Origin of the sequence: Croceitalea marina, assembly GCF_042684265.1 — a bacterium.
In the GTDB taxonomy this organism is placed as follows: Bacteria; Bacteroidota; Bacteroidia; order Flavobacteriales; family Flavobacteriaceae; genus Croceitalea; species Croceitalea marina.
Window position 1 is genome coordinate 575,360 of the sequence record NZ_JBHULB010000007.1, and the last position, 57,671, is coordinate 633,030.

A 57,671-nucleotide genomic window follows, 5' to 3' on the forward strand; every position below is an offset into this window, starting at 1 on the left:
TAGTAGTGAAAATCTCCATCAAAATATAATCCTTTAGTAGGAAAGTACTTGTCATCATAAGTGTCCAGTTTTAACTTTCCGTAGGTGCTAAAATAGTTGCTGTTTTCAAAAAAAGTACGATCAGTAGGAGGAGGAACAGCTGCTAGTGCGCCTATATTATTATTTAAAGTTCTTGTACTATAGCGCAACAATTTATGTTCAAGACCAATGCTAAAAGCAAATTCTTCTTTTAAAACAGTTTGCAGATATACTTGATTGGTCAAGTCTGTTACATCAAGATTGATTTCGCTGATATTTGGGTCATCGGGCACATCAAAATTTGAACGTATAAGACCAAAATCAACCTCTTTATCAAAGTCATTAAAATTCGAATTTACCCCAAAACTCCAGTAAAACCCTTTATCTAAGTAGTACTGAAAATTGTAGCGCACATGATCGCCCAAAATAAAATCGAATGATGCCACATCATCTTTTAGCAATAGGTTTTTTCTGGTAATGTTCAATAAGGCCGCACTTTTATATAAATCATCATAATGGGCGCTCATTTTAATATACATCTTGGTGGTATTCTCTTTTAATTTCAAGATCAAATCTGTACCAAGACCATTTGAGACCAATTCGTACCGTATCGCTTTAAAATTACCCGTTGCAGCAAGGTTATTTATTCCCTGCTTTAATTTCTCGAATGGAATTTTATCTGCAAGATTAAAACGTAGCTTTCCTTTGATATACCCTCTGGTGTATCTATTGTTGCCCTCTATAATCAATCTATTGATACTGAGGCTATCCATACTTTTTCCTATAATTCGATTTACCCGTTTCGATTGTTTTTTATCCGCCAAGGCCTTTAAATCCATCCATTTTTCTTTTGCCCCAATTTCCCCTATCTCAATAATCGTTGATCCCTTTTCAAAATCAATTACTGAAAAATCTTCGATATTGGGTTGAATATAGATGTCTGTTTCTTTCCTTTTTTTAACCATATCATTTACGGTACGGTAATTATTTATTTGCAATAAAACTTCCGTTGCCGATGATAAAGATTCTCTTTTGGCCAAAGCATCTTGCACATCGATACCAATAATAACATCTGCTCCTAGATTTTTAACCTCATCTATTGGATAGTTATTGACCACACCCCCATCTATCAATATTTTACCATCCAACTCTGTTGGTTCAAATAGAGAAGGTAATGTACCACTTGCCATTATAGCTTCAGGCAAGTAGCCACTATCTAACAATATAGGATCGCCGGTCTCAACGTTGGTAGCGATACATAAAAAAGGGATTGGAAGTTTATTAAAATCTCTTATATCCTTTACATGGAACAATAAGCGAACAAATTCATTGTAGATATTTTGCCCTCCGGATATCGCTTCTGGAAAGGAAACTTTAAAGTTATCAAAAGGCAAACCTAGAGCATAGCGCTCAGAATCGTCCTTTTCATAAAATGATTTTGCCCCTCTCGGCACATTATCTTGAATTAGCTTTGAAAAATCAGTTGATTTAAATATCGAGTCCAATTCATTAGCCGTATAGCCCGAAGCATATAAGGCACCCACTATAGCCCCCATACTGGTACCACCAATATAATCTATCTCTACCCCAGCTTCTTCAATTATTTTTAGCGCCCCGATATGTGCTAGCCCTTTTGCACCTCCACCACTAAGTACAAGCCCAACTTTAGGTTCTTCTTGTGAGCATACCAAAGTACATACTAAAAGTAAAAGAAATGCTATCTTTTTCTTCATTCGAATTCCATTCTTAATGAAATGATTCATAAACTTTTTTGGCTTTGGCCATACCTATTGACTTTGCCAGATTATCTAAAGATGCTTCACGTATTCTTTTCACCGATTTAAAACTTTTAAGCAATTGCTCAGCCGTTTTCCCTCCTATACCTTCAATCTTTTCCAGCTCTGAATTAATGGCTACTTTACTTCGCTTATTTCTGTGAAAAGAAATACCAAAACGGTGCGCCTCATTACGGAGTTGTTGGATAATTTTTAGCGTTTCGGATTTTTTATCTAGGTATAGAGGAATCGGGTCTTCAGGAAAATAGATTTCTTCCAATCGCTTGGCTATACCTATAATAGCAATTTTACCTCTTAAACCTAAAATGTCTAGGCTTTTTAGTGCTGATGATAATTGCCCTTTACCACCGTCAATTACAATTAACTGTGGCAAATCTTGAGCCTCGTTCAACAGTCTTTTATACCTTCTAAATACGACCTCTTCCATTGAGGCAAAATCATCCGGACCTTCGACCGTCTTTATATTATAATGGCGGTACTCTTTCTTTGCCGGCATACCTTCTCTAAAAACAACACAGGCCGCTACGGGATTAGTTCCTTGAATATTAGAGTTGTCAAAACACTCTATATGTGTTGGGGCTTCGGACAACCTTAAGTCGGACTTCATTTGTGCCATGATACGTTTGGCGTGGCGATCTGGGTCTACTATTTTTATTTGCTTAAAGCGCTCTTGCCTGAAGAATTTGGCATTTCGGGTTGATAGATCCAATAGTTTTTTCTTATCTCCTAATTTTGGGATAGTAATTTTAACATCCTTATCCACTTCAACGGCAAAAGGCAGGTACAATTCTTTAGAATCAGATTTAAAACGTTGGCGCAGTTCAACGATGGCCAATTGCAATAACTCTTCATCTGTTTCTTCTAGTTTCTTTTTTATTTCTAGGGTGTGCGATCTTATAATTAATCCGTGAGAAACTTGTAAAAAATTCACGTAGGCATGGGTTTCATCAGAAAAAATAGAGAAAATATCAACATTGCTAATTTTAGGATTGACAACTGTCGATTTTACCTGGTAGTTTTCCAATACTTCTATTTTCTCTTTAATACGCTGCGCTTTTTCAAACTCCATTTCTGCTGCGAGCGTTTTCATCTGATGTTTAAAATAGAGTAATGAGCTTTTAAAGTTTCCCTTGATGATGTCTCTAATATCATCTATTTGTTTGTGATATTCGACGGCTTCTTGCAAATTTTCACACGGTGCTTTGCAATTACCCAAATGAAACTCAAGACATCGCTTGTACTTGCCAGCATTTATTTTCTCCTCCGAAAGGTCATAATTACATGTTCTTAGCGGATAAACACTTTTAATCAGATCCAAAAGTGTCTTTACCGTCTTCATACTCGTGTACGGACCAAAATATTCCGACCCATCCTTAATCAACTTTCTGGTTGGAAATATCCGAGGGAAACGCTCATTTTTTATACAAATCCAGGGGTAAGACTTATCGTCTTTAAGCAGCACATTATACCTAGGTTGGTATTTTTTAATAAAATTATTTTCAAGTAGTAATGCATCTGATTCGGTAGCTACTACAATATGTTTGATAGACCTTATTTTTTTTACCAATACCCGCGTCTTTCCATATTCGTGGTTTTTGGTAAAGTATGATGACACCCGTTTCTTGAGATTTTTGGCCTTACCCACATAAATAATAGTATCGGATTCATCGTAAAACTGATAAACACCGGGGCTATTGGGCAACGAACTTATTTGAACTTCAATCGGTAAATGTACCATGTGAGCTTTAAGAAATTTAAGGTGCAGTACACTTGGTTAAATTACTACCTTTTTAAAAAAGCATGAATTGTTTTTAATTTTTTAACTCAAAAATCAATGTGAGAACCTTAGAATTATATGTGGTTTACAAAACCTAAATACATGGTATGTTGTTGTTAACTATTACATTAAACTGAAGAATTAATTTTCTTTTTCTTAAAAAAACTACAAAAAAAGTGTAATTCAACGATAAAATTGTGCAGTTCATAGGTTGTATGTAAAATTTTTCTTTATATTTAAATCAAATTAAAGTTACCCCCTATGGAAAACTATTTAATTGTTTTAGGTATGTATCTGATTTTGATGCTTTTCTTCAAAATCTACTTTGCTGTCTCAACGAGAGAGTAGAACTTATCTGAAACTGCCCCCAACAGTATCTTCTATTTTATGAAGTTAGATGCGAAAAATTGAACTTAGAGAGGCCTACCGAAGCAAAAGAAAAAAGCTTAGTTTCGAAACCATACAAAGCCAGAGTTTAAAAATTTCCAATAATATACTCCAAATGAATATTTGGAGTTTTTTTTATTATCATGTTTTCTTGACGATTACTGAAAGTAAAGAGGTTGATACCGCTTACCTTTTAACCCTACTTCATGGTAAGGATAAAAATGTTATTATACCTAAAACAAAGGGAGAAAAGCAACTGGAGCATTTTCTTCTTACCGACAGCACACTGCTCAAAAAAAACAAATGGAATATTCCAGAACCCGTAAATGGTATTCGTATTGATGAAAAACAACTGGAAGTTGTTTTTATTCCCCTACTTGCTTTTGATTTAAAAGGAAATAGAGTGGGATACGGAAAAGGGTTTTACGATACATTTCTCAAAAAATGTAATTCCAATGTGGTGAAAATAGGGCTATCTTTTTTTGAAGCTGAAAGGGAAATCGAAGATATTGACAAGCATGACATACCTTTAGACTACTGCGTTACACCAGAAAAAGTGTATAAATTTTAACTTTCTGTCTTGGCGAAAGCTCTTTTATTAAAGAAAATCAAAATTCCGACCCCAGTGCTTATCGCAGTATCGGCGATATTAAAAATAGGTTCGAAAAATCGAAAGTTTTTACCTCCGACACTTGGAACCCATTCGGGCCAAGTTGTATCAATTAAAGGAAAATATAGCATATCTACCACTTTACCATAAAAGAGATTCCCGTAGGGCTCATTAGAAAATAGCTCAGCTACTTCATTATTACTCTCATTAAACAACAATCCGTAAAAAACAGAGTCTATAATATTACCCAAGGCCCCGGCAAAAATCAAGGATACCGCAAGTATCAATACTTTGGGAGATTTCTTTTTGATGATATCAAAAAGCCAATACCCTATTCCGAAAATCGCGAATAAACGGAATATGGTTAAAAACAATTTTCCTAATGACTCAGAAATTGGCAGAATATCACTAAGCTTTGTACCCCAAGCAGCCCCCTCGTTTTCAATAAACAAAATTTTAAACCAGCTAAAAACCTGAACAGATTCGCCTAAAACAAAATTTGTTTTAATATATATCTTGCTTAGCTGATCTATGACCAAGATTAGAACAATAAGTAAAATAGATTTCTTTAAATTCATTTCTATTTGATAATTGGGGCAAAAATAGCCATATTAATCGGTTTTATTTACGTAGATATCCCCTTCAACAGAGACAAGTCTATAACTTGAATTTCCTGTGGGAATTTTTGCTAATTGCACCTTACCATAAGTACTTTCTGCCGTTATTTTTCCTTCTTTTGCAGTAATGTTAATTGTTCCTTTCTGTGTCTTCACTTCTACATTTTCAACAACATTAACCATACTGCAATCCCCTGTATCAGAACTTACTTTTAAGTATTTGTATTTCCCTGAAGCCAATACTTTACTGTTCGTGCCGTAAACATTTACATTACAGTAACTGGGAATCGTAATTTTAAGTGAAATAGAAATTACTTTATGCGCACTTAACTTATCGTTTGGGGCAACAAAATTGGGCAAAAAGTCCGCACTTACTAGTACGTTAGCGCCATCTTCTTCAATCTTTACAGCTAAATCTTTTTCATATTCCCCCTCTATACTCGCCTCTACTTTTAACTCGCTCTCTTTAGAAGTTGCTAGCGTAACCAGATAACAATTTTTGGTGTCAACTTGTATGGACTGCTTTTCAGAATTTATAATCGTTTTACGGATTGTTTTTTGCCCCATCAACGAATGGGTCAAAAGCAAAACTGTTATAACTACTAATAGAATCCTCATCAACAAAAAAACGCCCTAGGGCGTTTTTACTATTTCTGCATATTCTTAGCCTCAATGCTCAATGTCGCGTGAGGAACTAGTTTTAGGCGCTCTTTATTAATCAGCTTACCGGTTACACGGCAAATACCATAGGTTTTGTTCTCAATTCTGAGCAAAGCGTTCTTTAAATCACGAATAAACTTCTCTTGTCTTATAGCTAATTGCGTATTAGCCTCTTTGCTCATGGTTTCAGAACCCTCTTCAAAAGCTTTAAAGGTAGGTGAAGTATCATCCGTACCGTTATTACCATCGTTCATATAGGCGCTTTTCAACAACTCTAAGTGATTCTTTGCCTTTTCTATTTTTTCTTCGATTAAGATCTTAAACTCCCCAAGGTCTTTATCTGAGTATCTAACTTTTAAATCTTGTGCCATTTTTAGTGTTTTTGGATAAACAATTTAGTGTTCACGTCATCGAAAGCAATTTCCGTGCCCTCTTCTAAACGTTCTTCATATACTAGTTCTGCTGTTAGTGTTTCGCTCTTTAAATATGTCTCGTTAGCCGCAATGGCTTTTTCGATAAAACCATCCTTTAATATTTTTAAATCTATTTTATCGGTAACCTCAAAACCAGATTCTTTTCTTAAATTCTGAATTCTATTTACCAATTCTCTAGCAATTCCCTCATTTTTAAGACTTTCGTCAATTGTAACGTCCAAGGCGACTGTTAACGGACCAGAAGTCGCTACCAACCATCCTTCGATGTCTTGAGAGAAGATTTCTACATCAGACAACTGTAAATTAATACTTTTATTATCCAATTCCAGCGTTATTTCGCCTTCCTGCTCGATTTTTTGGATATCTTCCTTTTGTAAAGCATTGACTGCATTGGCTACGGCCTTCATTTCTTTGCCAAATTTTGGCCCCAAAACTTTAAAATTAGGTTTTATTTGCTTTACTAGAATTCCTGATGCATCATCCATCAGTTCTATTTCCTTTACATTGACTTCTGATTTAATAAGATCTACAACTGCTTCGATTTCGGACCGTTGCAAATCATTTAAAACAGGTACCATTATCTTTTGTAGGGGCTGACGAACTTTGATTTTCTCTTTCTGACGGATGGATAAAACTAAAGATGAAATCTTTTGTGCCGTCTGCATTTTACTTTCTAGATTGGCATTTACCATTGTTTTATCAAAAGCCGGGAAGTTTGTCAAATGCACACTTTCAAAGCCCTCTTTACCGGTAACTACATCCAAATCTTTATACAATCTGTCCATAAAGAATGGAGCGATAGGTGCCGATAATTTTGCAACCGTTTTTAAACAGGTATACAAAGTCTGGTATGCCGAAATTTTATCATGCTGATAATCACCTTTCCAGAAACGTCTTCTGCTCAAACGTACATACCAATTGCTTAAGTTTTCTTGTACGAAGTCTGAAATAACACGTGCAGCTCTAGTTGGCTCGTAGTCATTATAGGCTTCATCCACTTTTTGAATTATGGTATTCAATTCAGACAATATCCATTGATCCAACTCTGGTCTATCGGCCAATTCAATTTCTTTTTCGGCATAACTGAACTCGTCAATATTTGCATATAAAGAAAAGAACGAATAGGTATTATAAAGTGTGCCGAAAAACTTGCGTTTTACTTCAACGATACCGTCGATATCAAATTTTAAATTATCCCACGGATTGGCATTTGAAATCATATACCAACGCGTAGCATCCGCACCATGTTCTGGCAAGGTTACAAACGGGTCTACCGCATTACCCAAACGTTTGGACATCTTCTTGCCTTCTTTATCCAATACAAGTCCGTTCGATACCACGTTCTTGTACGCTACAGCGTCAAAAACCATGGTGCCTATCGCATGCAAAGTATAGAACCAACCTCTAGTTTGGTCTACACCTTCCGCTATAAAATCTGCCGGAAAAGTCTCTCCTTTATCAATCAAATCCTTATTCTCAAAAGGATAATGCCATTGCGCATAGGGCATTGAACCACTATCGAACCAAACATCAATAAGGTCAGACTCGCGCTTCATAGGCTTACCAGAAGAAGAAACCAATGTTATTTGGTCTACAATGTTTTTATGTAGATCGATTTTATCATAATTGGCCTCACTCATGTCACCCACAACAAAGTCTTCAAAAATGTCTTTTTCAAGAACTCCTGCTTCTATAGCTTTTGCCATTTCGGCTTTAAGTTCTGCAACTGAACCTATCATCAGTTGGTCCGAACCATCTTCTGTACGCCAAATAGGCAATGGAATACCCCAATAGCGCGAGCGTGAAAGATTCCAGTCATTCGCATTGGCCAACCAATTGCCAAAACGGCCTTCACCAGTTGATTTTGGTTTCCAATTAATAGTTTCATTGAGTTCGAACATTCTGTCTTTAATGTCCGTCACTTTAATAAACCAAGAATCTAAGGGATAGTACAAAATAGGTTTATCAGTACGCCAGCAGTTAGGGTAACTGTGTACATACTTTTCTACCTTAAAAGCCTTGTTCTCTTCTTTTAACTTAATGGCGATTTCTACATCGATAGATCGTTCAGGAGCTTCGCCATCATCATAATACTCGTTCTTGACATACTTACCGCCAAACTCTTTAAGTTCAGGTCTAAACTTGCCCTGCAAATCAACGAGCGGAACCGGATTTTTACTTTCATCCAACACCAATAAAGGCGGTACTTCTGGCTCTGCCAATTTAGCCACCATAGCATCATCGGCGCCAAAGGTTGGTGCCGTATGTACGATACCTGTACCATCTTCAGTAGTAACAAAATCGCCAGCAATCACCCGAAACGCATTTTCAGCGTTTTGGTATGGAGAAGCATAATCTATTAACTGCTCATATCTAATTTCTAAAAGGTCTGCCCCTTTACACTCGGCAGCGATTAGATAAGGTATTTTTTTGTTTTCCATAGAATAACCAGAAAGTACCGCAACCTCGTCGGTATGCTCATACTTTCCTGTAAATTGCTTGTTTACCAAATTTTTGGCCAAGATTACATGTACCGGCTCAAAAGTATATTGATTGTATGTGGCGACTACCACATAATCAATCTTAGCTCCAACGGTCAATGCCGTATTACTTGGTAGTGTCCATGGCGTTGTCGTCCAAGCCAAGAAATGTAAATGGTCAAATCTTTTTAAGGATTCTGGCAAAGTACTTTCAACCGCTTTAAATTGAGCGGTTACTGTTGTATCCGTTACATCTTGATACGTTCCAGGCTGATTCAGTTCATGTGAACTTAAACCAGTTCCCGCTTTTGGAGAATAAGGCTGAATGGTGTAGCCTTTATAAATTAAACCATTATCGTAAATCTGTTTTAGTAACCACCAAACGGATTCCATGTATTTGGATTTGTAGGTGACATAGGGGTCATCCATATCTACCCAATAGCCTACTTTTTCGGTCATCTCGTTCCACACATCGGTGTAGCGCATCACCGCTTTTTTACAGGCTGCGTTGTATTCTTCAACAGAAATTTTAGTACCAATATCCTCTTTGGTGATACCCAGTTCTTTTTCTACACCAAGTTCTATGGGCAGACCATGCGTATCCCAACCCGCTTTGCGCTTGACTTGAAAGCCCTTCATGGTTTTATACCTAGGGAAAATATCCTTAATGGTACGCGCCATTACATGATGAATACCTGGCATTCCGTTTGCCGAAGGTGGCCCTTCGTAAAAGACATAACTTTCCTTACCCTCGCGTGTAACGACACTTTTTTCGAAGATGTTATTCTCCTTCCAGTAGTCCAATATTTCATCGGCCACTTTTGGCAAGTTCAATCCTTTATACTCTGCAAACTTCATATAGGCTTTCTTCAAGAATTCCAAGTTTGCAAAAATAAAAATTTAGATGGATTTCAATCGTATTCAGTGACCTAAATGCGTATAATGTGTCTAATGTGTAACGGTTTACATCTAAAACCTATTTTTAACCGTATATGTACCATAACAAACACAAAAACTATTAAAAATGAAAAAAGTATTTCTTGCCGTATTGGCATTATCAATGACAGCTTCTGTTTTAACTTCTTGTAAAGAAGTAGAAAAGAAAGCTGAAGACGCTGCCGAGGCAACAGAAAGTGCATTAGAAGAAGCTGGTGACAACTTAAAAGAAGCCGGAGACGATCTTAAAGAAGCTGGTGAAAATGCAATGGATAAAGCAAAAGAAGTTGGAGAGGAAATGAAAGAAGGAGCTGAAAGTGCCATGGATAGCATTAAAAAAGCTGGTGAAAACTTAAAAGAAGGTGCCGAAAAAATGGGTGCTGACGCTAAAGATGCTATGACCAAAGCCGGTGATGAAGTAAAGGATGCCGCTAATAAAGTAGCAAAAGAAGTAGAGGAAGCAACTGACGACCACTAAACACTTTTGTTCCAAATCATTTAAAAACCCTAGCCTTTATTGGTTGGGGTTTTTGTTTTTAGAACGTATACCCTAGCCCCAAAATCAAATTTGTGCCCGGTGCTACAATACCTGAAGAGTAGGTACGGTAACGTTGATTCGTAATATTCTCTAAACTCAATGTGGTTTTTAAGGCATTCGAAATCTGGTACTGCGAGCGAAAGTTAAGCGTATACCAAGATGGTGAAAAAGGGTTGCCGTTTTGGTCACTGGCATAAATAAAAGGCTTATTACGTTCTGAAATGGCCAAATCTGCAAAAGGAATTTCGCCATTATAGTTCAAGAAAAAATCTGCCTTAAGTTTCTGGTTTTTCCATACTAGGTGGGCATCTGCAAAAGTGGGTGCTACGTGGCGTGCAGCAGAATCGGTTCCATCATCATCCTCTTCTACACCCTCAGTTAAAGTCAAATTCCCTAAGAAAGACCAATTCTCGTTCATAAAAGCCTCCACGCCAAACTCAAAGCCATATACATAGGCTTTGGCAGCATTCTGTATGGCCTGTACATTGCTCAATTCTCCATTATATTCAATTTGAGACTGCCCATTGAACTCAAAATCCCTACGCACCAAAGCGTCTACCAAATAGGTGTAAAAAGCGGCGCCTTTCAACACCAATTTATCGTTAAAGTTCTTACTTACCCCTAGCTCCGCATTATATGCATATTCAGAAACCAAATCAGGGTTTGGCACTACTACCGAACCAGGTTCAGAATCAAAAACCTTTCCAATATCATCAATATTTGGTGCCCTAAAACCAGTTGATCCGTTTAAGGTAATCTGTAAATCCGCCTTGGGAAACCAACTCATACCCAAACTACCTGTAAGTGCCCCAGAGCTTACGTTGGCCTCCTCAAAAGGAAAGGGAAAAAAGGTAGTATCAAAATCAGCATTTACATAAACCTGACTGTATCGCAACCCTGACAACAGGGTCAGATTGGGCTGAATTTGATACTCTCCATTAATATAACCCGCCAGCGTCTGCCAAGTAGAACCATCTGGATGTCTAGAAACGGCACCCGAGATTTCACCTGTATCAATGTTTAGATTTTGCCCGGTAGAGCCTATTTTATTAAAAATATATTCGGCACCATAGTACAAACGAAGATTACCGATTTTCTTGTTTTCAAAATCAAGGTTTAACGATAGGGCATCTACCTGTTCGGTTGTCGTATTTCGAACAACTTCTTGAAAGTTTCTACTAATTCTACTTTCTTCAAAAAACTGATAAGCCGACGTAATTTTTAAACCATCGTAAAACCGATTTTTTCCCTGCTGGGTTGCCCTAAAATTGGTCATAAACCATTTTTGCGGACCGTAGAACCACTCTGCAGAACGAAGGCCAGTACCAGCGTCGTCTGGTCTAATTAGACGGTCGTAACGTGAATAATTAGAAGTTTCGGAATAATACAGGCCTAAATCATAATTCCAATTTTTGTTCGGTCGATATCTAAATTTTTGAAGAAAATTAATCTGGTCATAGCCCAAAGGTACTTGTTTTTTAGGGTCGTTATTCTGTACCAAGATGTCTTGACCATTCTCACGGGCGACAAAATTGTTTCGCAAATACGAGTCAGGGCCATGTTCACCCATCGTTAAATCACCAAAACTATTGTAAGTGAAACTAGTGTACGATGCCCAAGTTTGGTGCCCCAAGTTAAAATCTAGGTGTACGGTATTCTCATTATTTGCAGTGGCAAACCGATAGGCCGCCTTACCTGAAAAAGTAAGGCTATCAGTATATGAAAACCTAGGGTCTTGCGTAAAAAAGTTCATTACCCCACCAATGGCGTCACTACCATAAATAACAGAGCCCGGACCAAATATAATTTCGGTATTCTTAATGGTGAAAGGGTCTATCGAAATAACGTTTTGAACATTTCCGCCCCTAAAAATGGCGTTGTTCATACGTACCCCGTCTACAGAGAGTAGTAATCGATTGGTTGCAAAACCTCTAATTAAAGGGCTGCCACCGCCCAACTGACTCTTTTGAACAAAGACCTTACCACTATTTTGTAATAGGTCGGCCGAGGTTTGGGGGTTTGTAAACGCAATAGTCCTAGCGTCTATGGCCACTATTTTTTGTGGGACATCTTTGCGTTGTTGTTCCCACTTTGAAACAGACATCACCACCTCTTCTAACTGTTCTGGTTTTAAATTTAGATAAACCCGATTTCCTCTTTTTGAAAGTTGGGCAATAGTAGTTGTAATAGCCTCATAACTTATGTGTTTAAAGGTAATGCGCTCGTTTTTGCCAAAAATGGAAAGGTCGCAGCTACCGTCAAAATCGGTGACCGCTGTTTTTGATTTATCTTGATTAAAAACAGCAACATTGACTATCTCATTGCCAGAATCGGCATCTAAAACAACCGCCTGTTGGGCCATGGTCGCTAAAGAAACTAGAAGGAAAAAAATAAGCAGAGCTACATTGCGCATACTAGTCAAAAACTGCATTTAAAACGGCCAAAGACTTGGGTTTTCTAAATCCGTGCAAATGTAATTCAAAATAGAGAATTACTGATTTTAAAAGTGATTCACGGACACCTTTGGTTATTCTTATCTCTTTAAGTGCATCAAATTTTATGCCCAAAAGTTTTTTGAAATATGTCGTATTTTCATTTTCAATTAAAGGGTTCAATGTAGGACTCGAAACAAATTGCCCCTCTAACAAATCGAAATAGGCTGCTGTACCCTCTGACTCCTCTGGATAGAAGCCCAAAAACTTAGTCAAGTTCACTAAAAACAACAAGTGAAAATCGGCAATTTTTTCATTATGATCCAACCACCGAAAACTATTTTCGAGATAATCGTATAAACCCGTGTCTTGCTGTTCTTCTTGAATACTGCTGCCCAACATTTCGGCTAAAAAAAGCACCAAACTATTCTTTACAATATTGGTGTGCAGGGTCTTATAAGGATATAATACTTTAACCTCCCTAATGGTTTCTAAAGTTCCTTTATTTTTATGGTTTGCCGTTAATTCTAACTGTGTTAAAGGTTGAAAATAGGCAGTTTTTAATTTTCCTTTTTTCGAAGCCAGAACTCCCTTAAGCAGATACGATTTTAAGCCGTCTGATTGCGTAAATGCTTTTACAATAAGGCTGGTATCGCCATATTTTAATGACGAAAGTATAATTGCTTTGGTAGTTACCTGCATATCATCATGCGAAACATGCTAGTCTTTGGTGTTCGGATAAACTCTCATAAAATAGATACTGGTAGTATCTATTTTATGTATAGGCATAGTACTATCGTAGCTAGGTTTAAAAACCGGCATACTATTGTTACTTTGCGCCAATACTTTATCATTCTTTTGCAAATTGAATAAGTCATTCATATAGTTTGAGTCCTTTGATCCTATCGTCAAAGAATCCATTATCCTAAATTTGGGGTAAGACTTTTGGTTGAATATTGGTTTCGTCGGTTTTTGACCAAGTAAAGAACACATGGATAGTGTGGCTAAAACAACCAATATAGTTCGCATAAGGTATAATTTTATATAAAATGAAGGTACAAAAAATGGCACAAAGGAATTATCCTTGTGCCATTTAATCAATCTTTTAGGGTAACCTATATTACACCTTGTGCTAGCATCGCATCGGCCACTTTTACGAATCCGGCGATATTTGCCCCTTTAACGTAGTTGCAATAACCGTCAGCGTCTTTTCCAAATTCTACGCAAGAATTGTGGATATCTTCCATAATGTCTTTCAATCTTTGGTCTACCTCTTCACGAGACCAACTAATACGAAGAGAGTTTTGTGACATTTCTAACCCTGAAGTAGCAACCCCACCAGCGTTTGAAGCTTTACCAGGTGCGAAAAGTATTCTCGCCTCGTGGAACTCATGAATAGCTTCAGGTGTCGATGGCATATTAGCACCTTCTGCTACGCATATACAACCATTTTTAATTAGTGTCTTGGCATCGTCTCCGCCTAGTTCATTTTGTGTAGCACAGGGTAATGCAATATCACATGCCACTTCCCAAGGCGTTTTTCCAGCATGGTAAGTAGCTGAATCGTATTTATCGGCATACTCAGAAATTCTTCCGCGACGGTTGTTCTTTAAATCCATCACAAAAGCCAGTTTTTCGGCATCAATACCGTCATTATCATGAATATATCCTCCAGAATCTGAAAGTGTCGATACTTTACCACCAAGCTGCAATACTTTTTCCGCAGCATATTGTGCAACATTACCCGAACCTGAGATTACAACCTTTTTACCTTTAAAAGATTCTCCTTTGGTTTTCAGCATGCTATCGGCAAAATAAACGGTACCATAACCTGTAGCTTCTGGGCGAATTAAAGAACCGCCCCAAGAACGACCTTTACCTGTTAATACCCCAGTAAATTCATTTCTGATTTTCTTATACATTCCGAAAAGGAAACCAATTTCGCGTGCCCCGACACCAATATCACCAGCAGGCACATCGGTATTAGGCCCTATATGTCTATTCAATTCTAACATAAAGGCATGGCAAAAGCGCATTACCTCATCATCAGATTTTCCTTTAGGGTCAAAATCCGAACCTCCTTTACCACCACCCATGGGTAGCGTAGTTAAACTGTTTTTAAAGACTTGTTCAAAAGCCAAAAACTTTAATACACTTGCATTTACCGTAGGGTGAAAACGAAGTCCTCCTTTGTATGGGCCAATGGCAGAGTTCATCTGTATGCGATATCCGCGGTTTACATGAATTTCACCATTATCATCTACCCATGCCACTCTAAACGATAATAAGCGTTCTGGCTCAACCATTCGTAAAAGAATATTCTTGCCGTTATAAATTTTGTGCTTCGCGATGTACGGAATTACAGTTTCTGCAACCTCTTGTACAGCTTGAATAAATTCAGGTTCGTGTCCATTTCTAGACTTCACCTCATCCATAAATGCTTTAATCTTTGCTTCCATAAAGGATTGATAATTTGTTAACCCTTAAAAGGGCATATTTTATTGAATTAGGAATTCAACGGCAAAATTATGCTATTTGTATAATTTGAAGACCTTATTTTTGAAAATATTTCAAAAAAAGATTAGCCTATTGCCTGCTCTAAATCTGCAATAAGGTCTTCTGCATCTTCAATACCAACACTAAGCCTTATTAAGGCATCTACAACACCACTCTTTTCACGCTCTTCTTTCGGGATACTTGCATGCGTCATGCTCGCCGGATGACCTGCCAAACTTTCTACTCCACCGAGTGACTCGGCGAGCGTAAAAATCTCTAGTTTTTCTACAATCTTAATAGCATCTTCATAACTGCTACCGTTAGGCACAAAAGAAATCATACCTCCAAAATCATCCATTTGACTCTTGGCCACATCATGGTTCGGGTGACTTTCAAAACCAGGCCAGTACACTTTTCCAATTTTAGGGTGATTCGCCAAATACGCTGCTACCGCCTTTCCATTTTCACAATGCCGCTGCATTCGCACATGAAGCGTCTTTATTCCGCGAAGGGTTAAAAAACTGTCCATAGGGCCACAAACCGCACCACTGGCATTCTGGATAAAATATAATTTATCTGCCAAATCTTTGTCTTTAACAACTAAAGCACCTACCACAACATCGCTATGGCCACCTAAATATTTGGTAGCGGAATGCATCACAATATCTGCCCCCAAATCTAAAGGTCTTTGTAAATAGGGTGTAGCAAAAGTATTATCTACAGCCAACAACAAGTCATGCTTTTTTGCCAAAGCAGAAACTCCTTTAATATCAATAACATTCATCATCGGGTTGGTCGGTGTTTCTACCCAAATCAGTTTGGTGTTTGTATTGATTTTAGCTTCTATTTTATCTAGGGATTGCATGCCTATAAAATGGAAAGTGATCCCATATTTTTCAAAAATCTGCTTAAAAATTCGATAGCTGCCACCGTATAGATCATTGGTAGAAACCACCTCATCTCCAGGATTCAACAATTTTACTACCGCATCGATAGCTGCCAATCCACTTGCAAAAGCTAATCCATACGAACCATTTTCAATACTGGCCAACGAATTCTCCAGTGCTGTTCTTGTTGGGTTGGCACTGCGCGAATACTCAAATCCTTTATGACCTCCCGGTGTGCTTTGGGCATAGGTGGAAGTTTGGTATATGGGAGGCATCACCGCACCATAGGCGGCATCTGGTTCTTGACCTCCGTGAATTGTTTTACTATTGAATTTTAAATCTTGTTTGCTCATTCTATAAAATTATGATTACAAAGGTATTGTTAAGTTTTGGAGTAATCAATCTTACCATAACTGAAGACAAGTGCTTATTTTTGACATCTAACTTGCCCTAATGAAAAACTTGTTTTTTTTCCTATTAACAATACTGCTTTTGCTTGGTTGCGAAAACGAAGCAAAGCTTACGTTTGAAACTACAGAACTTAAAAATAAGTCTTGTAATGACTGCCCAAAAATTAAGATTACGATCCCTAGAGCTCTGGGCGAAACCCGTATTGCCGAAAAAGTTAATACGATAGTTGATGAAGAACTCATTTATCATTTAAAATTTGAGGATAGTAGTAATGTAAATTCAGTAGAAGAGGCCATGGCTTCATTTAGTAAGGGCTACCAAAGTTTTAAGAACGAATTTAATGACGAAGCTATTGGCTGGGAAGCAAAGGCGAATGGAGAAATACGTTACGAGAACGCATTCTTGTTATCGATAATTTTAGACACCTATACTTATACTGGTGGGGCCCATGGGCACAGCGAATCTATTTTTTTGAATTTCGATAAAGAGAAAAATGTTGAACTAGAAAACTACCAGCTTTTTAAAGATTTAGAGGGTTTTATCGATTTTGCCGAAACAAAGTTTAGAAATAATCAACAAATTCCGGAACAAGGCTCCATAAACGCTACGGGGTTTATGTTTTCTGGTGAAGTTTTTCACCTACCCGAAAACTTAGGATTCACCAAAGAAGGCATTCAACTTATTTACAACCAGTACGAAGTCGCTTCATATGCCGATGGCGCGATTGAATTGCTAATTCCTTATGCGGATGCCAATCAATTTTTAAAAGAAAAGTACAGAGTGCTAATTTAGTTTCAAGTACTATGCGTGAAACTGAGCCTGTCGAAGTGCTTTCTTAAAATAAAAACTACACCTTTAATACTCTTGCCAAGGCCATAATGCTGCCAAGGTGCAATCCTTCATGAAATGCATTAAAGGCAATAGCATCTTCTACAGAGTTCAATTCTACTTTGGGAGTGGTCATGTAACTTTTAAAATCCGTGAACATACCATTATTATAATCCGATTTTGTTTTTTCTGGAAGTGAAAAAAGTAATTTTTTGATTTCTTCCACTTCGTTTGCAGGTGGGTGCCCTTTAGGCGCAGTACCTTTCTGATACTTTTCCACCAATTCTTTAGAAATGTTAAGTGGTAGTCGACTCAATCCATAAACCAATTTTTGTTCTGTGACCACCACATGGGCAATATTCCACCAGATATTATTATTGAAACCTTTCGGAATTTTAACTAATTCTTCTTTGGGCGTAGTTTCTAAATAATGATGTAAACGCTCTCTATTCTTTATTACAATGGTAAACTGTGTTTCCAAGGCCATATATTTAAGACAAGGCTAAAAATAGTTCAATTTAATAGAATTAGGTTTCTTTGCATAAGAATTTTAAGCCACGGAAAATGAAAAAAATATACCACTTAGAAACCTGCAAAACCTGTCAAAAAATAGTAAAAGAATTGGAACCTCTTGATGGCGTTGAACTAAGAGAAATAAAGTCTAAGGGCGTAACACCGGATGAATTGGAAGAAATGCGAGCTTTAACCGATAGTTATGAGGATTTATTCAGCCGCAGGGCAATGCTATTTCGACAAAGAGGTTTAAATAACCAAGAATTAGGTGAAGAAGATTACAAGAATCTCATTTTAGAACACTATACCTTTCTCAAAAGACCCGTAGTGGTTCTAGACAATGAAATCTTTATCGGAAACGCTAAAAAGCAGGTAGAAGGAGCCAAAGAAGCCTTACATAAATGAGCAAACGTACGCTTGCGTTTTTAGCGGCACTTGGTGCAACCACTATCTATGCTATAAATCATACTATCGCTAAAGGTGTGATGCCTGATCACGTTAGGCCTTTCGGGTTTATTCTACTTAGGGTTATAGGGGTTGCAGCTCTTTTTTGGAGCATTTCATTTTTAGGCCCAAAAGAAAAGATTGATCGTAAAGATTGGGGCAGCGTATTATTGGCCGCTCTATTGGGTATGGTCGTTAATATGTTGGCTTACTTTAAGGGCTTAGAGCTTTCTACCCCAATAAATAGTTCGGTATTAATGACCGTAAGTCCTATTGTGGTTATTGTCTTATCTGCTTTATATCTTAAAGAACGAGTCACCCTTAACAAAGGTCTTGGTATTGCCCTAGGTTTTATTGGAGCCCTGGCCTTGGTTCTTTTTGGTGCCGAGCTAAGGCAAGATGCACCTAATATTCCTTTTGGTAATGTACTGTTCATTGTAAACGCAACAGCTTATGGAGGCTATCTAATCGTTGCAAAAACACTTTTGGCAAAATACCACCCTTTCACATTAATGCGATGGCTTTTTCTTATTGCGGTTGTTATTAACCTTCCTATCGGTTTACCCCAGGTTCTTGAAATTAAGTGGAGTACTATGCCGCTCTGGGCATATGGCACGATAGCCTTTGTCATCATTTGTACAACCTTTATGACCTATCTTTTTAACATTTTTGCCATGACACAACTTAAAGCTTCGACCATAGGGGCTTTTATCTATTTACAGCCCTTATTCGGAATTTTGTTCGCTTTACTTACAGGAAAGGATAGCTTAACAGCGGTTAAAATCGGTGCAGCAGCTTTGGTCTTGTTGGGCGTGTATTTGGCGAGCAAGAAGTCTAAGTCAAATCCTTAGGAGTTCTGGCGAACTTTCGGGTATCTTCTTTGGTTAAATATTTAAAGTCTTCTGCCCGTTCTATTAAGTCAACTGCTGTCATAAACTCATCGGGCAAAATGGTCAGTTTTCGGGCCTTAAGATCTATCCAAGCGCCCATCATTTCAGAATGGGCAAAATTTTTGCCGTCCGTATCGTAGAAATCATGATGAAACTCAAAGAACATCCCATCCTGGCTCATACCCTTTAATTCTGAAGAAACTTTAATGGGTTTACCAATAAAGACCTCTTTAAAATAATAGATATGTTCATAGAAGACCACTGGGCCAATTTGGTGCTTCGCCATTGTTCTCTGATTAAAGCCCAACTGCGCTAAATGCGACATTCTAGTATGCCCCGTATAGTTTAAGTAAGCGGCATTCGCCAAATGCCGATTGGCATCAATATCACTCCAACGAATTTCAAATTCTTTTAAAAACATAGATTTAAGATGTTAGACCGCTACGCTAGTAGAATCAAGAGACCAGACTTTTCTGTTCTAACTTTTGCTTCCATTTGTAGCGTCAAAGTTAAGTTTATTATGCACGCATAACAATTGACAAAAATACGTTAGATTTGAATATATCTAAATTAATAACAATGAGTCAAAAAGCTTCCTTTATCAACGATTTGTCCTTACCAGCTGTAGCCGCGCCTATGTTCTTGATTTCCGGACCTAAACTGGTAATCGAATGTTGCAAAAACGGTATTGTAGGTACTTTTCCGGCATTAAACCAACGTACCAGCGAAGGTTTTGAAGAATGGCTTATTGAAATTAAAGCTGAATTAAAAAAATTTGAAGAGGAAACGGGCAAAAAACCAGCTCCATTTGGGGTAAACCTTATTGTTCACCCTACTAATCCACGATTAGAGGCCGATGTAAAACTGTGTATAAAACATAAAGTCCCTTTGGTAATAACCTCTTTAGGAGCTGTTTCTATGGTAATCGATGCCATCCATAGTTATGGCGGATTGGTTTTTCATGATGTAATCAAAAAACGCCACGCAGAAAAAGCCGCTGGTGCGGGAGTCGATGGTTTAATATTGGTAGCGGCCGGGGCTGGTGGCCATGCAGGCACCATAAACCCGATGAGCTTAGTCGCAGAGGTTAAAAAATTCTTTGATAAGACCATTTTACTTTCAGGTTGTATATCTACAGGTCGTGATATTGCTTCGGCAATGCAAATGGGCGCAGATCTCGCATATATGGGCACCCGTTTTATCAATGCCAATGAGAGCAAGGCGCCACAAGAATACAAAGATATGATTATAGCAGCAGGGGCCAGTGACGTCACCTATACCGCGGCCATATCTGGTGTGCATGCCAACTTTTTAGCTGCAAGCTTAAAAGCTGCAGGGCTTACAGAAGAAGATTTAAAAAAAGACACCAAAATCGATTTTGGAAAAGAATTGGATACCGAAGCCAAAGCCTGGAAAACTATCTGGTCCGCAGGGCAAGGGGTAACTACTATAGAAAATACAATTCCGGTTGTTGAACTAATTGGTAATCTCAAAACGGAATTTAAAGAGGCAATTGAAGAGCAAGGTAAACTTTTAAACCGTTTTCCTAAAGAGTAATAATTGGACCGTTCTTTTTGTAAATTGGAGCTTTAAACTACCAATTCACACACCATGTACATTAAAAGAAATATAAGCTGGGGCATAATCATGCGCTTTGCTTGGAAAAATCTCTTGTTTTTTATCATATATGCCGGGGTCATTTTTTCGTTCTATCACTTTTTAGAATGGAAGCATATAGATATTCCCTTTCAGCCATTATCCGTAATAGGTATTGCTGTTGCTTTCTATATTGGTTTTAAAAACAGCCAAAGTTATGATCGTTTTTGGGAAGGGCGTAAAATTTGGGGCGGTATCGTGAACTACTCCCGCACGTGGGCGAACAATGTTTTGAGCTTTGTCGAAAATGACCGTGCCGCACAGGTAACGTTGATCTACAGGCATATTGCATGGATCAACGCCTTGCGCATTCAACTGCGCCAACCCAACAGTTTTTCCAAAAAAGAAAATCGTGCCGTAGAACGTATGTTCGACAGGCATGGGGAGCGAAATCCTGTCTGCAGTGGTTTTGAACTCTTACTTGACCCAAAAGAAGTAGCAGATTTGGAGGAAAGAAAAAATGTGGCCACCCATTTAATAAAAAATCAAGGTCTTCACCTAAAGCAATTGTTGGCCGAAGAAAAAATAACCGAGTTTGACAAACAGGTTTTTCATAATAATCTTGAAGAAATGTACAACTTACAGGGAAAGTGCGAGCGCATTAAAAACACTCCTTTTCCTAGGCAATATGCCTATTTTAGTACTGTTTTTACATGGATTTTTGTGCTTTTGGTTCCTTTTGGACTATTGAATGTTTTTGAGTCTCAACTAGCAGCATTGGAACAAGGAAATAATTGGTGGCACATGATATTAATGATTTTCTTTTCAGTTTTGATTTCTTGGATTTTTACAACCATGGAAAAAGTAGGCAGTAATAGTGAAGATCCTTTTGAAGGCCGTATCAATGACGTTCCTATGACAGCGCTTTGCAAAACCATAGAAATTGATTTAAGGGACATGTTAGATGAGGAAAGTCTTCCCGAAAAAACAAAACCAATACATAATATATTGTACTAATGCCTTTAGTTCCCTCTAACTATAAACCTCCATTTCCGTTTAGAAATGGTCATTTCTCTACCATATACTCTGGGGTTTTTAGAAAGGTTCACGGTCTGGTACAAAAACGCGAGCGCATCGAACTCGCTGATGGAGATTTTTTAGATTTAGACTGGAGTGAAAGTAAGTCAAACACGAACAAAGTTGTTATTCTAATACATGGTCTTGAAGGTAACGCGCAACGTCATTACATCACGGGGAGTGCGAAAAAATTCAATCAAAACGGTTTTGATGCTTGTGCCATAAATTTAAGAGGATGCAGTGGAGAACAAAATCGATTATACCGCACCTATCATTCTGGCGCTTCAGATGATTTGATAGAAGTAATTCAACATGTGTTAAATACAAAATCTTACGAGTCCATTTTTCTTATGGGTTATAGCCTCGGCGGCAACCTTTTGCTGAAATATTTAGGTGAGGTCAATAAAATTCCACCGCAACTAAAAGGTGCGGTAGGTGTATCTGTACCATGCAGTCTAAAAAGTGCGAGTGATGAATTGTTAAAATCAAAAAATGCGATTTACTCGCAACGGTTTAAAAAACACTTACTGGCCAAACTGCATGAAAAAAAACAAATGTTCCCCCAAAAAATATCAGAAACCGATATTAAATTGATAACTACCTTAAAAGATTTTGATGATGTCTATACCAGTAAAGCACACGGATTTGTAGATGCGCTAGACTATTACGAAAAATGTAGTTGTCAACAATTTTTACCTAACATTAAAATACCTAGCCTCATTTTAAATGCCAAGAACGATTCTTTTTTAGGTGAGGCCTGCTACCCGTATAAAGAAGCACTTGAAAATTCCAAATTATTTCTAGAAGTACCTGACTTTGGAGGACATGTAGGCTTTTGGGGAAGAAAAAATATAAGCTATGCCGAAAAGCGGGGAGTAGAATTTTTAAACTCGTTGTAGCTTATTGTTATAAAAAGAAAGTTGCTTTTGTTAAGGGGCAAAGTTTGACTTATATTAGTGGCTCTAATCAACGTAACGATTAAACAAAAAGCAAGATGAAAAAAGTAATTCTGTTCATTGCCTTAGGAGCTTTTATAGCAAGTTGTGGCGGAAAGAAAGAAGAAAAGAAAGACGGATTTGAGGTAAGCCGAACGAAATCTGCAGATAAAAAAGAGGAAAATGCCGGGGTACCGACAGATTTAGATAATAAAGGTGTTGGGCCTATTAAAAATGTGGACTTTGCCGCTGACATCGATACTGAAATGGCGGCCCGAGGAGAAGCCAAATTCAATGCCATCTGTGTAGCGTGCCATATGATAGAAGGCAGAATGATTGGGCCCGCTATGAAAGGAGTGTATGAACGTCGCAGTCCAGAATGGGTAATGAACATGATTTTAAACCCTGATGGTATGTTAAAAGAGGATCCTATTGCAAAGGCTTTACTCAAAGAATATAACAACGCAATAATGCTCAATCAAAATTTAAGTAAAGATGAAGCTCGTGATGTTGCCGAGTATCTTCGTACCTTATAAAACTTTTTTACCTAATTTAAATGCTGTTATGCTGCCAAAAGGTTGGCTTAACAGCATTTTTTATTAAAAGCAATTTCAAATGAAAATCTTTTTCTCAATAGTATTCACACTGTTTTCGTTTTGTGCACTGCAGTCTCAGTCTCTCATCGGTGCTTGGGAGACAGAGAAATCCGTAAAGACCGATTCAATCACAAAAGGCTTTAAAATTGTATTTATTTTTTCTAAAAATCACCATGTGGCCTCAGCGTATGATGCTAAAACAGGCGCTTTTATGGCAACATTTGGAGGGAGTTGGTCTACTAATGGTAATTCCATTTCCCAAACGATTGAATTTGATTCCCAAAATCCTGATAGAATTGGCAAGACCAAGTCTTATGAGATAGAACTCACCGCTAATTCATTATACTTGAAAGGTGATAATATTAAACTAAAACGCATAGATAGTGGGGGCCCAGGTATACTTAGCGGGGCTTGGTTAATGTCTGGCCGTAAACGTTATGGGGAGTTTCAAAGTAGGGATACCAACAGACCCCGAAAGACCATGAAAATACTTTCGGGAACCCGGTTTCAATGGATTGCCTATAACACAGAAACCAAAGAGTTTATGGGTACTGGTGGCGGAACGTATACCACCATCGATGGCAAGTATACCGAAAATATTGAATTTTTCTCAAGAGATGATTCACGTGTTGGCGCAAGTCTTGGTTTTGATTTTGAATTGAAAGACGGCGATTGGCATCATTCTGGTTTTAGCAGTAAGGGCGACCCACTTTATGAAATTTGGAGTTTGAGGCAGTAGGTAGTAAAATTATTAAAACTAAATATGAAAAGATTATTTTTAATCGTAGTTCTTGTATCAGTTTATCATTTAGAAGCCCAAGATATGAAGGTTCCATATGAACAAATTCCCGAAGCGCCATCAGATTACACTACCGGAAATGTTATAGGTAGAATGATCGATGGTCTAGGTTATCGTTTTCACTGGGCCACAAAAGACCTTACAAAAGCAGATTTAGACTATAAAGCTTCTAAGGAAGGAAGAACTATTCTTGAAACTTTACAGCATATTTATGGTATGTCTGAAATGATTTTAGAAGCCCCAAAAGGCGAACCCAGTATTCGACCTAAAGATTTTAGTAGCTATTCTTTTGAAGAATTACGAAAAAAAACCTTGGAGAATTTGCAGGCAGCAAGCCAGCTCGTAAAGGGTAAAAATGCAGATGAAGTTTCAAATTTTAAGGTGACTTTCGAGCGAGGTGGCAAACAAACCGATTTTCCATACTGGAATATGCTTAATGGAATGCTGTCTGACTGTATTCATCATACGGGCCAAATCGTTACCATGCGAAGGGCCAACGGCAATCCGCAAAACCCAAAAGTAAATGTGTTTTTAGGAAAAACCAGAGAATAGTTTATGGCCAAGAAAAAAAGCTTTTGGAGTAGCGAAAAAATAATGAGTACAAGTGCCGTAGTTATAAGCATACTTACCTTAGCTGTATTCATTTACCAGACCAATCTAATTAGAAAAGAACAGCATACCGCAGTTTTTCCTTACTTAGAACTGGGGCATAGCGGTATACAAACAGATTTTTATCGTTTTACGCTGGAAAATAAAGGCATTGGCCCTGCCATCATTACAGATGTAAAACTTCACTATGAAAAAAAGGAAGTGGAAGAGCGTCTAGCTGTATTCATCAGTAAAAAAAGAGATAGTGTAAAGTATGCTTTTAATTATGACGATATCTACATAAATAGGTTCATTACGGCTGGAGAGGAAATTACTTTAATTTCCCCAGATACTTTGAGCAAAAAAGCTTCGAGCTTTTTCGAAAAAATACTGCTTGATGAAAATCTAGATTTAGAAATCACTTATGAATCTATTTATGGTGACAGCTGGAAGATTTCTAAATTGAGCACAGGAGCCCAGAGGCTAGATTAAAAGAGTTTTGAAATTATCATCTGGTAATTTCAAAGTTATTATTTTTCGCTTTTTTTTAAGCTTGAGCTTTATCTTTTTTCAACTCTAATCTCAACTAATACTTATTCACTTAAATACTTATCGATTACCGTTTTTTGGTTCAGATAGATTCGTTTTTTTGAAACCAATAAAAATCTATAGGTCGATACCGTATTTGCAAACTCTCTGGAGTAGTACAACTTTTTATCGTTTTCTGAATCTGCATTAACCTTATTCCAATTCACCAAATCAAAGTTTGTTTTTATATAAGGGTAGAAGTGATTGTCATAAAGATTTTGATTACTAGTATTTATTTGTGCTACACTTTTAAAATCTTCATATAATGAAATGACTTTTCGCTTTTTATTATAATTGTTCAAAAACCTTATGTCACCCGATTGAACAAGAACGTTATAGGCATTGGTACTGATATCCATATTTCTTAAATCTAAAAGTTTTGTAGCCAAATCCCTGATTTTTTTAGGTCTTTGCCCATTAGATATTTCAGATAATAGCGAATCACAATTTTGAATTTGAACGGTAATCTGTTCTATTGATAAATCTAATTTCTCTGCATTTTCTTGACATTCATATCGTATTTGAGAAAGGTGGTTTTCTATTAAGCTTTCTCTTGCTTGATTATCGGAACATTTATTTAATTGAAATGCTATCAATATTCCTATAAGGACCACAAAAAATTCCAACGAATGATTTAACCAATCTATTTTTTTTTTCATTTCAATTCTATTTTCTAAAAAAGTAAGAAGATTTTCCTTAGTTAGTTTGAATGTATAACATTATCAAATCTAAAAACAAGGTTTTCGCTTATGTAATTTATGAATATTCTATTAGACAGTTGATTAGAATATCTATTGTAACAAAACCACTTTTTTCACTACCCATAATAAAAGCAGCAGATTATGGAGTATTCAGGACAACCCATGAAGGTAGTGAAGGCTAACCGAGCTCTACTAAAAAAGAGAAAAGAAGTTTTAAAGAACTACGAAAAGACTATATAGGATATGCAAGTGAGACTAGGCTTAGTTTTAAAGAATTGACTCCTTTTGAGCAGCAAAAAATTCGGGATAAAATAATTGCACAAGCTAAGAAAGATAAAGCGCATAATATAAAAATGGGCCTTGTTGCGCTCTTTCTCCTATGCCTAATTGTTTTTGGGCTATATCGCTTGTTTTCTTAGAAAGTTATAATCCCCATAGCTTAAAAGGATTATTGGTGTCGGACTCTGATTTGGTCACAATTTTATCGGCAACCACTTTATAGGTTGGGTCTTCCATAAGGTTGACCTCTATAATGTCTTCCGCATTTTTTAACAAACGCACACAGTCTTTACTCAAATGCCTTAAATGCACTTTTTTACCTGCATTTGCATAACGCTCGGTAATTTTATTTAAAGCTTCAATACCCGACATATCAGCTACACGGCTTTCTTGGAAATCAATAATAACCTCATCGGGGTCGTTTTGAATATCGAACTTTTCGGCAAATAAGGTGGTCGAACCAAAGAATAAAGGGCCGTAGATTTCATAATGTTTTATACCATCTTCATCGACATGTTTTCTGGCACGAATGCGTTTTGCATTCTCCCATGAATAAGCCAATGCCGAAATGATAACCCCCAATAATACCGCAACCGCAAGGTTATGGGTAATTGCCGTAATTAAAGTGACCAAAATCATAACAATAACATCAGAATTGGGCATTTTACGAAAGGTCTTAAAACTCGCCCATTCAAAAGTTCCGATGGCCACCATAAACATTAAGCCTACCAATGCCGCCATAGGTAAGCGCTCAATAAGGCTACTGCCAAACATAATAAATACCAAAAGCATTACTGCAGCGGTTATACCCGATAGTCTTGCCCGCGCACCAGAAGAGGTATTGATCAAACTCTGCCCAATCATGGCACAACCGCCCATACCGGATAAAAATCCTGAGAGTATGTTTGCCGTTCCTTGGGCAACACACTCTTTATTACCTCGGCCTCGTGTTTCTGTAATCTCGTCTATAATATTTAAGGTCAGTAAACTTTCGATAAGACCAACACCAGCTACAATACCGGCATAGGGCAAAATAATCATAAAAGTCTCCCAAGTAAATGGTATTTGAGGGATAGAAAGTGGAGGAAATCCGCCTTTTATAGTCTCTCCTTCACGCATCGTATCTGCAACGGTAAGCGTGTCTACACCAAAACCCAAAACTATTGCCGAAACAATAACAATGGCCACTAACGAAGATGGTACTGCTTTTGTCAGTTTTGGTAAACCCCAAATAATTAACATGGTCAATAGGGTTAAGCCAAGCATAATATATAACGAAGAACCTGATAGCAGTTCGTCTGTTCCTTTTTGATAAAAATTAGGAAACTGGGCCATAAAGATGATAATGGCCAATCCGTTTACAAATCCGAACATCACGGGATGCGGTACTAAACGAATAAACTTACCTAATCGAAGTATTCCAGCAAGAATCTGAAATGCTCCCGCAATAATAACGGTAGCAAAAACGTAGTTTAGAATCGTTTCTGGTTCAATACCCGGAAACGTATTTTTAAGCTCTAGTATTAAGCCCACAAAAATTACGGCTACCGCCCCTGTTGCACCAGATATCATTCCTGGCCGCCCCCCCAAAATCGAGGTCACCAACGCCAAAATAAAAGCGGCATAAAGTCCTGTTAATGGAGAAAATCCAGGAATAAGTGCAAAAGCAATAGCTTCTGGAACTAGAGCCAGTGCAACTGTTAGTCCTGAAAGGATTTCAGTCTTGTAATCTACTTTTTGTTTAAAGTCAAAAAGATTGAGGTACTTTTTCATGGGTACTGTTTGAAGCGCGCAAAAATACCATTATTTTAAAGAATAGTCTTAAGCCCCTTATTTTGCATACGACCTTAACTTATTACCATATTCATTCTTTAAGACTAATTAATTTGCCCAATAATCAACAACAAAAACTTTTTCCACATAAGGTCCCAAACTTGCAACAAACTCTTGGTGCTTTGGATGTGGGGTATAAATACTGTCCCTATCTTTTTCAGACCTAAATGTGAGTAAATAACAATGGGTAAATCCTTGGTGAAAATCCTCTGGACTATCGTTTAAACCCCATTCAAAATCCCGAATAACAGAGATGTGATTAGAAAGGTCATTAAAACTTTTGTTCAGTTTTTCCACTTGTTCCTCGCTAGCATCATCATTAAATTTAAAAATAACTACGTGTCTTAATAGTTTTTCATCTTTCATTGGTTCTGTTTTTGCTTCCTCTTTTTTATTTTCTAATTCGGTTTTTGTTTCTTTCTCTGAATTCCCCGCACAAGAACCCACCATTAAATAAAGTAGAGCAGGTATTAAAATTTTAAGTTTTCGCATCATATTGGTTTTAAGTGTTTGAGTGTTTTTATATTAAGCCTCCTGTACTTCCTCCATCTATTTTTATTACCGAACCGTTGGTGGCAGAAGCCAAAGGGCTGCAGTAATAAGTTATGGTGTTTGCAACCTCATCAACATTTGCAAATCTTTGTAAAAGTGACGAGGTTCTTTCATTTTTAAAAAACTCTGCTTCAACAGTTTCTTTAGATTTTCCTTTTTTATCAGCTTCATCTTTTAAAAAATTTTCTGCTCCTTTAGATAAAGTGGAGCCAGGCAGAATCGTATTTACAGTAACCCCACTAGCTTTTGTTAACTGCGCTAAACCTTTTGAAACAGTAATCATTCCTGATTTGGTCATGCTATATGCCAGCATATCTGGAGGTGCTAATTCTGCACATTCGCTAGATATAAATAATATTCTTCCCCAGTTTTTCTCCAACATTTTAGGTAAAAAATATCTGGAAAGTCGAACGCCACTCATAACATTTATGTTAAACTGTCGTTGCCAGAAGGAATCATCCATTTCAAAAAAAGATGCTGCTTTATAGATACCAACATTATTAATCAAAATATCTATATCGCCAATTGCGTTACAGAGATTTTGCACTTCATCTTCATATTCAAAATTGGCAGGTATGCCATAGATTTTGCTCTGTGTAAACTCTACACTAAGGTTACTTACTGCTTTATCAATTGATGCTTTGGTTCTACCATTTAAAATAACTTCCGCTCCTTCCCTAAGTAAAGATTTTGCTGTTGCAAAGCCTATTCCCGCTGTGGAACCTGAAATAAAAGCTGTCTTATTTTTTAATTTTAAATCCATTTTAACCTGCCAAACCTATTGGACTGAATAGTGCCCATAAAGCGAGTACAAAGACAACAAGCAATACCGTAAGTGTTGCATCTTTTGACCACTGAATATTTTTTATTTCGATATTTTTTTGAAACGTAACCAAAGTTAGCTGCGCTTCAGATTTTGATTCTCCAAACCTACTTACAAACGCTAGAATTACCGCGCACAATAAAAATAAAAAGAGGGCAAAATGTAAAAAGTTGATTTCTAAAAAATAGTAAAGTATTGTTCCTTTCTCAACAACTAACGATCCTTCCTTGCTCATGAATTCAGTAACCAACCTGAATATTCCAATGATAAATCCAGACCATAAAGCCACAATTGCTCCCTTGGCATTAATCCATTTATAAAACAATCCAAATAAAAAAACTGCAGCAATTGGAGGAGATATGTAAGCCTGTACGCTCTGTAAGTAATGAAATATTCCCCCATCCATCAAACTCCTCATAAAAGGAATCCACCCCAAACTAACAATTACCAGTACAATTGTCGCTATTTGACCAAAACGAACTAAGCTCTTATCAGTTGCATTTGGTTTATACTGTTTGTAGAAATCAATTGTCAACAATGTAGAACTTGAGTTAAATGCCGATGACAGCGAACTCATTAAAGCCGCTAATAACCCAGCAATAGCCAACCCTTTTAAGCCTATTGGAAGAAAACTATTTATCATTGCAGGTAAAGCTTGATCGGCGTTTTCTAAGACAAAATTAATTTCCCCCTTTTGCAAGAGAGCATAAGCAATGACTCCTGGAATAAAGAATATAAAAACTGGCAATAATTTTAAATAACCTGCAAAAAGTGCTCCTTTACGGGCATTAGAAATATCTTTTGCCGATAAGGTACGTTGAACAATATACTGGTCTGTACACCAATACCAAACCCCCAAAATTGGAGCTCCAAACAACATCCCGGTCCAAGGGTATTCAGAATCCGACATCGGTCGCCATAGGTTAAAAAACCTTTCTGTAGGTGGATTACCGTCAGTTTTAGAAGCTAATTCCAAGGTTGCTACCATTCCATCCCATCCTCCCAATTGATATAGGCCAAAACCTGTTACCGCTATAGCACCAACTAAAAGTATGACTGCTTGCACCATATCCGTATAGATAACAGCTTTTAAGCCTCCTAAAACAGTGTAGAAGCCTGTGGCAATTACTGTAATAATAGCGCCTGTCCAAAAAGGAACTCCAATAGTTTCAAAAACCAATGCTCCAGCGAAAATTATTAAAGAAATTTTAGTGATGACATAAGCCAAAATGGAGACCACAGACAAATAATTACGGCAAGCTTTCGAATATCTTTTCTCTAAAAATTCTGGCATCGTATATACTCCTGTTCTTAGATAAAAAGGAACAAAAACCCAACCCAAAAGAATAAGTACCAAAGAAGCTATTATCTCAAAATTCGCCATTGGCATATTAGCTCTAGCTCCTGCCCCAGAAACCCCCAATATTATTTCAGAACCGATGTTGGATGCAAATAAAGAAGCTCCTACTACAAGCCAACCTTGATTTTTACCAGCCAAAAAATAATCTGAAGCTGTTCCCGTTTTATTGCTTTTTGAAGCCCATTGGGCTATCCATAAGATAATTGCAAAATAGAAAAGGATAATACCGATATCCCAAAAGCTCATAGTAGTTGTCATAATAGTTTTTTGGTTTACAATTAGCGCCTTACCAATTTTTCAGACCTAACAATTTTTCGCCAAGGCTATTTAATTTTGCGGTATCATACTTGTCACGCTCCCAATTTCTCGGGTCTCCTGGAAAAGCATAGCCTTCTGGAGCAATTCTTTTTTTCCAAGAATTAATACGCCAATTGCGTAACGCCTCATTGTCTTCTTCCGCAGGCATCATTGAAATATATTGAGCAATACGCACTTTATCCTTTGATTTGTTAGGTCTAATACCGTGGGGCTCTGTGCTATTAAAAATCAACAAATCTCCAGCATTCATTTTAACCTTTACAATCTTATTTTCTATACCATCCAAACTTGGTTGAAAATGATTTCGGTCTTCAGGTTGTGTCAACTTCCAGGTATCATAATTTCTATATAGCCATGGGATACATTGAAAACCTCCCATATCCTCATCTGTCTGATCGGCCAGTGCGAGAACACCTTGAACGTTTTGTGGTCTGGTCTCAGGGTCGTAATCCCAATGGATAAATCCTTTTTTGTTGTCTCCAGGCCGTTGCGGAAAATTTAAGTTTGCTCGATCAATAGTGACCCATAGTTTTTCAGTACCCCAAATATCTGCAAATGCATCATATACCCTTTGAGTCTGCCTATTGTTCCATAAATATTGATGATTGTATACCTCTACCATTCCTGTTCCCGTTAACTCCTTCATTTGCATTTCTGCTCGAGGTGGTGCGTACCAAGTGCTAGGATCATTAGGGTCTTTCTCGTCAAATTCCCAAAGAAAATCTGCAGTTGCCTGTGCTTGTTCTTTAGATACCGCATTTTTAATTACGATATATCCGTTATGAATCCAAAAACTCCAATCCTCTTCAGAGAGGACTCTTAATGCTTCTTTATTAAAGCGTTTATTTAAACTTTTTTTACTAGTCGTGGCCGTAGAAGGATTTCCGGGAATCTCTTTATGCCCCTTATTTGCCATTTCTAATTTTTCAGCATTCTTCATAGTCGTAAGTTTTGTTTTACTGGTTCAAATGTAGTAGAGTGACCATTACACTTTGGTGCCAATATTGACATAAATTTGTACTATTTTAACTTTTTGAATATCATTACTTATTTTTAATGACAATTTTGTGCTATTTCTAATAAAAAGGCATTTATGAAAATTCAATTGGAAACCATCTCTCCAGATGCTAAAAGTCCCTTCAGACTTTTGCATAATCCTAAATTGAATCATTTATTTTATTGGCATTTTCACCCAGAGCTTGAGCTTGTTTATATTGAAGGAGCTAGTGCAAAAAGACATGTAGGAAATCACATATCAGAATACAGCGAAAGTGACCTAGTCTTAATCGGCGCCAATATACCACACCTCAACTTTGATCACGGAGTAACAACGACCTATCGCAAAGAAGTTCTTCACTTTAAATCTAATTTTAGGGATAAGATACTAGACAGTTTGCCTGAGTTGCACCAAATTGATAGGCTACTGGAACTGTCGAAGTATGGAATTGCATTCTTTGGAACCACTAAAAAGGAGGTGGGGAAACTCATGAAAACCTTGCACTACCTTGAGCCTTTTGATTACTTTATGACCATTATGAATCTTTTAAAATTATTAGCCGGCAGCAACGAATTTGAATTGTTGCATAAAACCCCATTTGTTAATAAGTATAGTAGCAAAGAACAAGAAAGAATCCGTAAAATCTATGGTTTTATTGACGAACAATACCAGTCTAAAATCTCACTTGAAGAAGTGGCTTCGCTATGTAATTTGACCAAGCCCGCTTTCTGTCGATATTTTAAAAAAGCTACCGGAAGTACATTTATTGCGTTTTTAAATCAATATCGCATAAGCCAGGCAAAGCGATTACTTTTAAAAGGTAAAAATGTGACCGAAGCATGTTTTGAATGTGGTTTTGAAAGCCTTTCGTATTTTAATCGAAGTTTCAAAAAAGTCACGGGTGAGAATCCATCAGAATTTAGAAAAACTTATTTAAAAAAAGAACCGCCCCGAGTCTTAGACACTTCGGAGCGGTTCCTAACTAAATAACCAACCAAAAAACTTGTTCTAATAGTCGTAGACTATTTATATTCCTTACATTTTACGTTTTCGCGTTACATTCATCTTTTTATTTGAAGATTTTACACGCTTTTTACCTGTCTTACTATCTGATTTTAAGAACTGTATAAACCCTCTGCCTCCAAATTCATAAACCGTTTCACTGGCAACGTGGTACAGTTCTATTGTACTATCATCAATAACGTACAACTCAAAATAATCATTGCCCAAAAAGTCATAATCGAGTGTTAAAGTTTTTAAAGTTTCATCATTGGTATCAAACACTTCATAGTCTCCCTCATAATCCCACTGAAGATTCTGTAAGGGAGTATTAGATGCGTCTATTGAAGATCTAAAATACCCTCCATTATCTGAAAAGAACTGCAAGTAATTTTCAGCATCAAATTCATTTATTGCACCAACTTCACTTGTAAAAGTTTTCTCCCATGCGCCATATTCTTGCAGAAACAAGTTTATATTTTCATAAAACACCCTGTCGTAATCAAAATTATTACGTCGATACCCGTTTAAAAAGTACGATGTATTAGAGCGTGCATCATAAAGTTCTAAAGTCGAATTGTTTACGGCAAAAACCTCTAGCGCCCATAAACCATCTACATCATGGTCAATATCTACCACTCCGCTTAATGTTGAATATGAACCAACATCAATACCAAGCCCATTACCGGTCTTGCCTATACCAACAATATTATTATTTGCATAAACGATGCCCCTATCAAAAGAAATGGTGAATGCACGTTGCAAAAATGGTACTTCTCCATTGCCCTCGGTTGCATTAATATCTACATACCATAAGTCATAAGACTGCAATGCCTGATCTGTATTAAAAGCAGATTCTACAATTATAGTATCATCTAAAATAACTTCTGTATAGCAAGAGCTTGCCATAAGTCCGATCCCTAATAATCCGAATAGTAGTTTTTTTGTTCCCATATCTTTTGGTTTTAATGATTTGATAATACAATTTCAAGCATCATGCCAAAAAATATAACTATTTGAAAATCAATGTTTAATATGAATTCTTTTTGATTTACCTACCTTTAACTCTTTAATCGATGTTAATACATTCCATTTGAAGATTACAGTTTTAGGGGGTGGTAGCTGGGCCACAGCTATCGTAAAAATGTTAACGGAAAATTCTGATGATGTGCTTTGGTATATGCGAAGTGTCTATGCTATAGCACATATCAGAAAAGAGGGGCATAACCCCAATTATTTAAGTTCTGTGGAACTACACAACGAAAGAATTACGCTGACCGATGTAATAGATGAAGCGGTGTCAGCTTCAGAAGTACTTGTTTTTGCCATTCCATCCGCGTTTTTAGAGACGGAACTGAAAAAACTGACCGTATCTCTCGAGAATAAAATTGTTTTCTCGGCTATTAAGGGAATAGTTCCGGAAACCGGATTAATTGTTGGAGAGCACTTTCATGACCACTATAATATTCCTTTTGAAAATATTGGTGTCATTACCGGGCCCTGCCATGCAGAAGAAGTAGCCCTAGAACGTTTGTCTTATCTTACAATCGCCAGTGCCGATGAAAAAAAAGCAAAACTGCTCGCCTCTCATTTGCAAAGCCATTATATAAAGACCAAAATATCAGACGACATTATTGGTACCGAATATGCCGCCATGCTAAAAAATATCTATGCAATTGCAGCTGGTATTGCCCATGGCTTAGGCTATGGAGACAATTTTCAAAGTGTTTTGATGAGCAATGCAATTCGTGAAATGAAACATTTCATTGACCGTGTGCATAAAATGAAACGAAACATTAATAATTCTGCATATCTAGGAGATTTATTGGTTACCGGATATTCCACTTTTAGCCGTAATCGTATGTTCGGTAATATGATCGGCAAAGGCTATACTGTAAAAAGTGCCCAAATGGAAATGAATATGGTTGCCGAAGGGTACTACGCTAGCAAAAGTGCGCATCTACTTAATCAAAAGCACAAGAAAAAAAGTAAAACTCCTATTATTAATGCGGTTTACGATATTCTGTATGAAAATAAAGACGCAAAAAAAACCTTTAAAAAACTAACCGATAAAATTGATTAAGCCCTTTCTAGGGAGAAATTAGAGTGGGAATCCAGCTCTTCTTCCAACTTTTCCTTAAACTTTAGAATTTCAGCATCATCGTAGTCGTATGATTTTTTAAACTCTGCCAATACAGGTTCCATATAGGTTCTAATACTGTCTATATCAAAATATAAACGCCCGGTTCTACGAATGAAGAAATCCATAGGATTCAGAACCATTTCATTTTCGATACCAAATTTTAATTCTGCACGTAGCATCCGCAACCCAGCATCACTATTTTTGAAGGTTTTATACGCTTCAAGTATTTCTTCGGTCTGCTTTCCATAATTAGTCACGAGATACCAAGCATCATAGTGCACAAAGCCATCGGGCTCTATTTTTGAAAAGACTTCCTCGATATACTTTTTAACATGTTTGAATTTTTTGAATTGACTTCCACACAACGGAATTTTATCCGTACTACATTCCTTGAAATCTAAATCATATTCTTCTTCCATTTTTTTCGAAATACGATTTACAACACGCTCGGCCATCTTACGATACCCTGTAAGCTTTCCTCCTGCAATACTCACTAATCCAGTATCTGAGGTAAAGATTTCGTCTTTACGTGATAACTCTGAAGCCGATTTTCCTTCTTCATGAATTAATGGCCTAAGACCTGCCCATGAAGAAATGATATCATCCAATTCTAATTCGATATCCGGAAACATATTATTGACCGCAGAAATCAAATAAATGGCGTCCGCGATATCTGTTTTAACATTGTCCTTATCCAAATTAAAATTGGTATCCGTAGTGCCGACATAGGTGATTTTTCCTCTAGGGATGGCAAACATCATTCTACCATCGGGAATATCGAAATACACGGATTGTTTTACTGGAAGTTTTTCAAAAGGAAATACCAGATGTACCCCTTTTGTTAAATGTAAGCGCTTTCCTTTTTTAGAATTGTTAGTACTTCGTAACTCATCAACCCAAGGGCCAGCGGCACTTATTACATATTTCGACTTGATATTGAACTGTGTGCCTGTGGCCACATCCATAACCTGTACTCCGGCTACTTTTTCATCTTCATAGATAAAATTCTCAACTTCAGCATAGTTTAAGGCCTTTGCACCGTAATTCAGGCTTGTTTTAATATTTTCGATTGTCAATCTTGCGTCATCGGTACGGTACTCGGCATAGTAACCTGCACCGTTTAGAATCTTTTTAGGCAAAAGCGGCTCTAGTTTTAAGGCCTCTTTCTTTTCAAGCATTTGTCTTTTATCATCACCAGTCACCTGAGCCAAAATATCATAGACTTTAAGCCCAATAGACGTCAACCACTTACCGTAAGAACCTCCATCGATTAGGGGCAGAAGCATTTTCTCGGGCAATACCAAATGTGGGGCCAATTTATGCACAATGGCGCGCTCCGAACCCACTTCTTTTACCAACCAAAAATCGAACTGTTTTAGATAGCGTAAACCTCCATGTATCAATTTGGTCGACTTGCTGCTGGTACCAGAAGCAAAATCTCCCTTTTCTACCAAAGCTACTTTCATGCCCCTAGATGCTGCATCCAGGGCGATTCCCCCTCCTGTTATTCCACCGCCGATTACAACCAAATCATAAGTTTGAGTAGAAAGTTCTTGAATAATTTCTTTTCGATCAAGGTTAGAAAATCTAATCATGCTGTTCTTTTTCATAAATTTTATACAAAGATGCAAAAATATGTATGCTACAATATGCTATTATTAATTTTTTGTTGCCTTACATACTGGGCTTTTGGCCAAAGTCATATTCTCGTTCTACCACACAGACCCTTACTTTATACCAAGAATACCATTCTTTTACGCCCCTGTCTTGCGCCGTAAGGTGTTCTAAATTAGCCTTCCAGTTTACGATGGCCTCTTGCGATTCCCAGTAACTTATCGCGATTCCTAAACCCGAACGAGCACTTTCAAAATCTAAAAATCCGGGTTGTTCCCGGGCAAGCTTTTCCATTTTAATCGCGGTTTCACTGTAACCATTATCACCTGGTGTTCTTGTATTGGTAAAAATCACAGCGTAGTAAGGCTTTTTTAATTCCATTATTGAATATATTCTTTCTCTAAAAAATAACTTACAATCGCCTCTTTCATTAAAACGGTCTGCTCACCGGCCTTTAAAGGAGGTAGTTCTTCCTTTATATTGTAGTGCGGCCAACCATCATCATCAAAAAAATCGAACTCATAATAACCATAAGGTTCGAGTAATCTACAAATTGCAATGTGCATTAAATTTACCTTTTCGTCTTTCTTGTACTTTTTTTCATATTGCCCTAATTCTTGCACTCCTACTAAATAAATAATAGCGTCCAACTCCAACAGGTCACCATCCGCAAATTGCGCAGAAAGTTTTTCTACAAGTACATCCCATCGTTCTTTTAAAACTGTATCTCTGGCCATAAAAAGATAAAATTCAAAGGTACAAATTCAATATCCTATATTTGTTCAAAACACTATTATCATGAGTTTTCTCGACATCGTTTTAGGCATTCTTCTCGTGTGGGGACTTTATAAGGGCTTAAAAAACGGCCTTTTTGTAGAACTTGCTTCTCTGGTCGCCCTTGTAGCCGGAATTTATGGCGCTATTCACTTTTCATATATCGCTGGGGACTATCTATGGCAAAATATGGAATGGAACGAAAAGTATATTAAGGTGACCGCTTTCTTGATCACTTTTGTGGCCATAATTGTACTCGTCGGCCTGGCAGGAAAATTACTTACCAAAATAGCAGATTTTGCCATGCTGGGGATTCTGAATAAAATTGCCGGTGGAATTTTTGGGGCCTTGAAAGTAGCTATAATTTTGGGCGCAATGCTTGTGTTTTTTGAAAAGGCGACATCATCTTTTAATTTTATTAATAAGGACACCCAGAATGAATCGATACTTTATAAACCAGTTCGAGATATCGGCGCTTTTGTTTTTAGTCAGGTTTTTAAAGAGGAAAAAGTTGATGATGAGGCCAAAAAATAGCTTTATTTGGTATTTCTTCCTATAAATCATACACTACATCGAAAATCACAAGAGTACCTTAGTTCGAATTTGCCAAAGAAGTTACATTTAAACCTGCTCTTCTTAGAGCATTGAAGTTTACCCCATATCTTCATTATGAACTGCCGCTATCAAGTAAGATACGAATGAGCAGGACACTATTTTTAAGACTACTTTTATTTACATGTGCACTATTTACCTTGTCTTGCACAATCGAAGAACTAGCAGAAACCAATACCGTCAAGGCCCTTAACGATACCAGATTAGAAGCCGAAATAATGGAACTTGTTAATTCTCACAGAAGTACACTAGGGCTAAGTAAATTAAATTTCAACGAGGTTGCCTATACTTATGCTGGTGAACATAATGACTATATGATTGCGAAAGGCAGTCTAAGCCACGACAATTTTAATCAACGCGCATCTCGAATTTCGTCAGAAGCAAATGCAGAAAGGGTTGGCGAAAATGTAGCCAAAGATTATTCATCTGCAGAATCGGTTTTCAACGGTTGGTTAAAGAGCGAATCACATAAAAAAAATATTGAAGACATTTATACGCATACCGCAATTAGTGTAAAGAGAAATTCTGAGGGTGACCTTTACTTTACACAAATCTTCTTCAAATGATAAAATGAATACTACATTGTTGTAACTGAACGATGTTTTTTGCAGTTCCTCTATAACAAGTATTTTCTTACATCCTTGAAAGGGGCATTAACGGCGATAAAGTGTTAAAAATGCCATGAAAAGCAGCTTTTCAACGATGAAAAAGCCCTTGTCTTTCATCGATAAGCCCTTATAGGTTCTTATTTTGCAGCTTATCGAAATTTTTAATCAAGATAAAGGTTTTTTAATGTGTAAAGTGGAGTTCAGTTGTAGTTTCGCTAAGCAAAAAAATAACAAAAACGATTTAAAGATTCCCCCAAATCATGAAATCAAATTACATCTTTTTATTACTTATTATATTTGTTCTTGCTTCTTGTTCGTCACCTTCAATAGAAAATGAAGAAGCCTTATTCGAAAATGAGAACACCGCATTAGAAAGTACAACGCTAAATGCTTCTACCGTAGAGAAAGAAGTTTTTGAAGCAATCAATTCACACAGAGAAGAAATGGGCTTGGTCAAATTGGTATATAGCAACGAAACCTATAAGTATGCCGAAGAGCATAATAGCTATATGATTGCCGAAGGAAAAATTAGCCATGACAACTTTAATTCAAGAGCAAATGCAGTAGCTAACGAAACGGGTGCCTCTGTTGTAAAAGAAAATGTAGCCAAAAACTATCCAAAAGCCGAACAAGCATTAAAAGGCTGGTTAAACAGCAAATCACATAAAGATACAATAGAAGGTGACTTTACACATACCACTATAAGCGTAAAGGCCGATGACAAAGGGAAATTATACTACACACAACTATTTTTCAAGATATAAATAAGGTTAAGAAATAGATACATGTTTTAAATTAAGTATTGAGGTTTGGAGAAAAGGTCTGCGGTAATGCAGACCTTTTTATTCACTATAACTTGCTGTGAGAATAATTTTATACCTTTCTAAAAAAGAAGAATGATACTCATAATAGTTAAAGTTATAACAGTAATCGTCGCCTTAATGCATTTCTATTTTTTATGGCTAGAGATGTTTGCTTGGACTACGAAAGGGAAAAAGGTATTTCGAAACTTTCCTGCAGACTTATTCGAGCCTACCAAAAGTATGGCTGCCAATCAAGGGCTCTATAATGGCTTTCTAGCTGCGGGTCTAATTTGGTCATTTTTTATAGGCAATCCCTTATGGGCGGCCAACGTGGCTTTATTTTTTCTTACCTGCGTTGCAATTGCGGGAATTTATGGCGGGTTTTCGGTGTCAAAGAAAATATTCTTTGTCCAGGCAGTTCCAGCATTGATCGGTATTGTTCTTTGGCTTTTCATCCGCTAAATATTGAATTACCTACTTCGCAACTAACAATACTATTCTTTGTAGTTTTGTGAAAAATCTAACAATACACTTTTTAAAAGTTATAAAATGTCAAAAATCGCAGCTACTTTCGGCTTAGACAAAGCCCTTGAACAACTTGGCCTAAAAGAAATCAATTCAGGAACCTCAACAGGTTCCAATAATTTTGGTTCTGGAGAATTGATTGAATCATATTCCCCAGTCGATGGCTCGCTTATCGGAAAAGTGAAAAGCACCACCAAAGATGACTATGAAAAAGTATTGAATACAGCTACTAATGCCTTTTTAGATTGGCGCTCGGTGCCCGCACCTCAAAGAGGTGAGATGGTCCGCCAGTTCGGAGAAAGACTAAGAGAGCTTAAAGAACCATTAGGTAAATTGGTCTCTTATGAAATGGGTAAATCATATCAAGAAGGTCTTGGAGAGGTACAAGAAATGATTGATATCTGCGATTTTGCCGTAGGGCTTTCAAGGCAGTTGCATGGCCTTACCATGCATTCTGAACGACCTGGGCATCGCATGTACGAGCAGTATCACCCACTTGGTGTTGTAGGAATTATTTCTGCCTTTAACTTTCCGGTAGCGGTATGGGCTTGGAATACCGCATTGGCGTGGATTTCCGGTGATGTTTGTGTTTGGAAACCTTCGGAAAAAACACCATTATGCGGTGTAGCCTGCCAAAATATTATTGCATATGTTTTGAAGCAAAACAATTTACCGGAAGGAATCTCATGTTTAATAAATGGTGATTACAAAGTAGGTGAGTTAATGACCAATGATAAAAGAGTTCCTTTAATTTCTGCAACCGGTTCCATAAGAATGGGTAAAATAGTTGCTCAGGCTGTAGCCGCAAGATTGGGAAAATCACTATTAGAACTTGGTGGTAACAATGCTATAATCGTTACCCCCGATGCAGATATAAAAATGACGGTTATAGGCGCTGTTTTCGGAGCAGTCGGTACCGCCGGTCAACGCTGTACCTCTACCAGAAGATTAATTATTCATGAATCCGTTTACGGTAATGTTAAAAACGCCGTAGTTGATGCCTACAAGCAACTTCGCATTGGAAATCCCTTAGACGAAAATAATCATGTCGGCCCCTTAATAGATACTGATGCAGCAAAAATATATACGGATGCTTTAGAAAAAGCAAAAGAAGAAGGGGGCTCTGTTTTAGTTGAAGGCGGTGTACTCTCAGGTGATGGCTATGAAAGTGGTTGTTATGTAAAACCTGCAATTGTAGAAGCAGATAATAGCTTCAATATTGTTCAAGAAGAGACCTTTGCACCGATATTATATTTGCTTAAGTATTCTGGTGAAGTAGAAAACGCCATTGCACAACAAAACGGAGTTGTACAAGGCTTGTCTTCGGCTATTATGACAAACAATCTAAGGGAAGCTGAGCGTTTTTTATCTGCGTCGGGTAGCGATTGTGGTATCGCCAATGTTAATATTGGTACTTCAGGAGCTGAGATTGGCGGTGCTTTTGGTGGTGAAAAAGAAACGGGTGGAGGCCGCGAAAGCGGTTCTGATGCATGGAAAATTTATATGCGCAGACAAACCAACACCATTAACTATACAACAGAGCTGCCCCTAGCACAGGGAATTAAGTTTGACTTGTAATATTTATTACCATATAACACTTTAAAAAAAGCTTCCTATTCAGTTTTAAATGGGAAGCTTTTTTATCAGGTAAGGCTATGGCCTTCTTAAAAGTAAAACCGCTGCCCCACTAAGAACAACGGTCTAAAACCAACTTAACTAACTCAAACTTAATATTTGAAAACCCTATCTCAGTGCCGGAACTTTGTCGGGAGAAATAGGGTTATTACCAAAATTTTGTTCTAATTTCTTACTATTATGTTTTAGGTCAATTAACACTCATATAACTTGTAGAGAAAATTGTGTATTTGGTCATTTTTTATCCTTTTTTGCGCCTAGAATAAAAATTGTGTTGATTCCTTTTAACATCCAACTAATTGGTTTCTAAGAAATTCCTTTGAAAAATTTAACTTTTTTTAAGAGATTTTTAATACTTTGGGGTCTTAAACACTAATTACTATTAACATGACTAGAAACCTGTCCTATCTATTAGGTATGATCATTACGATCTTAGCAGGAATCTATTTTTATCTAAGCTGTTGCAGTGAATGCGGAACCCAAGTGGCCGATACTGATGCTGAAGCAGCACAAGAAGAGATAGTTCCTCCCAAAGAACCAGAAGCCACTACTTTCCCCTTTTCTTTTAAAGATGGGGATTACGCTTTTGAGGTTCAAGACAATTTCAATTTTAAACTTTCCTCAGCCTCTTTTTTAACTCCCCTATCCGATACTATCGGCAGTGGAATAGAAGGATTAAAGGGTTATTTGGCAGAAAACGCTAACAAAGTGATTAACATCACAGGCTTATACAAAAGTGAAGAAACCAATAATACGGCTTTCCCAAACTTGGGCTTAGCCCGAGCAAACAAAGTAAAAAACTATTTTGTTTCACAAGGTATACCTTCTGCACAGACAAATACGTTCGGAAAATTGATGAATGATTTCCTCCCTCTCGATGACACGCTCTTGGGCCCAATTACCTATGAAATTAATACACAGGCCGAAGATGCTGACGAAGCATTAAAAGCACTATATGATGATATCAAGGCGAACCCCTTAGTATTATATTTTAATACGGGTGAAGCAGCTATTAATTTAACGCCTGAGCAACGTGAAAAAGTGGCCAAAATAGCACGTTATCTAGACAAGGTAGATGGCGCCACATGCAATGTCGTAGGTCATACCGATAATACTGGCTCTAGAACGACCAATATTCGATTAGGCCTAGAGCGAGCAGATTTTGCTATGGCATACCTTATAAAAAACGGAATCACCGCATCAAAAATCAAGACTAGTTCAAAAGGCCCTGATTCTCCTATTGCGACCAATGCAACCGAAGAAGGCAGGTCTAAAAACAGAAGAACTGTTGTAACACTAAATTAAATAACACAATACTAAAATATATAAAAATGGATTTTGAAAATATGAATATCTGGTGCTGGTTAATTCCGCTTTTAACTGGTTTAATTTGCGGAATTATAGGCTATTACTGGGGCAAAGGAAACAGTGAAGTAATCGATAACTCTGCAGACCTTAAAGTCTTAGAGGATAAAAATGCACAATTAAAAGCAGACTTAGATGCCTGTAACAAGAAGTTGACTGTTGCTCCTGCCGCAGTAGCCCCTAAGAAAAAGGCTACCCCTAAAGCTAAAGTTGCGCCAGCTTCCATTGCGGCCGCCGCTTTTGATGCAAGTGCCGCCAAAGCTGCCTTTGGCAAGCGGGTTAAGCAAGACGACCTTAAGGTTGTTGAAGGTATCGGACCGAAAATAGAAGGTCTTTTCCACAATTTTGATATTAAGACCTGGAAGGCCTTATCGGAAGCTTCTGTCGCTAAATGTCAAGAGGTTTTAAATTCTGGCGGCGAGCGCTATCGTATTCATGACCCGGCTTCATGGCCACTACAAGCGAAAATGGCCTACAAAGGAGACTGGAAAAAACTTGCTAAATGGCAAGATGAACATAAAGGAGGTAAGTTATAATTCTCCAAATACTAAATAACCAACAAAAAACCGGTCTTTAATAAGACCGGTTTTTTTATAACATTCCGTTAGCTTCTACCCACTTGAACTTGTATTGATCTTGTTCAAAAATCATACGTTCAGATATTCTTTGTAATCGGTCGGGCAATTTCATCAAGTAATCCCTGGCCTTTTCAGCTTGATCTGAAAGTTGTCCTAGGTTACCAATAGCCCAATAGTCATTCAGTTTTTTGAGAATATCTATATAGTCTTGTGCGGTATACACCCCTAGTCGTTGGGCACAATTTGAAAAAAGCTCAAAAGCCGTACCTATTTCACCCCCAGATTCCCTTAAAAAATGTGCCGGCATAACAATCTTCTTTTTCATCATATCTGCAAAAGCCAACAACATTCCATTAGGGTCTTGGCCTAAAATCGTTTTAACGAATTCTCTATAAGCCAAATGATGACGCATTTCATCGCCCGCGATTATGGTACACATTTTACCTAACAAACTGTTCCCTTTTTGTTTGGCCATTTTACCAACACGTTTGTGGGAGATATTTGTAGCCAATTCTTGAAAAGTAGTGTAGACGAAGTTTTTATAAGGGTCTCTATCTGTACCGATATCAAAACCATCAGCAATCAAGTGTTGCGTAGTAATCTCAATTTCGCGCATATTTACCCTGCCAGACAAGTATAAATATTTATTAAGCACGTCTCCATGCCTATTTTCTTCAGCAGTCCATGCCCTAACCCATTTTGACCATCCATTTTGCTTGCCAGAATGTTGGTCTACTCCTTCTACATCCATTAACCAAGATTCATAGGTCGGCAATGCTTCTTCTGTAATTGTGTCGGCGACTAAGGTTACCCAGAAGTCATATCCCAACTCCTTAGATTCTTCCCTAATTTGCTCGACCTCATCAAAAAAAGTGTCTTTTTGAGAATCGGGCAAGAAATCGGTCGGCTGCCATATTTTTTCTGGGGCTACCAAAAAATCTTCCATAAAACCTTCAACCTGTGGCTCTACAGCTTGCATCACCTCTAACCTTATATTCTTTTCGGACATCTTTGGAATTTTTACAAAGGTCTCTATAATTATTTGAAAAATATGTTGAAGTTTCTAGTTTCTTCCTTTTTCGTTTGGATAAAGTAAATGAACAGGGTCACTTTGCCAGAAAGCTTTTGTTTCAACATCCATGATAGTCAATGATCCTTTAAAAGCAGCCCCGGTGTCAACATTCCACACATTTCCTCCTTGTTGGGGCACGGCAACGCCTGTTTTTGAAATTGGGGTATGCCCAATAAATATCTCTTTATAATGCGTTAATCGTTTTGGAAAGTCTTTATCAGTTTGCTTTAGTTTAGGGTTTAGGGCGCGTGCCAATTCCCAGAGCGTTCTATCCCAATAGAACAATTGATCAAAATATTCATATTCTATTCCTTTCAAATTTGTAAAGCCGGCATGAAGATAGAGGCGCTGATCCTTATCTAAATAGTTGTTTCTCAAATTCTTGTAAAAGTTAAGGTGCGGACCCCAATTTTCCTTCCCAGCTTTTAGATACGAATCTCTTGTTGCGGTTCCGCCATGGGCAAGCCACTGCGGATTTTCTTCCCCCGTTAGCATCCATTCATAGCAAAGTTCATCATGGTTTCCTCGTATAAAAAGACAGTTATGGGTTTGCTGTAGTTCGATTAAATACGCAACAGTTTCAAAGGCCTCACTCCACGAGTCTACATAATCCCCCAAAAAAATCAAGTGATCTTTTTGGGTAACCTTGGCCCGCTGTAATAGTTGGGGTATTGCTTTTTTACCTGAATGTACATCCCCGATTACAAGTCTTCGCATTGTTAAATATTTAGACAATAATAGCCACAAATAAATTTAGTGCTGAAAACTTAAGGTAAAATTTGTCCGCAAAAAACACCTCTTCCCCTGTTTTTTTGGTCATAAGTACGTTTTCTGTGTACCTTGTGTTATTAAAATATCATGAAGGCATGACTCGAGTCTTTTGTATAGGTGAATTATTGATTGATTTTGTGGCCGAAAACCAAGGTAGTAATCTTTCAAAAGCAATGAATTTTACCAAAAAAGCGGGTGGTGCACCGGCCAATGTGGCTTGTGCCATTGCCAAACTCGGCGGAAAAAGTTCTTTTATAGGTTGTGTCGGCAAAGATTCCTTTGGAAGTTTTTTATTGGATGTTTTGAAAAATGAAGGTGTGGATATTTCTATGGCCCAACGTTCAAATATCTTTACAACTTTGGCCTTTGTCTCTATTGCAGAAGACGGCGAGCGTGATTTTGTTTTTAATAGAGGTGCCGATGAGCAATTGAAATACGATTCTTCTATAAAAACTGAATTCAAAAAAAATATATTGCACTTTGGCGCAGCTACTGCCTTACTTGGCGGGCCTCTTGAAAAAGCTTACGGACATTATCTTTTTGATGGGCTTTGCAATGAATCTTTTATCGCTTTTGACCCAAATTTTAGAAGTGACCTTTGGGGCGATGATGAAGCTACATTTACAAAAAAGTGTATGCCATATATTGAAAAATCTCACCTGTGTAAATTTAGTTTGGAGGAGGCCTTGCTATTATCAGGCAAAGATACCGTTGAAGAAGCCTGCGCTTTTTTACATGAGATAGGAGCAGAAATAATTACCGTTACCTTAGGAAAGGAAGGAACTTTTGTCAGCACGAAAACACTTCAAAAAACCGTACCCAGCATAGCTGTTTCAGCAGTAGATACCACTGGCGCTGGAGATGCGTTTATTGGCTGCCTTCTTTATCAAATTAGCCTTTTACCCAGTATTGAAGCTCTTTTAAATGATGACCAAGCACTATTGAAGATGGTCGAGAAAGCCAATAAAGCCGGAGCTATTACCACAACCAAGTTTGGCGCCATTGTAGCGCTACCCAGTTTAACCCAACTAGAGGCCTAAATGAATCAAGCCGCATTACACAAACTACTTTCTTCTAAAAAAGAAGGTCAAAGTTTAAATGAGCTATTCGAATTACGTTTTAGCACTAACCTTACCTTAATAAAAGACTTATTTTTTTCCCTATATCCGGAAGAACATTATAGGCCAACATTTGAAAAACTCTTAAAACAGCTCCACGAGCTTTTTAAAACCAGACCAGAAAATCTAAAACAGCTTGATATTGTTCGTTTAAAAAAAGGCAATTGGTATCAATCTGAAAAATTGGTTGGCACACAGCTTTATGTAGACCACTTTAACAAAGACATTAAAGGCCTGCACAAAAAGCTTCCTTATTTTGAAGAATTAGGTATAAACTTTTTGCATATTATGCCGCTTACCACAAGACCTGAGGGGGAAAATGATGGAGGTTATGCCGTAAATAGTTATGACCAAATCGACAAAAAGTACGGAACCCAAAAAGATTTCGAAAAACTAACTGCAGCACTACGAGATAAAGAAATGTACCTAATGTTAGATTTCGTGGTAAACCATACTTCTAACGAATATCCTTGGGCCAAAAAGGCAATGGCCGGTAATAAAAAATATCAAGAATATTATTACACTTATACGGATCGTGAAGTTCCTGATGAGTTCGAACACAACCTACCAGAAATCTTTCCTGAAACCGCACCTGGCAATTACAATTTCGTGCCAGAGATGAATAAGTGGGTCATGACTTGCTTCAATAATTACCAATGGGATTTAAATTATACCAATCCTGAAGTTTTTCTAGAAATGCTAACTAATTTGGTAAACCTAGTAAATCTTGGGGTTGATGTCATTCGTTTTGATGCTTTAGCTTTTCTATGGAAAAAAATGGGAACCATCTCTCAAAACCTTCCTGAAGCACATGTACTTACTTCACTTTTTAGAATGTGTTTACAGATTGTTGCCCCAGGAAGTATTCTATTGGCAGAAGCTATTGTAGCCCCAACCGATATCATTAAATACTTTGGTGAGGGTAACAAAACTGGCAACGAATGTGAAGTTGCCTATAATGCTTCATTAATGGCTTTATTATGGAATGCTATTGCTACAAAAGAAACAGTTCTTTTACAAAAAAGTTTGACCACTATTCCGCAAAAGCCCAAATACTGCACATGGATAAATTATATACGATGTCATGATGATATAGGGCTTGGCTTAGATGATCGCTTTATAAATGAAATGGGTTGGAATCCGCAAGATCATCGAAAATTTCTGCTCGACTATTATTGTCAAAAACTAGATTGGTCACCCGCAAAAGGATTGCTCTTTATGTACAACCCAAAAACAGGCGATGGCAGAATTACAGGTAGTGCTGCATCATTGTTAGGCTTAGAAAAAGGTATTGAAGAGAATGATACTACTTTGATAAGGGAATCTGTAGCTAAAATTATTATGCTGCATGGTATTATTTTAGCTTTTGGTGGAATCCCTTTAATTTATGCAGGTGACGAAATTGCTACGTTGAATGATTATTCTTTTCTAAAAGATAAAGACAGAAAAGATGATAATAGATGGGTAAATCGCCCCTATCAAAATTGGGAGGTGGTTTCTAATCTAGAAGCTAAAAAAACACCACAATCAGAAATCTTTTTTGCATTAAAAGAATTGATAAAAATACGCAAAAGACACCCGGTTTTTGCAGATAACAATGACATCACTTTGCACAGCACAGGCAATAATCATATCTTAATTTTTGAGCGTAAAACAGCTAAGAAAGGTGTATTGATTATCTGTAATTTTAACGATACTTCTGAAGTAATAGATTGTAGTTTTATTTCAAAACTTGGCTATCTTAAAAATCAAGAATTTAAAGATTTAATTACAGCTAAAAAAACCAAGTTAAGTAGTGGTTTTCTTGAAATTAAGCCTTATCAACTTTTGTGGTTAAAAAAGTTCTAACTATACCTCACTTTTCTTAGAACCCGCAACGCCTCTTTTAATGATAGATGTACCCTTTTATCAATCTTCTTTAAAATAACCCTAGCTTTTTCCATCTGATCTTTTGCCTCTTCAAAACCATTTAAATAGCAAATCAAATAGGTATCCGATAAGTGATTTAAATCTTCTTTTTCGGCAGGCGATAAACCAAGTCCTTTTTCCAACTTTCTAACCAGTGAATTATTTGTATTCAAAATATGATGAAGCGTCCTTTTATCATATTGGGGTGGCTCAAAAACAAGATTGCTATTGATGGTATATTTTCCATTTTCAGAAAATGTAATGGTTACCTCTTCGAGAGGGTAATATTTTTGTTGTTTTCCAAGTCCCAATTGAACATATTCCAAAGTAGTAAAAGAATCTTCATTATAGGATATCGTAATTTCATCCAATGCGGAATAAAATAGTTTTACCTGTTCATTGATAAGCTCGATATCAACCCGGGAATAGTACATATCGTCTCCGACCTTTTTTTGATTTCCAGCCCAACAGACCACAAATTGTTCCTTAAAAACCTTGTAATTGCTCGTTAAATCGGCATGGCGATTATTTATAAAATCGATAACTCCGTCTAGCGTCAGTTCAATATTATTACGCGCGTGCTGCTCAATGGTCGCTACTTTTTCAGAATTAATGTCCTCTAGCTTGACATCAAAGGCTTTTGGTAAGCTGATACTACCTTCCCTAAAAAAAACCGCACCACCATAATACTTCCATATATTCTTTCGTAGTGCACAAACTTTACCGCTCGAGGTAATGGTAACCAAACCTACCACCTTACCTTCGGGCAAATGCGGAAAAGGAATATTCTCGTAGGCAATTTTAGGCGGATTATCTAAATAGGCATTTACAAGATTCTGAATCTTACTATCATCAAAGAAATCTACGCCAACAATTTTATTGTCTTCATCTTCGACCCCAACAACGATAAAAGAGTTATTTTCTGGGTTGCTATTTGCTAGAGCGCAAACATGCTTCAAGAACTTAGCTTTCCCTTCTTTTTCGGCAATTGCGATAAAACGTTTCTTGTCATAAAAACTATTCTCATCGTTATGGGCGAGAAGGTTTTTTACAAGAAGGCGTTTGTTGATCATAGCTAAAATAAACCTGTTATTTAATTTGATGATATTCTTCAGTTCGAGTGAAATTTGCGATAGTAAATGAGTAAATTTTGTATGGAGAACAAGAGTTTTCCACCTAAACTAGTTCTCGATACTATTTTTCGTACCTCAAAATTACTCGAACTGACATATAACTATATTTTGACCACTATCCCTGATTCGTTTGTTCCTCCCAACTCGAAACTATTTTCTTTTCACGATAGTGCTGCTTGCCTGAGCGGTACACATAACAACCAAATCGGCAATGTTCACGTGGTATGGCCTTGTAACCACAAAGTGTATAATATCGGCAATATCTTCAGGTCTTAGTGCCTCAAACCCTTGATACACTTTTTCTGCCCTTTCTGAATCTCCCTTAAAACGAACTTCACTAAATTCCGTTTCTACCAAACCAGGATTTATGGCTCCTACCCGAATGTCATAGTCATTTAAATCTAATCGCATACCTTGGTTGATGGCATCAACAGCATGTTTTGAGGCACAATACACATTACCTTTGGGGTAGACTTCTTTGCCAGCCGTAGAACCGATGTTTATGATATGCCCCGCTTTACGTGCAACCATCTGTGGCATCACCGCCTTTGACACATACAAAAGCCCCTTAACGTTGATGTCTAACATAGCATCCCAATCATCAAGGCTTCCTTCATCAACTTTATCCAAGCCATGGGCATTTCCGGCATTGTTAATTAAAACATCTATGTTGGAAAATGGCTCTTTTAAAGACTCAATCTCTTTGAATACAAGATTTTTATCACGAACATCAAAATTCAATGTTGTTACTTCAGTAAGGTTTTCCAATTTCTTTTTTAGTTGGTCAAGCCGTTCTTGTCGACGTCCGCAGAGAATCAATCGGAAACCATTCTCGGCAAAAAGTTCAGCGGTAGCTTTTCCTATTCCACTTGTAGCCCCAGTAATCAATGCAGTTTTCATTATGTGTAATTTTTTATGGTACTTGTTCCCCCTTGCTTGCCTCAAGCAATACGAACCAATCTTCTAATTCTAGTGCTATGGAAACCGCTTCCATAGATGCTTTTAAACGCTCCTTTGTTGCCGTGCCTACTACGGGATAAATTCCTACAGGATGTTTTAAAATAAAGGCCAAAAGCAACTGACTTTCGTCTGCGTTATACTTTTCTTTTAAAACTTCCATCACTGCTTTTATGCGGGAGTTCTGCTCATTTTCTTCTCTAAAATAGTTTCCCAGCGGACTCCAAGACATTGCCATTCTATTTTTAGCAATACAATCATCAAAAGTGCCATCATACATGGGTTGGTCATGGGTCAATGAGAACTCTACTTGATTGCCCGTAACCGATAATCTGGTTTCTAGCATTGCTATCTGTGAAGGTGAGAAATTAGAAACCCCAAAAGCTTTTATCTTGCCATCAGCCATAAGTTTTTGAATACCCTCGGCGATTTCATCGGGTTGCATTAACGGGCTCGGTCTATGCAAGAGTAATAAGTCTAGGTAATCTGTTTGTAACTTTTTTAATGATTGTTCCGCTGACCAAATAATATAATCGGCATCATATTGGTAATGGGCTACTTTGTTTTTTCGACCGCTTGTCATTTGTATACCACACTTACTTATCAATTGAATTTTTGACCGGTCTAATCCGCTTTTGGCATAGGCCTTTCCAAAGTCTGTTTCATTTTCATAATCGCCATAAATATCGGCGTGGTCAAAAGTGGTAATTCCAACTTCGACACAGTAATTCATCAAATCTGTTATTTCGGATATTGAAAGCCGTTTTCCCCAACTTCCCCAGGTCATGGTTCCGGCAATAATTTTTGAGTATAAATTAGTTTCTTGCATATGCAGTGAATTTATAAAATTAATCCCTTAAACTCTTCATAAAACTTGGGGTTTCAAAGTTTTTTTAACCAATAATTAACAGGTGAATTTTAAATAAATTTTCATTTTGCACTCTGTTAAAATTCTGAATTAAAATATAAGCAATCACATAATTTCCTATGGAAGAAAATACTACGATAGACATAAGCGCCGTAAACGAAAAAATTGCTCAAGAAAGTGCTTTTATAGACCTACTTACACTGGAAATGAATAAAGCCATTGTTGGGCAAAACCATATGATCGAGCGACTGCTCATAGGGCTGTTAGGGCAAGGTCATATTTTACTGGAAGGTGTGCCGGGTTTAGCAAAAACATTGGCTATTAATACCTTGGCAAAGGCTGTCAAAGGTAGTTTTAGTAGAATTCAGTTTACCCCTGATCTTTTACCTGCAGATGTTGTAGGTACGATGATCTACAATATAAAAGAGAACGATTTCTCGATTAAAAAAGGACCCATTTTTGCCAATTTTGTATTGGCAGATGAAATCAACCGTGCGCCCGCAAAAGTGCAATCTGCGCTACTAGAGGCAATGCAAGAAAAGCAGGTTACCATTGGCGATGAGACTTTTAAACTAACGCCTCCATTCTTGGTAATGGCTACGCAAAACCCTGTTGAACAAGAAGGAACTTACCCTTTGCCAGAAGCCCAGGTCGACCGTTTTATGCTGAAAACAGTTATAGATTATCCAAAACTCAACGAAGAACAATTGATCATACGCCAAAACCTCAACGGGGGAGGTGAGGCCATTAAGCCGGTAATTACCGTTAAACAGATTCTTAGTGCCCAAAAGGCAGTTCGCGAGGTTTATATGGATGAGAAAATTGAAAAATATATTCTTGATATCGTTTTTGCTACTCGATATCCAGAAAAATATAACCTTGAAAATTTAAAACCCCTTATTAGTTTTGGGGCTTCCCCGAGAGGAAGTATCAACCTTGCCAATGCTTCTAAGTGCTATGCATTTATTAAACGAAGAGGATATGTAATTCCCGAAGACGTCCGTGCCGTCGTACATGACGTTCTTCGTCATAGAATAGGAATTACATACGAGGCCGAAGCAGAGAATATTACTTCAGAAGAAATCATAAACAAGATTGTAAACGAGGTTGAAGTGCCTTAAATCAGTTGTCAGTGAAACGGCAAAAAGTGCTTAAAGCTGCATTACAAGCATTGACCGCTGCATACTAATCCCTGTTTACTGAACTAAATGAATACAAAAGAGTTACTTAAGAAAGTACGGAAGATTGAGATCAAGACACGACGGTTGTCTGATCATATCTTTGGAGGAGAGTACCACTCTACCTTTAAGGGGCGGGGTATGACGTTTAGCGAAGTAAGGCAATATCAATTTGGTGATGACGTACGTTCCATAGACTGGAATGTTACCGCACGCTATAACGAACCATACGTTAAAGTATTTGAAGAAGAGCGTGAGCTGACAATGATGCTCATGGTAGATGTTAGTGGCTCTGAACTTTTTGCAACTACCAATCAGTTTAAGAAAGACGTGCTTACCGAAATATCGGCCACCCTGGCTTTCTCGGCAATGCAGAACAATGATAAAGTAGGTCTTATTTTATTCTCCAACGAAGTAGAGCTTTTTATTCCTCCAAAAAAAGGAAAAAGTCATGTGCTTAGAATTATTCGTGAACTACTAGAGTTTAAGCCTCAAAGTAAAGAAACCAATATTGCCGAAGCACTTAAATTTCTTACCAATGTGATGAAGAAAAAGGCAATCGTTTTTGTTCTCTCAGATTTTATTGCTGATGATTACGACAATACACTTCGCATTGTAGGAAATAAACATGATGTTACGGGTATTCGGGTTTATGACGAAAAAGAAGAATATATTCCGAATCTAGGAATGATTCAGGTGCAGGACACCGAAACTGGTGGGGTCAAATTAGTAAATACTAGCTCAAAAAAAGTGCGCCATGAATATTGGCGCTACCATTTAGAAAAAGTGGATTACTTTAATAATGCATTCACAAAGTCTGGAAGCGGTGTTATTGATTGCCGCGTAGATGAAAGCTATGTGAAAAAGTTGTTGGGCTATTTTAAACGAAGAGGTTAATACATGAGAGTTCAAAATTTAAAGTTCAATGTTCAATGTTTTGCAAGGGTCGCTTGCAAGGCTATTACGTTTTGCTTTTTAATTTCTTCTCTTTCTAATTATGCCCAAGACTCAAGAGTTTCAGCTGAGATAGATACTACCACAATTAAGATAGGAGAACAGATGCAGTACAAAATAACTGTAGAAACAGACTCTTTAAACCTTGTTTATTTCCCTGAAGACCAAACTTTTTCTCCTGTAGAAATGGTTGAGGCACTGAAAATAGATACCACAAAAAATAAAGACAGGGTTACTTTGCAACGAATTTATGCCCTTACACAATTTGACAGCGGAGCCTATACTATTCCACCCCAACGTATTGCCATAAACGAAGAACCATTTTTTACCGATTCTTTTAGAATTAGAGTCGGAGATGTAGCAGTAGATACCACAAAGCAGAAGCTATACGATATTAAACCGCTCATTGAGGTGGAGAAAAACAATGCCAAACTCTGGATAATTGCCTTTTTTATTTTATTGGGAGTGTTTATACTCGGTGCTCTGGTCTACTGGTTTTTCTTGAGAAAAAAACCATTGACAGAAGAAGAAAAAGTAGCCCTGCTACCGCCTTTTGATCGTGCACTTTTACAGTTGAAAGAGTTAGAAAATTCACGGTATTTAATTCAAGATGAATACAAAAAATACTATTCGGAACTTACCGATATCGTACGTTCTTACTTAGAGGAAGATGCCCACGTATCGGCCCTAGAAAGTACTACCGACCAACTTATTGAAAAATTAGAACTTTTAAAAGATGCCGGAGAACTGGCCATTGAAGATGAAACTTTAACGCAATTCAAAAAAGTTTTACAAACAGCAGATTTGGTAAAGTTCGCGAAATCAAAGCCGCCTACATCGGTAGCCGAACAAGACCGCATTTTAGTTGAAAATATTGTTGTTAAAACCAAAGAAGCACTCCCTGAACCCACAGAAGAAGAATTGCTTCAAAATGAAGCGTATCTAGAAGAACTCGAAAAGAAAAAACAACGCAAGCGCATCTATATTGCTGCGGCCGTTTTTGGTGGTTTAGTATTACTTGGTGGTGGAGCTTCCCTTGCTTATTATGGTTTTAAAACTGTTAAAGACACTGTTTTCGGTTATCCCACAAAAGATTTATTAGAGGGAGAATGGGTAAATAGTTCTTATGGCTATCCCCCAATAGATATAGAAACTCCAGAAGTTTTAATAAGACAAGACCAAGAGTTGCCCGATGAAGTTCGCGAGGCCCTAAAAAGCATTCAGATATTCTCTTCTGGCAGTACACTCGGTGTCTTTTCCGTTACCGCCAGTTCGGCCACTTTCAAAGAACAAAAAGAGGCCAATTTTGAAGGAGCTATCGGGAACGCACTTGCTACTTTTGAAGCTCAGGGAATTAGAAATATCATTCCAAAACAAGAAGAATTTGTTTCAAAATCTGGTGTACAGGGCATAAAGACCTATGGATCTGGGCAATACCAAGACCCCTTATCAAAAGACAAAAAGAAAATTAAATACGCCATTGTACTTTTTGGAGGCAAAGGTTTTATGCAACAAGTACTAATGACTTGGGAAGATGGTGATGACTATGCGGAAAAAATTGTTGAACGAATATTGGCTTCGGTCGATGTAAAAACGCAGGCTTAATGTTAGAGAATATAGAGTTTGCAAATCCCGGATTGTTTTGGTTGCTGTTACTGTTGCCTTTAGCAATATTGTGGTACATACTTACACGCAAAAGTCAGGTAGCTTCTTTAAAAATATCAAGTGCCAAAGGGTTTAGAACTTCAAATTTTCTTTCCAAGCTCAAACCCTTGCTTTTCGTGCTGCGACTTTTAGCACTTGCCGCGGTGATTAGCGCCTTGGCCAGGCCTCAAACCAAAGAAGTTTCTACTAGAACGAAAACCACAAAGGGTATTGACATTGTAATGGCTATAGATGTTTCTTCAAGTATGCTGGCCAGAGATTTAAAGCCTAATAGGTTAGATGCCCTTAAAGATGTTGCGGAAGACTTTATCAGAAAACGCCCAAACGATAGAATAGGTCTTGTGGCCTATGCGGGTGAAAGCTATACCAAAACACCCATCACAAGTGATAAGTCCATTGTTTTAGCCGCGTTAAGAGATATCGATTATGGTCAGCTTGAAGACGGTACTGCAATTGGTATGGGTCTAGCTACTTCGGTCAATAGACTGAAAGAAAGTAAGGCTATTAGTAAAGTGATTATTCTTTTGACCGATGGTGTAAACAATGCTGGTTTTATAGAACCCCAAACTGCTGCAGACCTAGCTGTCGAATACGATATTAAGACGTATACGATAGGGTTAGGAACGAACGGAAACGCACTTACACCTATCGCTTATAAACGTGATGGTACCTTCCAGTTCGGAATGCGACAAGTAGAAATCGATGAAGGTTTATTACAAGATATTGCGGACCTCACGGGCGGAAAGTACTTTAGGGCAACCGACAATGACAAGCTTGAAGAAATTTATGATGAAATAAATAAGTTAGAAAAGACCGAAATTGAAGAATTCAAGTATACTAAATACGAAGAAAAGTTCAGGCCATGGGTGTTTCTGGCCGGAATTTTGTTACTATTAGAATGGATCTTAAGAGCAACAATATTTAAAAGTTTTATATAAAAATGGTGCAATTCGACGAAAAATTATACTTCTACCTATTGGGCATAGTTCCGGTATTGGTATTGCTTTTTCTTATGTTGCAAGTTTGGAAAAAAAGCAAACAAAGAGAGTTCGCAGATGCTCAATTACTAAAGCGCTTAGCACCTGAAAAATCTACTTTTAAATCCACTTTAAAGCTTATTTTTCTTTTACTGGGGCTAACCTTCTTGACCCTTGGTTTGGTAAATCCGAAAATCGGCACAAAATTAGAGACCGTAAAACGCGAGGGGGTAGATATCGTTTTCGCCGTAGATGTTTCTAAAAGTATGTTGGCCGAAGATATCGCACCAAATCGTATTGAAAAATCAAAGCGATTGGTTTCAGAAATCATCAACCAATTAGCCAGTGACCGCATTGGTATTATTGCTTATGCCGGTCAAGCCTACCCGCAATTACCTATTACAACAGATTATGGGGCCGCAAAAATGTTTTTACAGAGCATGAATACCGATATGCTCTCTTCACAGGGCACCGCAATAAATTCTGCCATAGAACTGGCGACTACTTTTTATGACGATGCAGAACAGACCAATCGGGTGCTATTTATCATTTCTGATGGTGAAGACCACTCTGAGGGCACAACAATAGATGCCGTTGAAAAGGCAACGGAAAATGGTATTCGAATTTTCACTATTGGTGTTGGTAAGCCCAAAGGTGCTCCTATTCCTATTAAAAGAAGAGGTGTTGTTGAAAGTCTAAAGAAAAATTCACAAGGCGAAGTGGTTATTACAAAATTGAATGAAACTGTACTTGATGCCATAGCCCAAGAAGGTAACGGACAATATATCAACGGATCGAATACCGAAGAAGCTGTAGAATTTATCAAGGAACAGCTGAACCAAATGGATAAAAAAGAATTCGAGGCCAAGCAATTTGCAGAATACAAAGACCAATTTCAATGGTTTCTTGCTATCGGACTTTTATTTTTATTTTTAGATATTTTTCTTTTGGATAGAAAAACAAAGTGGCTGAAAAAATTGAATCTTTTTAATGAACATGACGATGAGTAGGATAAAACTAGTTTTGACAATTACACTTTTGTCTTTCTGTGCAGTTCAAGCCCAAGAAGAAGACAAAAAAGCACAGCGCGAAGCAGAAAAGGCTCTACGCGAATCAAAAAATATCACTTACGAGGCAAACGAAAATCTAACCCAAAACGATTTTATAAATGCAGAAGCAGACTACAGAAGAGCGATATCTAAAAGTCCTGAAAATATT

The 57,671-nt window shown here is 37.4% G+C and carries 58 protein-coding genes (2 of these 58 running past the window's edge); 30 read left to right on the plus strand and 28 right to left on the minus strand.

From position 1 onward, the window contains the following. Together ACFSQJ_RS06615 and uvrC are read right to left on the minus strand one after the other, a co-directional pair. Positions 1-1,751: the 5' portion of a patatin-like phospholipase family protein gene (locus tag ACFSQJ_RS06615; protein ID WP_377766167.1), read on the minus strand. It extends 490 nt beyond the left edge of the window; the window shows 1,751 of its 2,241 coding nt (coding positions 1-1,751); its start codon is at positions 1,749-1,751; its stop codon lies beyond the left edge, outside the window. Between the two features lie 13 nt (positions 1,752-1,764). Further along, on the minus strand, positions 1,765-3,552 hold the full coding sequence (uvrC, locus tag ACFSQJ_RS06620; protein ID WP_377766168.1) for an excinuclease ABC subunit UvrC: 1,788 nt from the start codon (positions 3,550-3,552) through the stop codon (positions 1,765-1,767). A 436-nt stretch (positions 3,553-3,988) separates the two neighbouring features. Here uvrC and ACFSQJ_RS06625 point away from each other — a divergent pair, with 436 nt between their 5' ends. Further along, positions 3,989-4,549 carry a 5-formyltetrahydrofolate cyclo-ligase gene (locus tag ACFSQJ_RS06625; protein ID WP_377766169.1) on the plus strand — a complete coding sequence of 187 codons (561 nt, stop codon included), beginning with the start codon at positions 3,989-3,991 and terminating at the stop codon, positions 4,547-4,549. On the opposite strand, the gene ACFSQJ_RS06630 is transcribed toward ACFSQJ_RS06625, so the two are convergent. The 4 genes from ACFSQJ_RS06630 to ileS all read right to left on the minus strand — a co-directional run bounded on the left by ACFSQJ_RS06630 (position 4,546) and on the right by ileS (position 9,637). Beyond that, positions 4,546-5,166: a lipoprotein signal peptidase gene (locus tag ACFSQJ_RS06630; RefSeq protein WP_377766170.1), complete on the minus strand. Its 621-nt coding sequence runs from the start codon at positions 5,164-5,166 to the stop codon at positions 4,546-4,548. The genes ACFSQJ_RS06625 and ACFSQJ_RS06630 overlap by 4 nt on opposite strands. 33 nt (positions 5,167-5,199) lie before the next feature. Next, on the minus strand, positions 5,200-5,772 hold the full coding sequence (locus ACFSQJ_RS06635; protein WP_377766171.1) for a hypothetical protein: 573 nt from the start codon (positions 5,770-5,772) through the stop codon (positions 5,200-5,202). A gap of 80 nt (positions 5,773-5,852) precedes the next feature. Then, complete coding sequence (locus tag ACFSQJ_RS06640) at positions 5,853-6,236, minus strand: TraR/DksA family transcriptional regulator (RefSeq protein ID WP_377766172.1); 384 nt, start codon at positions 6,234-6,236, stop codon at positions 5,853-5,855. 2 nt (positions 6,237-6,238) lie between these two features. Then, a complete protein-coding gene (ileS, locus tag ACFSQJ_RS06645) occupies positions 6,239-9,637 on the minus strand; it encodes an isoleucine--tRNA ligase (RefSeq protein WP_377766249.1) in 3,399 nt (1,132 codons plus the stop codon). 166 nt (positions 9,638-9,803) lie between these two features. On the opposite strand from ileS, the gene ACFSQJ_RS06650 reads away from it, so the two are divergent. Beyond that, positions 9,804-10,193 (plus strand): hypothetical protein, encoded by a 390-nt coding sequence (locus ACFSQJ_RS06650; protein WP_377766173.1) that lies wholly within the window; start codon positions 9,804-9,806, stop codon positions 10,191-10,193. A 58-nt stretch (positions 10,194-10,251) separates the two neighbouring features. Here the strand turns inward: ACFSQJ_RS06650 and ACFSQJ_RS06655 are convergent, their stop codons facing one another. The 5 genes from ACFSQJ_RS06655 to ACFSQJ_RS06675 form a co-directional block, all read right to left on the minus strand. Then, entirely contained in the window at positions 10,252-12,684 is a 2,433-nt protein-coding gene (locus ACFSQJ_RS06655) for a TonB-dependent receptor (protein ID WP_377766174.1), read from the minus strand. Further along, on the minus strand, positions 12,668-13,387 hold the full coding sequence (gene recO / locus ACFSQJ_RS06660; RefSeq protein WP_377766175.1) for a DNA repair protein RecO: 720 nt from the start codon (positions 13,385-13,387) through the stop codon (positions 12,668-12,670). Before recO ends, ACFSQJ_RS06655 begins: the two co-directional genes overlap by 17 nt. 18 nt (positions 13,388-13,405) lie before the next feature. After that, complete coding sequence (locus ACFSQJ_RS06665; protein WP_377766176.1) at positions 13,406-13,606, minus strand: hypothetical protein; 201 nt, start codon at positions 13,604-13,606, stop codon at positions 13,406-13,408. A gap of 194 nt (positions 13,607-13,800) precedes the next feature. Continuing rightward, positions 13,801-15,144: an NADP-specific glutamate dehydrogenase gene (gene gdhA, locus ACFSQJ_RS06670; protein WP_377766177.1), complete on the minus strand. Its 1,344-nt coding sequence runs from the start codon at positions 15,142-15,144 to the stop codon at positions 13,801-13,803. A gap of 122 nt (positions 15,145-15,266) precedes the next feature. Continuing rightward, the gene (locus ACFSQJ_RS06675) at positions 15,267-16,421 is read right to left on the minus strand and encodes a cystathionine gamma-synthase (RefSeq protein ID WP_377766178.1); all 1,155 of its coding nucleotides are present in this window, start codon (positions 16,419-16,421) and stop codon (positions 15,267-15,269) included. A 100-nt stretch (positions 16,422-16,521) separates the two neighbouring features. Between ACFSQJ_RS06675 and ACFSQJ_RS06680 the strand changes: the two genes are divergently transcribed. Beyond that, positions 16,522-17,271 (plus strand): DUF3298 and DUF4163 domain-containing protein, encoded by a 750-nt coding sequence (locus tag ACFSQJ_RS06680; protein ID WP_377766179.1) that lies wholly within the window; start codon positions 16,522-16,524, stop codon positions 17,269-17,271. A 55-nt stretch (positions 17,272-17,326) separates the two neighbouring features. Here ACFSQJ_RS06680 and ACFSQJ_RS06685 read toward each other — a convergent pair whose 3' ends face one another. Beyond that, the gene (locus ACFSQJ_RS06685) at positions 17,327-17,794 is read right to left on the minus strand and encodes a DinB family protein (protein ID WP_377766180.1); all 468 of its coding nucleotides are present in this window, start codon (positions 17,792-17,794) and stop codon (positions 17,327-17,329) included. 77 nt (positions 17,795-17,871) lie between these two features. Between ACFSQJ_RS06685 and ACFSQJ_RS06690 the strand changes: the two genes are divergently transcribed. Next, entirely contained in the window at positions 17,872-18,225 is a 354-nt protein-coding gene (locus tag ACFSQJ_RS06690) for an arsenate reductase family protein (protein ID WP_377766181.1), read from the plus strand. Continuing rightward, positions 18,222-19,115 (plus strand): DMT family transporter, encoded by an 894-nt coding sequence (locus ACFSQJ_RS06695; protein WP_377766182.1) that lies wholly within the window; start codon positions 18,222-18,224, stop codon positions 19,113-19,115. Before ACFSQJ_RS06690 ends, ACFSQJ_RS06695 begins: the two co-directional genes overlap by 4 nt. On the opposite strand, the gene ACFSQJ_RS06700 is transcribed toward ACFSQJ_RS06695, so the two are convergent. Then, positions 19,099-19,575: an acyl-CoA thioesterase gene (locus ACFSQJ_RS06700; protein WP_377766183.1), complete on the minus strand. Its 477-nt coding sequence runs from the start codon at positions 19,573-19,575 to the stop codon at positions 19,099-19,101. The genes ACFSQJ_RS06695 and ACFSQJ_RS06700 overlap by 17 nt on opposite strands. Positions 19,576-19,733: 158 nt before the next feature. Between ACFSQJ_RS06700 and ACFSQJ_RS06705 the strand changes: the two genes are divergently transcribed. From ACFSQJ_RS06705 to ACFSQJ_RS06735, 7 genes are all read left to right on the plus strand, one after another. Next, a complete protein-coding gene (locus tag ACFSQJ_RS06705) occupies positions 19,734-20,711 on the plus strand; it encodes an NAD(P)H-dependent flavin oxidoreductase (protein ID WP_377766184.1) in 978 nt (325 codons plus the stop codon). A 54-nt stretch (positions 20,712-20,765) separates the two neighbouring features. Then, the gene (locus ACFSQJ_RS06710; RefSeq protein ID WP_377766185.1) at positions 20,766-21,767 is read left to right on the plus strand and encodes a bestrophin family protein; all 1,002 of its coding nucleotides are present in this window, start codon (positions 20,766-20,768) and stop codon (positions 21,765-21,767) included. Beyond that, positions 21,767-22,726: a YheT family hydrolase gene (locus ACFSQJ_RS06715; RefSeq protein WP_377766186.1), complete on the plus strand. Its 960-nt coding sequence runs from the start codon at positions 21,767-21,769 to the stop codon at positions 22,724-22,726. The genes ACFSQJ_RS06710 and ACFSQJ_RS06715 overlap by 1 nt, the downstream gene beginning before the upstream one ends. A gap of 95 nt (positions 22,727-22,821) precedes the next feature. Then, on the plus strand, positions 22,822-23,298 hold the full coding sequence (locus tag ACFSQJ_RS06720) for a c-type cytochrome (protein WP_377766187.1): 477 nt from the start codon (positions 22,822-22,824) through the stop codon (positions 23,296-23,298). Positions 23,299-23,377: 79 nt separating this feature from the next. After that, positions 23,378-24,097 carry a membrane or secreted protein gene (locus ACFSQJ_RS06725; RefSeq protein WP_377766188.1) on the plus strand — a complete coding sequence of 240 codons (720 nt, stop codon included), beginning with the start codon at positions 23,378-23,380 and terminating at the stop codon, positions 24,095-24,097. 24 nt (positions 24,098-24,121) lie between these two features. Beyond that, a complete protein-coding gene (locus ACFSQJ_RS06730; RefSeq protein WP_377766189.1) occupies positions 24,122-24,709 on the plus strand; it encodes a DinB family protein in 588 nt (195 codons plus the stop codon). 3 nt (positions 24,710-24,712) lie between these two features. Then, a complete protein-coding gene (locus tag ACFSQJ_RS06735) occupies positions 24,713-25,237 on the plus strand; it encodes a hypothetical protein (protein WP_377766190.1) in 525 nt (174 codons plus the stop codon). Between the two features lie 101 nt (positions 25,238-25,338). Here the strand turns inward: ACFSQJ_RS06735 and ACFSQJ_RS06740 are convergent, their stop codons facing one another. Continuing rightward, positions 25,339-25,992, minus strand: a complete 654-nt coding sequence (locus ACFSQJ_RS06740) for a hypothetical protein (protein ID WP_377766191.1) — start codon at positions 25,990-25,992, stop codon at positions 25,339-25,341. A 50-nt stretch (positions 25,993-26,042) separates the two neighbouring features. Between ACFSQJ_RS06740 and ACFSQJ_RS06745 the strand changes: the two genes are divergently transcribed. Further along, positions 26,043-26,216 (plus strand): hypothetical protein, encoded by a 174-nt coding sequence (locus tag ACFSQJ_RS06745; RefSeq protein ID WP_377766192.1) that lies wholly within the window; start codon positions 26,043-26,045, stop codon positions 26,214-26,216. 241 nt (positions 26,217-26,457) lie between these two features. Here the strand turns inward: ACFSQJ_RS06745 and ACFSQJ_RS06750 are convergent, their stop codons facing one another. The 5 genes from ACFSQJ_RS06750 to ACFSQJ_RS06770 form a co-directional block, all read right to left on the minus strand. Further along, on the minus strand, positions 26,458-28,086 hold the full coding sequence (locus ACFSQJ_RS06750; RefSeq protein WP_377766193.1) for a SulP family inorganic anion transporter: 1,629 nt from the start codon (positions 28,084-28,086) through the stop codon (positions 26,458-26,460). Positions 28,087-28,194: 108 nt separating this feature from the next. Further along, entirely contained in the window at positions 28,195-28,641 is a 447-nt protein-coding gene (locus ACFSQJ_RS06755) for a Dabb family protein (RefSeq protein ID WP_377766194.1), read from the minus strand. A 25-nt stretch (positions 28,642-28,666) separates the two neighbouring features. Further along, positions 28,667-29,461: an SDR family NAD(P)-dependent oxidoreductase gene (locus ACFSQJ_RS06760; RefSeq protein WP_377766195.1), complete on the minus strand. Its 795-nt coding sequence runs from the start codon at positions 29,459-29,461 to the stop codon at positions 28,667-28,669. Between the two features lies 1 nt (position 29,462). Next, positions 29,463-31,139: a sodium:solute symporter gene (locus tag ACFSQJ_RS06765; protein ID WP_377766196.1), complete on the minus strand. Its 1,677-nt coding sequence runs from the start codon at positions 31,137-31,139 to the stop codon at positions 29,463-29,465. Between the two features lie 28 nt (positions 31,140-31,167). After that, the gene (locus tag ACFSQJ_RS06770) at positions 31,168-32,139 is read right to left on the minus strand and encodes a phytanoyl-CoA dioxygenase family protein (RefSeq protein ID WP_377766197.1); all 972 of its coding nucleotides are present in this window, start codon (positions 32,137-32,139) and stop codon (positions 31,168-31,170) included. A 153-nt stretch (positions 32,140-32,292) separates the two neighbouring features. On the opposite strand from ACFSQJ_RS06770, the gene ACFSQJ_RS06775 reads away from it, so the two are divergent. Further along, entirely contained in the window at positions 32,293-33,186 is an 894-nt protein-coding gene (locus ACFSQJ_RS06775; RefSeq protein ID WP_377766198.1) for an AraC family transcriptional regulator, read from the plus strand. Between the two features lie 45 nt (positions 33,187-33,231). Here ACFSQJ_RS06775 and ACFSQJ_RS06780 read toward each other — a convergent pair whose 3' ends face one another. Then, positions 33,232-34,149 carry a nicotinic acid mononucleotide adenyltransferase gene (locus ACFSQJ_RS06780; protein WP_377766199.1) on the minus strand — a complete coding sequence of 306 codons (918 nt, stop codon included), beginning with the start codon at positions 34,147-34,149 and terminating at the stop codon, positions 33,232-33,234. A 139-nt stretch (positions 34,150-34,288) separates the two neighbouring features. Here ACFSQJ_RS06780 and ACFSQJ_RS06785 point away from each other — a divergent pair, with 139 nt between their 5' ends. Continuing rightward, positions 34,289-35,278: an NAD(P)H-dependent glycerol-3-phosphate dehydrogenase gene (locus ACFSQJ_RS06785; RefSeq protein ID WP_377766200.1), complete on the plus strand. Its 990-nt coding sequence runs from the start codon at positions 34,289-34,291 to the stop codon at positions 35,276-35,278. Here the strand turns inward: ACFSQJ_RS06785 and ACFSQJ_RS06790 are convergent. From ACFSQJ_RS06790 to ACFSQJ_RS06800, 3 genes are all read right to left on the minus strand, one after another. Beyond that, complete coding sequence (locus ACFSQJ_RS06790) at positions 35,275-36,933, minus strand: glycerol-3-phosphate dehydrogenase/oxidase (RefSeq protein WP_377766201.1); 1,659 nt, start codon at positions 36,931-36,933, stop codon at positions 35,275-35,277. The two genes, ACFSQJ_RS06785 and ACFSQJ_RS06790, sit on opposite strands and share 4 nt — an antisense overlap. A gap of 79 nt (positions 36,934-37,012) precedes the next feature. After that, positions 37,013-37,333 (minus strand): antibiotic biosynthesis monooxygenase family protein, encoded by a 321-nt coding sequence (locus tag ACFSQJ_RS06795; protein ID WP_377766202.1) that lies wholly within the window; start codon positions 37,331-37,333, stop codon positions 37,013-37,015. Further along, positions 37,333-37,689, minus strand: coding sequence for a hypothetical protein (locus tag ACFSQJ_RS06800; RefSeq protein ID WP_377766203.1), 357 nt, complete (start codon positions 37,687-37,689; stop codon positions 37,333-37,335). The genes ACFSQJ_RS06795 and ACFSQJ_RS06800 overlap by 1 nt, the downstream gene beginning before the upstream one ends. Before the next feature lie 61 nt (positions 37,690-37,750). On the opposite strand from ACFSQJ_RS06800, the gene ACFSQJ_RS06805 reads away from it, so the two are divergent. The 7 genes from ACFSQJ_RS06805 to ACFSQJ_RS06835 all read left to right on the plus strand — a co-directional run bounded on the left by ACFSQJ_RS06805 (position 37,751) and on the right by ACFSQJ_RS06835 (position 43,810). Continuing rightward, positions 37,751-38,260, plus strand: a complete 510-nt coding sequence (locus ACFSQJ_RS06805; protein ID WP_377766204.1) for a CvpA family protein — start codon at positions 37,751-37,753, stop codon at positions 38,258-38,260. 164 nt (positions 38,261-38,424) lie between these two features. Next, entirely contained in the window at positions 38,425-38,904 is a 480-nt protein-coding gene (locus tag ACFSQJ_RS06810) for a CAP domain-containing protein (protein ID WP_377766205.1), read from the plus strand. Positions 38,905-39,206: 302 nt separating this feature from the next. Then, positions 39,207-39,710, plus strand: a complete 504-nt coding sequence (locus ACFSQJ_RS06815) for a CAP domain-containing protein (protein WP_377766206.1) — start codon at positions 39,207-39,209, stop codon at positions 39,708-39,710. A gap of 132 nt (positions 39,711-39,842) precedes the next feature. Continuing rightward, positions 39,843-40,211 carry a DUF1304 domain-containing protein gene (locus tag ACFSQJ_RS06820; protein ID WP_377766207.1) on the plus strand — a complete coding sequence of 123 codons (369 nt, stop codon included), beginning with the start codon at positions 39,843-39,845 and terminating at the stop codon, positions 40,209-40,211. A gap of 87 nt (positions 40,212-40,298) precedes the next feature. After that, complete coding sequence (gene amaB / locus ACFSQJ_RS06825) at positions 40,299-41,852, plus strand: L-piperidine-6-carboxylate dehydrogenase (protein WP_377766208.1); 1,554 nt, start codon at positions 40,299-40,301, stop codon at positions 41,850-41,852. Between the two features lie 444 nt (positions 41,853-42,296). After that, complete coding sequence (locus ACFSQJ_RS06830) at positions 42,297-43,214, plus strand: OmpA family protein (RefSeq protein WP_377766209.1); 918 nt, start codon at positions 42,297-42,299, stop codon at positions 43,212-43,214. A gap of 26 nt (positions 43,215-43,240) precedes the next feature. Further along, positions 43,241-43,810 (plus strand): hypothetical protein, encoded by a 570-nt coding sequence (locus ACFSQJ_RS06835; protein WP_377766210.1) that lies wholly within the window; start codon positions 43,241-43,243, stop codon positions 43,808-43,810. Between the two features lie 55 nt (positions 43,811-43,865). Here ACFSQJ_RS06835 and ACFSQJ_RS06840 read toward each other — a convergent pair whose 3' ends face one another. Both ACFSQJ_RS06840 and ACFSQJ_RS06845 read right to left on the minus strand, forming a co-directional pair. Then, a complete protein-coding gene (locus ACFSQJ_RS06840) occupies positions 43,866-44,861 on the minus strand; it encodes an acyl-ACP desaturase (RefSeq protein WP_377766211.1) in 996 nt (331 codons plus the stop codon). Positions 44,862-44,915: 54 nt separating this feature from the next. Further along, entirely contained in the window at positions 44,916-45,641 is a 726-nt protein-coding gene (locus ACFSQJ_RS06845; RefSeq protein ID WP_377766212.1) for a metallophosphoesterase, read from the minus strand. Between the two features lie 149 nt (positions 45,642-45,790). On the opposite strand from ACFSQJ_RS06845, the gene ACFSQJ_RS06850 reads away from it, so the two are divergent. Together ACFSQJ_RS06850 and ACFSQJ_RS06855 are read left to right on the plus strand one after the other, a co-directional pair. Then, positions 45,791-46,735, plus strand: a complete 945-nt coding sequence (locus tag ACFSQJ_RS06850; protein ID WP_377766213.1) for a carbohydrate kinase family protein — start codon at positions 45,791-45,793, stop codon at positions 46,733-46,735. Continuing rightward, a complete protein-coding gene (locus tag ACFSQJ_RS06855; RefSeq protein WP_377766214.1) occupies positions 46,736-48,661 on the plus strand; it encodes an amylosucrase in 1,926 nt (641 codons plus the stop codon). On the opposite strand, the gene ACFSQJ_RS06860 is transcribed toward ACFSQJ_RS06855, so the two are convergent. From ACFSQJ_RS06860 to ACFSQJ_RS06870, 3 genes are all read right to left on the minus strand, one after another. Further along, positions 48,658-49,794: an ATP-binding protein gene (locus ACFSQJ_RS06860; protein WP_377766215.1), complete on the minus strand. Its 1,137-nt coding sequence runs from the start codon at positions 49,792-49,794 to the stop codon at positions 48,658-48,660. The two genes, ACFSQJ_RS06855 and ACFSQJ_RS06860, sit on opposite strands and share 4 nt — an antisense overlap. 210 nt (positions 49,795-50,004) lie before the next feature. Further along, on the minus strand, positions 50,005-50,754 hold the full coding sequence (locus tag ACFSQJ_RS06865; protein WP_377766216.1) for an SDR family NAD(P)-dependent oxidoreductase: 750 nt from the start codon (positions 50,752-50,754) through the stop codon (positions 50,005-50,007). A 13-nt stretch (positions 50,755-50,767) separates the two neighbouring features. Beyond that, positions 50,768-51,640 (minus strand): aldo/keto reductase, encoded by an 873-nt coding sequence (locus ACFSQJ_RS06870; protein WP_377766217.1) that lies wholly within the window; start codon positions 51,638-51,640, stop codon positions 50,768-50,770. A gap of 158 nt (positions 51,641-51,798) precedes the next feature. Here ACFSQJ_RS06870 and ACFSQJ_RS06875 point away from each other — a divergent pair, with 158 nt between their 5' ends. From ACFSQJ_RS06875 to ACFSQJ_RS06900, 6 genes are all read left to right on the plus strand, one after another. Continuing rightward, positions 51,799-52,800 carry an AAA family ATPase gene (locus ACFSQJ_RS06875; protein WP_377766218.1) on the plus strand — a complete coding sequence of 334 codons (1,002 nt, stop codon included), beginning with the start codon at positions 51,799-51,801 and terminating at the stop codon, positions 52,798-52,800. A gap of 87 nt (positions 52,801-52,887) precedes the next feature. Then, entirely contained in the window at positions 52,888-53,754 is an 867-nt protein-coding gene (locus ACFSQJ_RS06880) for a DUF58 domain-containing protein (RefSeq protein ID WP_350289692.1), read from the plus strand. Between the two features lie 3 nt (positions 53,755-53,757). Continuing rightward, on the plus strand, positions 53,758-55,416 hold the full coding sequence (locus ACFSQJ_RS06885) for a hypothetical protein (RefSeq protein WP_377766219.1): 1,659 nt from the start codon (positions 53,758-53,760) through the stop codon (positions 55,414-55,416). Beyond that, positions 55,416-56,414: a vWA domain-containing protein gene (locus ACFSQJ_RS06890; RefSeq protein WP_377766220.1), complete on the plus strand. Its 999-nt coding sequence runs from the start codon at positions 55,416-55,418 to the stop codon at positions 56,412-56,414. Before ACFSQJ_RS06885 ends, ACFSQJ_RS06890 begins: the two co-directional genes overlap by 1 nt. A gap of 2 nt (positions 56,415-56,416) precedes the next feature. Further along, on the plus strand, positions 56,417-57,463 hold the full coding sequence (locus ACFSQJ_RS06895; RefSeq protein WP_377766221.1) for a VWA domain-containing protein: 1,047 nt from the start codon (positions 56,417-56,419) through the stop codon (positions 57,461-57,463). After that, on the plus strand, positions 57,456-57,671 hold the beginning of the coding sequence (locus ACFSQJ_RS06900; RefSeq protein WP_377766222.1) for a tetratricopeptide repeat protein. It continues 663 nt past the right edge of the window; 216 of the gene's 879 nt are visible here — the first part of the coding sequence; it begins with the start codon at positions 57,456-57,458; the stop codon falls past the right edge of the window. Before ACFSQJ_RS06895 ends, ACFSQJ_RS06900 begins: the two co-directional genes overlap by 8 nt.

Coding starts and splice junctions, on each gene's coding strand:
- uvrC (WP_377766168.1), bottom strand. CDS start 3,552: ATGGTACATTTACCGATTGAAGTTCAAATAAGTTCGTTGCCCAATAGC.
- ACFSQJ_RS06625 (WP_377766169.1), top strand. CDS start 3,989: ATGCGAAAAATTGAACTTAGAGAGGCCTACCGAAGCAAAAGAAAAAAG.
- ACFSQJ_RS06630 (WP_377766170.1), bottom strand. CDS start 5,166: ATGAATTTAAAGAAATCTATTTTACTTATTGTTCTAATCTTGGTCATA.
- ACFSQJ_RS06635 (WP_377766171.1), bottom strand. CDS start 5,772: ATGGGGCAAAAAACAATCCGTAAAACGATTATAAATTCTGAAAAGCAG.
- ACFSQJ_RS06640 (WP_377766172.1), bottom strand. CDS start 6,236: ATGGCACAAGATTTAAAAGTTAGATACTCAGATAAAGACCTTGGGGAG.
- ileS (WP_377766249.1), bottom strand. CDS start 9,637: ATGAAGTTTGCAGAGTATAAAGGATTGAACTTGCCAAAAGTGGCCGAT.
- ACFSQJ_RS06650 (WP_377766173.1), top strand. CDS start 9,804: ATGAAAAAAGTATTTCTTGCCGTATTGGCATTATCAATGACAGCTTCT.
- ACFSQJ_RS06655 (WP_377766174.1), bottom strand. CDS start 12,684: ATGCAGTTTTTGACTAGTATGCGCAATGTAGCTCTGCTTATTTTTTTC.
- recO (WP_377766175.1), bottom strand. CDS start 13,387: ATGCAGGTAACTACCAAAGCAATTATACTTTCGTCATTAAAATATGGC.
- ACFSQJ_RS06665 (WP_377766176.1), bottom strand. CDS start 13,606: ATGGATTCTTTGACGATAGGATCAAAGGACTCAAACTATATGAATGAC.
- gdhA (WP_377766177.1), bottom strand. CDS start 15,144: ATGGAAGCAAAGATTAAAGCATTTATGGATGAGGTGAAGTCTAGAAAT.
- ACFSQJ_RS06675 (WP_377766178.1), bottom strand. CDS start 16,421: ATGAGCAAACAAGATTTAAAATTCAATAGTAAAACAATTCACGGAGGT.
- ACFSQJ_RS06680 (WP_377766179.1), top strand. CDS start 16,522: ATGAAAAACTTGTTTTTTTTCCTATTAACAATACTGCTTTTGCTTGGT.
- ACFSQJ_RS06685 (WP_377766180.1), bottom strand. CDS start 17,794: ATGGCCTTGGAAACACAGTTTACCATTGTAATAAAGAATAGAGAGCGT.
- ACFSQJ_RS06690 (WP_377766181.1), top strand. CDS start 17,872: ATGAAAAAAATATACCACTTAGAAACCTGCAAAACCTGTCAAAAAATA.
- ACFSQJ_RS06695 (WP_377766182.1), top strand. CDS start 18,222: ATGAGCAAACGTACGCTTGCGTTTTTAGCGGCACTTGGTGCAACCACT.
- ACFSQJ_RS06700 (WP_377766183.1), bottom strand. CDS start 19,575: ATGTTTTTAAAAGAATTTGAAATTCGTTGGAGTGATATTGATGCCAAT.
- ACFSQJ_RS06705 (WP_377766184.1), top strand. CDS start 19,734: ATGAGTCAAAAAGCTTCCTTTATCAACGATTTGTCCTTACCAGCTGTA.
- ACFSQJ_RS06710 (WP_377766185.1), top strand. CDS start 20,766: ATGTACATTAAAAGAAATATAAGCTGGGGCATAATCATGCGCTTTGCT.
- ACFSQJ_RS06715 (WP_377766186.1), top strand. CDS start 21,767: ATGCCTTTAGTTCCCTCTAACTATAAACCTCCATTTCCGTTTAGAAAT.
- ACFSQJ_RS06720 (WP_377766187.1), top strand. CDS start 22,822: ATGAAAAAAGTAATTCTGTTCATTGCCTTAGGAGCTTTTATAGCAAGT.
- ACFSQJ_RS06725 (WP_377766188.1), top strand. CDS start 23,378: ATGAAAATCTTTTTCTCAATAGTATTCACACTGTTTTCGTTTTGTGCA.
- ACFSQJ_RS06730 (WP_377766189.1), top strand. CDS start 24,122: ATGAAAAGATTATTTTTAATCGTAGTTCTTGTATCAGTTTATCATTTA.
- ACFSQJ_RS06735 (WP_377766190.1), top strand. CDS start 24,713: ATGGCCAAGAAAAAAAGCTTTTGGAGTAGCGAAAAAATAATGAGTACA.
- ACFSQJ_RS06740 (WP_377766191.1), bottom strand. CDS start 25,992: ATGAAAAAAAAAATAGATTGGTTAAATCATTCGTTGGAATTTTTTGTG.
- ACFSQJ_RS06745 (WP_377766192.1), top strand. CDS start 26,043: ATGTATAACATTATCAAATCTAAAAACAAGGTTTTCGCTTATGTAATT.
- ACFSQJ_RS06750 (WP_377766193.1), bottom strand. CDS start 28,086: ATGAAAAAGTACCTCAATCTTTTTGACTTTAAACAAAAAGTAGATTAC.
- ACFSQJ_RS06755 (WP_377766194.1), bottom strand. CDS start 28,641: ATGATGCGAAAACTTAAAATTTTAATACCTGCTCTACTTTATTTAATG.
- ACFSQJ_RS06760 (WP_377766195.1), bottom strand. CDS start 29,461: ATGGATTTAAAATTAAAAAATAAGACAGCTTTTATTTCAGGTTCCACA.
- ACFSQJ_RS06765 (WP_377766196.1), bottom strand. CDS start 31,139: ATGACAACTACTATGAGCTTTTGGGATATCGGTATTATCCTTTTCTAT.
- ACFSQJ_RS06770 (WP_377766197.1), bottom strand. CDS start 32,139: ATGAAGAATGCTGAAAAATTAGAAATGGCAAATAAGGGGCATAAAGAG.
- ACFSQJ_RS06775 (WP_377766198.1), top strand. CDS start 32,293: ATGAAAATTCAATTGGAAACCATCTCTCCAGATGCTAAAAGTCCCTTC.
- ACFSQJ_RS06780 (WP_377766199.1), bottom strand. CDS start 34,149: ATGGGAACAAAAAAACTACTATTCGGATTATTAGGGATCGGACTTATG.
- ACFSQJ_RS06790 (WP_377766201.1), bottom strand. CDS start 36,933: ATGATTAGATTTTCTAACCTTGATCGAAAAGAAATTATTCAAGAACTT.
- ACFSQJ_RS06795 (WP_377766202.1), bottom strand. CDS start 37,333: ATGGAATTAAAAAAGCCTTACTACGCTGTGATTTTTACCAATACAAGA.
- ACFSQJ_RS06800 (WP_377766203.1), bottom strand. CDS start 37,689: ATGGCCAGAGATACAGTTTTAAAAGAACGATGGGATGTACTTGTAGAA.
- ACFSQJ_RS06805 (WP_377766204.1), top strand. CDS start 37,751: ATGAGTTTTCTCGACATCGTTTTAGGCATTCTTCTCGTGTGGGGACTT.
- ACFSQJ_RS06810 (WP_377766205.1), top strand. CDS start 38,425: ATGAGCAGGACACTATTTTTAAGACTACTTTTATTTACATGTGCACTA.
- ACFSQJ_RS06815 (WP_377766206.1), top strand. CDS start 39,207: ATGAAATCAAATTACATCTTTTTATTACTTATTATATTTGTTCTTGCT.
- ACFSQJ_RS06820 (WP_377766207.1), top strand. CDS start 39,843: ATGATACTCATAATAGTTAAAGTTATAACAGTAATCGTCGCCTTAATG.
- amaB (WP_377766208.1), top strand. CDS start 40,299: ATGTCAAAAATCGCAGCTACTTTCGGCTTAGACAAAGCCCTTGAACAA.
- ACFSQJ_RS06830 (WP_377766209.1), top strand. CDS start 42,297: ATGACTAGAAACCTGTCCTATCTATTAGGTATGATCATTACGATCTTA.
- ACFSQJ_RS06835 (WP_377766210.1), top strand. CDS start 43,241: ATGGATTTTGAAAATATGAATATCTGGTGCTGGTTAATTCCGCTTTTA.
- ACFSQJ_RS06840 (WP_377766211.1), bottom strand. CDS start 44,861: ATGTCCGAAAAGAATATAAGGTTAGAGGTGATGCAAGCTGTAGAGCCA.
- ACFSQJ_RS06845 (WP_377766212.1), bottom strand. CDS start 45,641: ATGCGAAGACTTGTAATCGGGGATGTACATTCAGGTAAAAAAGCAATA.
- ACFSQJ_RS06850 (WP_377766213.1), top strand. CDS start 45,791: ATGACTCGAGTCTTTTGTATAGGTGAATTATTGATTGATTTTGTGGCC.
- ACFSQJ_RS06855 (WP_377766214.1), top strand. CDS start 46,736: ATGAATCAAGCCGCATTACACAAACTACTTTCTTCTAAAAAAGAAGGT.
- ACFSQJ_RS06860 (WP_377766215.1), bottom strand. CDS start 49,794: ATGATCAACAAACGCCTTCTTGTAAAAAACCTTCTCGCCCATAACGAT.
- ACFSQJ_RS06865 (WP_377766216.1), bottom strand. CDS start 50,754: ATGAAAACTGCATTGATTACTGGGGCTACAAGTGGAATAGGAAAAGCT.
- ACFSQJ_RS06870 (WP_377766217.1), bottom strand. CDS start 51,640: ATGCAAGAAACTAATTTATACTCAAAAATTATTGCCGGAACCATGACC.
- ACFSQJ_RS06875 (WP_377766218.1), top strand. CDS start 51,799: ATGGAAGAAAATACTACGATAGACATAAGCGCCGTAAACGAAAAAATT.
- ACFSQJ_RS06880 (WP_350289692.1), top strand. CDS start 52,888: ATGAATACAAAAGAGTTACTTAAGAAAGTACGGAAGATTGAGATCAAG.
- ACFSQJ_RS06885 (WP_377766219.1), top strand. CDS start 53,758: ATGAGAGTTCAAAATTTAAAGTTCAATGTTCAATGTTTTGCAAGGGTC.
- ACFSQJ_RS06890 (WP_377766220.1), top strand. CDS start 55,416: ATGTTAGAGAATATAGAGTTTGCAAATCCCGGATTGTTTTGGTTGCTG.
- ACFSQJ_RS06895 (WP_377766221.1), top strand. CDS start 56,417: ATGGTGCAATTCGACGAAAAATTATACTTCTACCTATTGGGCATAGTT.